The 57,671-nt window shown below is 36.4% G+C and carries 49 protein-coding genes, 2 tRNA genes and 1 pseudogene (1 of these 52 running past the window's edge); 10 read left to right on the top strand and 42 right to left on the bottom strand.

Annotated features, from left to right (window positions below):
* Together rpoB and Q0R51_RS05425 are read right to left on the bottom strand one after the other, a co-directional pair.
* On the bottom strand, nt 1-2,155 hold the 5' portion of the coding sequence (gene rpoB / locus Q0R51_RS05430; RefSeq protein WP_294757205.1) for a DNA-directed RNA polymerase subunit beta. Its footprint begins 1,484 nt before the window's first position; the window shows 2,155 of its 3,639 coding nt (coding positions 1-2,155); the start codon lies at nt 2,153-2,155; its stop codon lies beyond the left edge, outside the window.
* Between the two features lie 210 nt (nt 2,156-2,365).
* On the bottom strand, nt 2,366-4,861 hold the full coding sequence (locus Q0R51_RS05425) for an ATP-dependent Clp protease ATP-binding subunit (protein ID WP_198202770.1): 2,496 nt from the start codon (nt 4,859-4,861) through the stop codon (nt 2,366-2,368).
* Between the two features lie 711 nt (nt 4,862-5,572).
* Between Q0R51_RS05425 and Q0R51_RS05420 the strand changes: the two genes are divergently transcribed.
* Nucleotides 5,573-6,304 carry a type II toxin-antitoxin system death-on-curing family toxin gene (locus Q0R51_RS05420; protein WP_198202721.1) on the top strand — a complete coding sequence of 244 codons (732 nt, stop codon included), beginning with the start codon at nt 5,573-5,575 and terminating at the stop codon, nt 6,302-6,304.
* Nucleotides 6,305-6,352: 48 nt separating this feature from the next.
* Entirely contained in the window at nt 6,353-6,517 is a 165-nt protein-coding gene (locus Q0R51_RS05415) for a hypothetical protein (RefSeq protein WP_156962767.1), read from the top strand.
* 707 nt (nt 6,518-7,224) lie between these two features.
* Here the strand turns inward: Q0R51_RS05415 and Q0R51_RS05410 are convergent.
* Nucleotides 7,225-7,298: transfer RNA gene (locus Q0R51_RS05410), tRNA-Pro, on the bottom strand.
* Nucleotides 7,299-7,341: 43 nt separating this feature from the next.
* Nucleotides 7,342-7,413 (bottom strand) — tRNA-Gly (locus Q0R51_RS05405).
* A 229-nt stretch (nt 7,414-7,642) separates the two neighbouring features.
* Here Q0R51_RS05405 and Q0R51_RS05400 point away from each other — a divergent pair.
* Nucleotides 7,643-8,458 (top strand): DUF2785 domain-containing protein, encoded by an 816-nt coding sequence (locus Q0R51_RS05400; RefSeq protein ID WP_198202722.1) that lies wholly within the window; start codon nt 7,643-7,645, stop codon nt 8,456-8,458.
* A 36-nt stretch (nt 8,459-8,494) separates the two neighbouring features.
* Here the strand turns inward: Q0R51_RS05400 and Q0R51_RS05395 are convergent, their stop codons facing one another.
* The 13 genes from Q0R51_RS05395 to pth all read right to left on the bottom strand — a co-directional run bounded on the left by Q0R51_RS05395 (nt 8,495) and on the right by pth (nt 23,892).
* The gene (locus Q0R51_RS05395) at nt 8,495-9,052 is read right to left on the bottom strand and encodes a histidine phosphatase family protein (RefSeq protein ID WP_103752358.1); all 558 of its coding nucleotides are present in this window, start codon (nt 9,050-9,052) and stop codon (nt 8,495-8,497) included.
* A 121-nt stretch (nt 9,053-9,173) separates the two neighbouring features.
* Nucleotides 9,174-10,718: a lysine--tRNA ligase gene (gene lysS, locus Q0R51_RS05390; RefSeq protein WP_103752357.1), complete on the bottom strand. Its 1,545-nt coding sequence runs from the start codon at nt 10,716-10,718 to the stop codon at nt 9,174-9,176.
* Nucleotides 10,719-11,759, bottom strand: coding sequence for a tRNA dihydrouridine synthase DusB (dusB, locus tag Q0R51_RS05385; protein WP_232352227.1), 1,041 nt, complete (start codon nt 11,757-11,759; stop codon nt 10,719-10,721). It abuts the gene before it with no gap.
* Between the two features lie 109 nt (nt 11,760-11,868).
* Nucleotides 11,869-12,495 carry a histidine phosphatase family protein gene (locus Q0R51_RS05380; RefSeq protein WP_187156668.1) on the bottom strand — a complete coding sequence of 209 codons (627 nt, stop codon included), beginning with the start codon at nt 12,493-12,495 and terminating at the stop codon, nt 11,869-11,871.
* A gap of 101 nt (nt 12,496-12,596) precedes the next feature.
* Nucleotides 12,597-14,183 carry an ABC transporter ATP-binding protein gene (locus Q0R51_RS05375; RefSeq protein ID WP_198202724.1) on the bottom strand — a complete coding sequence of 529 codons (1,587 nt, stop codon included), beginning with the start codon at nt 14,181-14,183 and terminating at the stop codon, nt 12,597-12,599.
* A 69-nt stretch (nt 14,184-14,252) separates the two neighbouring features.
* Nucleotides 14,253-15,128, bottom strand: a complete 876-nt coding sequence (hslO, locus tag Q0R51_RS05370) for an Hsp33 family molecular chaperone HslO (protein WP_198202725.1) — start codon at nt 15,126-15,128, stop codon at nt 14,253-14,255.
* Nucleotides 15,129-15,174: 46 nt separating this feature from the next.
* Nucleotides 15,175-17,427: an ATP-dependent zinc metalloprotease FtsH gene (ftsH, locus tag Q0R51_RS05365; protein WP_294757202.1), complete on the bottom strand. Its 2,253-nt coding sequence runs from the start codon at nt 17,425-17,427 to the stop codon at nt 15,175-15,177.
* Nucleotides 17,428-17,513: 86 nt separating this feature from the next.
* Nucleotides 17,514-18,770, bottom strand: a complete 1,257-nt coding sequence (tilS, locus tag Q0R51_RS05360) for a tRNA lysidine(34) synthetase TilS (RefSeq protein ID WP_294757201.1) — start codon at nt 18,768-18,770, stop codon at nt 17,514-17,516.
* Nucleotides 18,760-19,125 (bottom strand): S1 RNA-binding domain-containing protein, encoded by a 366-nt coding sequence (locus Q0R51_RS05355; protein ID WP_198202728.1) that lies wholly within the window; start codon nt 19,123-19,125, stop codon nt 18,760-18,762. Before Q0R51_RS05355 ends, tilS begins: the two co-directional genes overlap by 11 nt.
* The gene (locus tag Q0R51_RS05350; RefSeq protein ID WP_294757232.1) at nt 19,125-19,502 is read right to left on the bottom strand and encodes a septum formation initiator family protein; all 378 of its coding nucleotides are present in this window, start codon (nt 19,500-19,502) and stop codon (nt 19,125-19,127) included. Before Q0R51_RS05350 ends, Q0R51_RS05355 begins: the two co-directional genes overlap by 1 nt.
* Nucleotides 19,503-19,577: 75 nt before the next feature.
* Complete coding sequence (locus Q0R51_RS05345; protein ID WP_046325375.1) at nt 19,578-19,820, bottom strand: RNA-binding S4 domain-containing protein; 243 nt, start codon at nt 19,818-19,820, stop codon at nt 19,578-19,580.
* Nucleotides 19,821-19,829: 9 nt separating this feature from the next.
* Complete coding sequence (gene mfd, locus Q0R51_RS05340; protein ID WP_294757200.1) at nt 19,830-23,324, bottom strand: transcription-repair coupling factor; 3,495 nt, start codon at nt 23,322-23,324, stop codon at nt 19,830-19,832.
* Between the two features lies 1 nt (nt 23,325).
* Complete coding sequence (pth, locus tag Q0R51_RS05335) at nt 23,326-23,892, bottom strand: aminoacyl-tRNA hydrolase (RefSeq protein ID WP_294757199.1); 567 nt, start codon at nt 23,890-23,892, stop codon at nt 23,326-23,328.
* Between the two features lie 226 nt (nt 23,893-24,118).
* Between pth and cbpA the strand changes: the two genes are divergently transcribed.
* Nucleotides 24,119-24,826: a cyclic di-AMP binding protein CbpA gene (gene cbpA / locus Q0R51_RS05330; protein ID WP_294757198.1), complete on the top strand. Its 708-nt coding sequence runs from the start codon at nt 24,119-24,121 to the stop codon at nt 24,824-24,826.
* Nucleotides 24,827-24,874: 48 nt separating this feature from the next.
* Here the strand turns inward: cbpA and alr are convergent, their stop codons facing one another.
* The 10 genes from alr to Q0R51_RS05280 form a co-directional block, all read right to left on the bottom strand.
* On the bottom strand, nt 24,875-26,002 hold the full coding sequence (alr, locus tag Q0R51_RS05325) for an alanine racemase (protein WP_294757197.1): 1,128 nt from the start codon (nt 26,000-26,002) through the stop codon (nt 24,875-24,877).
* A gap of 2 nt (nt 26,003-26,004) precedes the next feature.
* Complete coding sequence (acpS, locus tag Q0R51_RS05320; RefSeq protein ID WP_294757196.1) at nt 26,005-26,358, bottom strand: holo-ACP synthase; 354 nt, start codon at nt 26,356-26,358, stop codon at nt 26,005-26,007.
* Nucleotides 26,359-26,436: 78 nt separating this feature from the next.
* Nucleotides 26,437-27,918 (bottom strand): DEAD/DEAH box helicase, encoded by a 1,482-nt coding sequence (locus Q0R51_RS05315; protein WP_294757195.1) that lies wholly within the window; start codon nt 27,916-27,918, stop codon nt 26,437-26,439.
* 10 nt (nt 27,919-27,928) lie between these two features.
* Entirely contained in the window at nt 27,929-29,296 is a 1,368-nt protein-coding gene (murF, locus tag Q0R51_RS05310; protein WP_294757194.1) for a UDP-N-acetylmuramoyl-tripeptide--D-alanyl-D-alanine ligase, read from the bottom strand.
* Nucleotides 29,297-29,427: 131 nt separating this feature from the next.
* Complete coding sequence (locus tag Q0R51_RS05305) at nt 29,428-29,676, bottom strand: type B 50S ribosomal protein L31 (protein ID WP_046325385.1); 249 nt, start codon at nt 29,674-29,676, stop codon at nt 29,428-29,430.
* A gap of 115 nt (nt 29,677-29,791) precedes the next feature.
* Nucleotides 29,792-30,637 carry a transporter substrate-binding domain-containing protein gene (locus Q0R51_RS05300; RefSeq protein ID WP_294757193.1) on the bottom strand — a complete coding sequence of 282 codons (846 nt, stop codon included), beginning with the start codon at nt 30,635-30,637 and terminating at the stop codon, nt 29,792-29,794.
* Between the two features lie 10 nt (nt 30,638-30,647).
* A complete protein-coding gene (locus Q0R51_RS05295; protein WP_294757192.1) occupies nt 30,648-31,388 on the bottom strand; it encodes an amino acid ABC transporter ATP-binding protein in 741 nt (246 codons plus the stop codon).
* A gap of 5 nt (nt 31,389-31,393) precedes the next feature.
* Nucleotides 31,394-32,071 carry an amino acid ABC transporter permease gene (locus tag Q0R51_RS05290; protein WP_294757191.1) on the bottom strand — a complete coding sequence of 226 codons (678 nt, stop codon included), beginning with the start codon at nt 32,069-32,071 and terminating at the stop codon, nt 31,394-31,396.
* Nucleotides 32,052-32,711 (bottom strand): amino acid ABC transporter permease, encoded by a 660-nt coding sequence (locus Q0R51_RS05285; RefSeq protein WP_294757190.1) that lies wholly within the window; start codon nt 32,709-32,711, stop codon nt 32,052-32,054. The genes Q0R51_RS05290 and Q0R51_RS05285 overlap by 20 nt, the downstream gene beginning before the upstream one ends.
* A 403-nt stretch (nt 32,712-33,114) precedes the next feature.
* Nucleotides 33,115-33,891 carry a MurR/RpiR family transcriptional regulator gene (locus tag Q0R51_RS05280; protein ID WP_294757189.1) on the bottom strand — a complete coding sequence of 259 codons (777 nt, stop codon included), beginning with the start codon at nt 33,889-33,891 and terminating at the stop codon, nt 33,115-33,117.
* 131 nt (nt 33,892-34,022) lie between these two features.
* Here Q0R51_RS05280 and Q0R51_RS05275 point away from each other — a divergent pair, with 131 nt between their 5' ends.
* Both Q0R51_RS05275 and Q0R51_RS05270 read left to right on the top strand, forming a co-directional pair.
* Nucleotides 34,023-35,480: a glycoside hydrolase family 1 protein gene (locus Q0R51_RS05275; RefSeq protein ID WP_294757188.1), complete on the top strand. Its 1,458-nt coding sequence runs from the start codon at nt 34,023-34,025 to the stop codon at nt 35,478-35,480.
* The gene (locus Q0R51_RS05270; protein WP_294757187.1) at nt 35,473-36,894 is read left to right on the top strand and encodes a PTS transporter subunit EIIC; all 1,422 of its coding nucleotides are present in this window, start codon (nt 35,473-35,475) and stop codon (nt 36,892-36,894) included. Before Q0R51_RS05275 ends, Q0R51_RS05270 begins: the two co-directional genes overlap by 8 nt.
* 123 nt (nt 36,895-37,017) lie before the next feature.
* Here the strand turns inward: Q0R51_RS05270 and Q0R51_RS05265 are convergent, their stop codons facing one another.
* On the bottom strand, nt 37,018-37,926 hold the full coding sequence (locus Q0R51_RS05265) for an L-lactate dehydrogenase (protein WP_294757186.1): 909 nt from the start codon (nt 37,924-37,926) through the stop codon (nt 37,018-37,020).
* A 146-nt stretch (nt 37,927-38,072) separates the two neighbouring features.
* Nucleotides 38,073-38,978: a ribokinase gene (gene rbsK / locus Q0R51_RS05260; protein ID WP_294757185.1), complete on the bottom strand. Its 906-nt coding sequence runs from the start codon at nt 38,976-38,978 to the stop codon at nt 38,073-38,075.
* Between the two features lie 200 nt (nt 38,979-39,178).
* On the opposite strand from rbsK, the gene Q0R51_RS05255 reads away from it, so the two are divergent.
* Nucleotides 39,179-40,486 carry an APC family permease gene (locus Q0R51_RS05255; RefSeq protein WP_294757184.1) on the top strand — a complete coding sequence of 436 codons (1,308 nt, stop codon included), beginning with the start codon at nt 39,179-39,181 and terminating at the stop codon, nt 40,484-40,486.
* A gap of 59 nt (nt 40,487-40,545) precedes the next feature.
* Here the strand turns inward: Q0R51_RS05255 and Q0R51_RS05250 are convergent, their stop codons facing one another.
* Nucleotides 40,546-41,232 (bottom strand): MurR/RpiR family transcriptional regulator, encoded by a 687-nt coding sequence (locus Q0R51_RS05250; protein ID WP_174795033.1) that lies wholly within the window; start codon nt 41,230-41,232, stop codon nt 40,546-40,548.
* Between the two features lie 552 nt (nt 41,233-41,784).
* Here Q0R51_RS05250 and Q0R51_RS05245 point away from each other — a divergent pair.
* Together Q0R51_RS05245 and Q0R51_RS05240 are read left to right on the top strand one after the other, a co-directional pair.
* On the top strand, nt 41,785-42,432 hold the full coding sequence (locus tag Q0R51_RS05245; protein ID WP_122026377.1) for a hypothetical protein: 648 nt from the start codon (nt 41,785-41,787) through the stop codon (nt 42,430-42,432).
* Between the two features lie 43 nt (nt 42,433-42,475).
* Nucleotides 42,476-43,774 carry a PTS sugar transporter subunit IIC gene (locus Q0R51_RS05240; RefSeq protein ID WP_294757230.1) on the top strand — a complete coding sequence of 433 codons (1,299 nt, stop codon included), beginning with the start codon at nt 42,476-42,478 and terminating at the stop codon, nt 43,772-43,774.
* A gap of 265 nt (nt 43,775-44,039) precedes the next feature.
* Here Q0R51_RS05240 and Q0R51_RS05235 read toward each other — a convergent pair whose 3' ends face one another.
* The 9 genes from Q0R51_RS05235 to Q0R51_RS05195 all read right to left on the bottom strand — a co-directional run bounded on the left by Q0R51_RS05235 (nt 44,040) and on the right by Q0R51_RS05195 (nt 53,259).
* A complete protein-coding gene (locus Q0R51_RS05235; protein ID WP_187156687.1) occupies nt 44,040-44,432 on the bottom strand; it encodes a DUF3021 family protein in 393 nt (130 codons plus the stop codon).
* Nucleotide 44,433: 1 nt separating this feature from the next.
* Entirely contained in the window at nt 44,434-44,883 is a 450-nt protein-coding gene (locus Q0R51_RS05230; protein ID WP_187156688.1) for a LytTR family DNA-binding domain-containing protein, read from the bottom strand.
* 1 nt (nt 44,884) lies between these two features.
* Nucleotides 44,885-45,730: an ABC transporter permease gene (locus Q0R51_RS05225; RefSeq protein WP_265667570.1), complete on the bottom strand. Its 846-nt coding sequence runs from the start codon at nt 45,728-45,730 to the stop codon at nt 44,885-44,887.
* Entirely contained in the window at nt 45,731-46,585 is an 855-nt protein-coding gene (locus tag Q0R51_RS05220) for an ABC transporter ATP-binding protein (protein ID WP_294757183.1), read from the bottom strand.
* 167 nt (nt 46,586-46,752) lie between these two features.
* Nucleotides 46,753-47,790: an aldose epimerase family protein gene (locus Q0R51_RS05215; RefSeq protein ID WP_294757182.1), complete on the bottom strand. Its 1,038-nt coding sequence runs from the start codon at nt 47,788-47,790 to the stop codon at nt 46,753-46,755.
* Nucleotides 47,791-47,917: 127 nt separating this feature from the next.
* Nucleotides 47,918-49,342 (bottom strand): L-arabinose isomerase, encoded by a 1,425-nt coding sequence (araA, locus tag Q0R51_RS05210; RefSeq protein ID WP_294757181.1) that lies wholly within the window; start codon nt 49,340-49,342, stop codon nt 47,918-47,920.
* 55 nt (nt 49,343-49,397) lie between these two features.
* A complete protein-coding gene (locus tag Q0R51_RS05205) occupies nt 49,398-50,891 on the bottom strand; it encodes an alpha-N-arabinofuranosidase (protein WP_294757180.1) in 1,494 nt (497 codons plus the stop codon).
* Between the two features lie 34 nt (nt 50,892-50,925).
* On the bottom strand, nt 50,926-51,654 hold the full coding sequence (locus Q0R51_RS05200; RefSeq protein ID WP_046325400.1) for an L-ribulose-5-phosphate 4-epimerase: 729 nt from the start codon (nt 51,652-51,654) through the stop codon (nt 50,926-50,928).
* Entirely contained in the window at nt 51,655-53,259 is a 1,605-nt protein-coding gene (locus Q0R51_RS05195; RefSeq protein WP_294757179.1) for a xylulokinase, read from the bottom strand. It lies immediately after the preceding gene.
* A 381-nt stretch (nt 53,260-53,640) separates the two neighbouring features.
* Between Q0R51_RS05195 and Q0R51_RS05190 the strand changes: the two genes are divergently transcribed.
* Nucleotides 53,641-54,717, top strand: a complete 1,077-nt coding sequence (locus Q0R51_RS05190) for a GntR family transcriptional regulator (protein ID WP_294757178.1) — start codon at nt 53,641-53,643, stop codon at nt 54,715-54,717.
* A gap of 47 nt (nt 54,718-54,764) precedes the next feature.
* On the opposite strand, the gene Q0R51_RS05185 is transcribed toward Q0R51_RS05190, so the two are convergent.
* From Q0R51_RS05185 to Q0R51_RS05175, 3 genes and pseudogenes are all read right to left on the bottom strand, one after another.
* Nucleotides 54,765-56,342 carry an ABC transporter ATP-binding protein gene (locus Q0R51_RS05185; RefSeq protein WP_294757177.1) on the bottom strand — a complete coding sequence of 526 codons (1,578 nt, stop codon included), beginning with the start codon at nt 56,340-56,342 and terminating at the stop codon, nt 54,765-54,767.
* Nucleotides 56,332-57,201, bottom strand: a complete 870-nt coding sequence (locus tag Q0R51_RS05180) for an ABC transporter ATP-binding protein (protein ID WP_294757176.1) — start codon at nt 57,199-57,201, stop codon at nt 56,332-56,334. The genes Q0R51_RS05185 and Q0R51_RS05180 overlap by 11 nt, the downstream gene beginning before the upstream one ends.
* Before the next feature lie 66 nt (nt 57,202-57,267).
* Nucleotides 57,268-57,671, bottom strand: a pseudogene (locus Q0R51_RS05175) (ABC transporter ATP-binding protein); the annotation flags it as partial.

The following is a 57,671-nucleotide window of genomic DNA, read 5'->3' as shown; positions in this document are numbered from 1 at the left end:
AGTTGTTTGAACGACGATATTTTTCCAGAGTGTACTTATCCAGTGTACTGTCAGCACGTCTTACTCTGATAGTGTTGGCATCGACATATTCAACTGTACCAGCGGCTTTAGCCAAAACTGCTGCACCGGAATCATGTGCTGCACGATATTCCATTCCAGTACCAACAAGACAGCTGTGAGGATTAATTAAAGGTGCAGCTTGTCTTTGCTGGTTAGCGCCCATTAAAGCACGGTTAGAGTCATCATTTTCCAAAAACGGAATACATGCTGAAGCAACAGAAACAACTTGTTTAGGAATAACATCCATGTAGTCAATTTTATCTGGACTAACTTCGACGTTATCTTCCTTATGACGTGCTAAAACAAGATCATCTTTAAATGAACCATCCGGATTAAGTGGAGTATTGGCACCAGCGATAATGTAGTTATCCTCAACATCAGCGGTAAGGTAATCAATTTTATTAGTTACCTTGTGTGTGGTCCAGGAAACCCGACGATATGGCGTTTCAATAAAGCCATATTTATTAATAACTGCGTATGTAGCAAGAGAGTTAATCAAACCAATGTTAGGACCTTCAGGAGTCTCAATTGGGCACAAACGACCATATTGAGTATAGTGAACATCCCGCACCTCGTATCCAGCACGATCACGTGTTAAACCACCAGGCCCCAAAGCAGACATACGGCGCTTATGGGTTAATTCACCCAGCGGGTTGTGCTGGTCCATAAACTGTGACAGTTGTGATGAACCAAAGAACTCTTTAATACTTGCCACAATTGGCCTGATATTAATTAATTGTTGCGGCGTCACAGTTGAAGGGTCTTGAATTGACATTCTTTCTCTAACAACACGTTCCATCCGGGCCAAACCAATTCTAAACTGGTTTTGCAACAATTCACCAACACGACGAATACGACGGTTACCTAAGTGATCAATATCATCAGTGTTACCAATTTCATCTTGCAACAAGAAGAAATAATTAATAGAAGCAACCACGTCAGCTGGAGTTAAATACTTAACTTTTTTATCAATATGACCGTTAGAAATTAATTTAACAACACGTTCAGGATTTACCTTGGAGTAAACTTTTATCTCTTGAACATTAATTGGATCAGGTAAAACGCCCTCTTTGGATGGTTGATAAGTAACCATCTTAAAGTCATCGCGATCAAGATACTTTTCTAGAGTATCCATCACTTCATGGGTCACAACTGTACCCTTTTTAACGATAATTTCACCTGTATCAGGGTCTGCCAAAGTTTCTGCCAGAGTTTGACCATACAAGCGACTCTTTAAAGATAACTTCTTATTAACTTTATATCGACCAACGGGTGCTAAATCATAGCGACGTGGGTCAAAGAAGCGTGCATAAAGAAGTGAACGTGAAGAGTCAGTGGTCTTGGGCTCACCAGGGCGCAGGCGCTCATAAATATCTTTTAACGCTTCAGCTACACGAGAATCAGCCGGATTCTTATGGACATCTTTATCCAAAGTGAATTGTAGCGTATCACTCTGACCAAAGAGGTCTAAAATCTCGTCATCCGAACTAATTCCCAGTGCCCTGATTAAAACAGTTAGTGGCAATTTACGAGTACGATCAACGCGAACGTAAGAAACATTCTTAGCATCAGTTTCATACTCAAGCCAGGCACCACGGTTTGGTATCACAGTAGTACCAAAAATTTGCCGACCATTCTTGTCATAATCACCAGAATAATAAACACTTGGTGATCTAACTAATTGAGAAACGATGACCCTTTCAGCACCATTAATAATAAATGAGCCAGATTCAGTCATTAATGGTAAATCACCAAAGAAAACATCTTGAGTCTTAATCTCACCGGTTTTTTGATTGGTCAGTTTTAAAGTAACGTGCATTGGTGCAGCATAAGTTGCATCATGATCACGTGCTTCATCAACGGTATATTTTGGTTTTTGCAGTTTATAGCCCAAATATTCCAGGGAAAGCTTACCTGAAAAGTCACTAATTGGCATAATATCATCAAAAACGTCTTTAATACCCTCATCCAAAAACCATTGGTATGATTCGGTTTGCACATCTGTCAAGTTAGGCAGATCCAGCACTTCTTTAATGCGGGAAAAACTGCGCCTTGTCCGATGTTTGCCAAAATTCACTACGTGTCCATTTAACAAGGAGAAAACACCCTTTCTGTCAGAGAAAGCTAATATTACATTTTGATTACAATTTCAAAAAGCCGGAAATTTATGCATAAAAAAGACAAAAACAACCTTTGTCGTTTTTGTCTATTATTATTTTGCTGGACAATAGATCAGCAAAATCCTGAAAATCAGCTTTTTAATCACGCACTACTATAACAAAATAAAATTCGTGTGTCAATTAATTCACTTTGCGCCGACTAAATTATTATCTTTTTGTTTCAAAACATCAAATTTTAAGTGATTATGACTGCACCCAACTTTAAGAATATCACCATTCTTAAGGTCACCTTTAATCAGCATTGAAGCAATCTTATCTTCAATATCCTTCTGAATTGCACGGCGCAGCGGTCTTGCTCCCATTTCAGGATTATAACCATCTTTTGCAATCTTATCCAAAGCAGCTGTGGAAATTTTCAGTTGAACTCCTTGTTTATGCAAGCGGTCAATCAATTTACGAGTTAAAAGCGTAACTATTTGACGTAATTGCTTTTGATCAAGTTCGTCAAAAATAATAGTTTCATCAATCCTGTTTAAAAATTCAGGTCTGAAGAACTCTTTAAGTGCTTGACGAACGCGATCTTGCCGCAGCTTGGTTTGACTAGTATTATCAGCATTAAATCCTAGAGCCTGCGTCTCAAATAATGAACGGGAACCCAAATTGGAAGTCATGATAATAATAGTATTTTTAAAGTCTACTTTACGGCCCTTGGAATCGGTTAAAAAGCCATCTTCCAAAACCTGTAGCAACAAGTTGAATACATCAGGGTGAGCTTTTTCAACTTCATCCAATAATACTACTGAATATGGATGGCGGCGAACCTGTTCAGTTAGCTGCCCGCCCTCATCATAGCCAACATAGCCCGGAGCAGAACCAATCAATTTACTATTAGCTATTTGATCCATATATTCAGACATGTCAATTCTAATCAAGTTGTTCTCAGAGCCAAAAATTGCTGCAGCGATTGCTTTTGCTAGTTCAGTTTTACCGACCCCTGTCGGACCTAAAAATAGGAATGAACCAATTGGTCGATTTTCATCTTTAATGCCGCTGCGACTTCGCCTGACCGCCCTGCTGACAGCAGAAACTGCTTTGTCCTGACCAATAATGCGCTTATGTAAGTCTTTTTCCAAATTGGCTAAGTGTTTAGTTTCATCCCGATTCATTTGGGTAACGGGAACACCGGTCCAATTAGAAACTACTTTAGCAACATCTTCAGGTTGAACTATAGCACCTTTACTAGTTGATTCATCAAGCTTTGTTGTTAATTCATCTTGTCTTCTTTGCAAACTATTTTGTCTTTCCTGGAGTTGTGCAGCTTTAGCAAAATTCTGGTTAACTGCAGCATGATTCTTTTCGCCAATGACTTTCTCGATTTGATCATTAAGTTGTAATAACTGATTGTTAGAACCTTTACCTGACTTAATTTTAACTGCAGCACTTGCCTCATCAATTAAATCAATTGCCTTATCTGGTAAATAACGCTCAGAAATATAGCGGCTAGAAAGATCAATTGCATTTTCTAAAGCAGAATTAGATATTTTTACATGATGAAATTTTTCGTATTTTGGTTTTAAGCCATTCAAAATTGCTAAAGTTTCAGCACGAGAAGGTTCATTTAACCTCACGATTTGGAACCGACGAGCTAAAGCCTGGTCTTTTTCAACATATTTTTGATATTCATCAAAAGTGGTAGCACCAATCATTTGAATATCACCTCGAGCTAGAGATGGTTTTAAAATATTCGCAGCATCAATCGAGCCTTCAGCGCCTCCAGCTCCAATGAGAGTGTGCATTTCATCAACAAAGAGAATAATATTGCCATTCTCAGTAATTTCCTTGATGATTTTTTTCATCCGGTCTTCAAATTCACCACGATATTTTGTACCAGCAACAAGTCCACCTAAATCCAGTGAGACCACTTGCTTCTTTAATAAATCGTGCGGTACTTTTTTAGCAACAATGGCGCTTGCAATGGCTTCTGCCACTGCCGTCTTGCCTACACCTGGTTCACCAATCAACACAGGATTATTTTTATTACGCCGAGATAAAATTTCAATCACTCGTGCTACTTCACGATCACGCCCAATGACTGGATCTATTTCACCATTTTCAGCCCTCTCGTTGAGGTTGACTGAAACCTGATCAAGAGTTGGTGTGCTGGAATTTCTACTGGTGCTTTCTTCAGAGCCATTAAAACCTGACCAACTGCTATCCTCTTGATCATTTTCATCCATATCTTGTTCATCTTCACCTAAACTGTGCAGGATGTCATTACGCAAACCATCAAGATCAATGTTTAAATTACGCAAAATCACAGAAGCCAATATCTGCTCATTGAGGACCATTCCTAATAAAATATGGCAGGTTTTAATTTTAGCAGAACCTTCTCGTTCAGCTAAAGTGCCAGCATATGCCAAAACCATGCTGAGGCGTGGTGACATCTGCATGTAACTGGTTTTGCCAGCTGAGCCATAGCCTGTATAACGTTCAATTTCTTCACGAATCGCTTTCGGTGTTGCACCCCAAGCCCGCAAATTTTTGCCGGCTTCACCATCAGATTCAATTACCATCGCAAGTAGTATGTGTTCAGTACCAATCAAACGATGATGAAAATTCTGTGCTTGCTCTCGTGCAATTTCTAATACTTGATTTGCACTAGTCGTATAAGATTTTTTCATCATAGCACCACCTTTAAAAATGACGTGTATACACTATAAACCTTTTTGAGAATTTGTAAAATATTCTGTTTGAGGCTAAATATAAGTGTCATGTCAAAAAACTTTGCAATCATTATATCAAAGACAAGCACTTCGTGCGACCCAATCCTTCTTTATTATTTAAATTAGAAATAAATTTTTCAACAGAATACTTGTGCAAAAATCTTAGTGGGCTGTTATAACTTCCAAAAAACTAAAAATTCTCATACTAGCAAAAATAAATTACCAGCATGAGAATAAATCTATATATTATCGGGAAAACAGATATTGTACTCAGTTTTTAAAATACCTTTATATCAACGATTATAGCAATAATTTCGACATATGAAGTCGATTTTAGCCTTTCCAGAAGTATAAGATATTTCGTACATTGAAGAATACTAACCATTAAGTTAAAAAACTATAAAATAATTGATTACAGCTGGTTATGCTAACAAATGTTGCCCTAATCTAAAAATAAATGTATTGTTTTCACCTAATAAAATTCAATATATTTATTTCCTTAAACTAGCTTTTATAACTGTTTTTTTATATTATTGCTTTGAGTATTCTAAATGGTTAGTGACAAGAATTTATACTCGAGAACTAAACAGAAGAAGTTATAATGCCAATACGCTTCCTAAAGATAATGATAAAATTTGAACATAATATAATTTTTATATGAGAAACAGTATGCAAAGATTTCACTATAAAAACCAAGAATATGATGGACTTGTAATTTTTCCTTTTGATCCCAACGCAAAAGATAATACAATGCAATTAAATGAATTTGCTGAAATAATTGGTGAGGGACTACTTACCAAAGAAAAGTGGAAACCAATACCTACCGAAAGCAATAGGAATAAGATAGTGCCAAATGAAGATGGTACATCAATTATGGAAATTCCAACTTTAAATGGTTTAAAGAGGTTACTGGCTATAGCTCAGCCGATAAGTTATTTAACAGTAAAACGAACTTGTGAACTAAACTTTAAATCTCAAGAAATTTTTAATGAAGAATCATATAGCGGTGACTATTATTTAAAAGAGCCTGGCATAATTGAAAACTTATTATACAGAGTTGAGAATTCAATTGTTTTCGGAGAAAATCGTCTACCAACAATAATCACTAAAGCTGCTAGTCTATGGTATACAATCGCCAGATACCAGGCATTTAGCAATGGGAACAAAAGAACAGCTTTATTAGCAACTGTAGACTTTTTGCAAAATAATTTTTTGATCTTTAATTTAGGGCCAAAAACGGACTTAGAAAAACAGCTCTATAACGTTTCACTTAAAATTGCTAATGATGAGTATTCGGAAGAAAACGTCAAATTATTTATTAAGGACCATGTTATAGTAGATTTTGATATGCTTAATTACCTTATAACTTACGTTCCACAGTTTAAAATAATAGACAGTTGAATTTAATTGTGGTAGTTTGTAGAATTAGGAAGGTAGGAGGATAACATCATGGAAAATAAATTTAGATTAATTTCTCCTTCTGAAGAACAAATCAGAAAATCATCTAGGCCTAGAAGTAAACAAGAAGAACAACTTATACATGAATATAGAAATAATCAGATTCAGAATAATAAACCTTTAATACGAGTTTTAAAAAGGTTGAGTAAAACTTAAATAATATAGTCGAGTTAATAACTCGGCTATTTTTATGCACAAAAATCGATAGATAATGAAATGATATGAAACATAAACTGAATGTAAAACAACAAAAGTTTTGTGATGAGTTCAATTAGGAGTAGCAATGCAGCAAAAACCCGTTTCAGCTATTGGGGGAATGTTCTGTTGAAAATGAAAACCTTAAAAAACCAAAACGTTTTTCCTTAAAGCAAATTTAGTCTAAAGTAAAGGCTTAAAAAAAAATTGTAGTACACAGAATAGTATTGCAGCTTATTTTAGTAACTTAAATGAAGGGTTAAGATTCATACTTTTTTGAGCTCTAGTAAAATTGCCAATAAACTCATCAATCGCTGTGTGCTTTAAATAGTAATAGCATAATTGTTTATAACCAATATTCTCCACTTATATCACGATTGAGTTTATCAAGTATATAGACTCCAATTAAAACTCTTTTTTGATTTTCTGAACAACTTTCAAAGGACTTATCATCCCTCTAAATTACCGATGTATCAACGCCTTTTACTATGAAACTATTCTATTAGCTAAATATCTAAGATTAGCCCACTTGCACGTCTGCTTAAAAATATGAAGTCTAATATGAAGTTTTTTAGCTCATTTTGAGCTAGTTTCAGAAAATTTAAAAAAACAAAAATGCCTTTATACCAGCGTTTAAGCCATCTGATATAAAGGCAAAATCTTCTTTATCGGGAAAACAGGATTCGAACCTGCGACCTCTACGTCCCGAACGTAGCGCTCTACCAAGCTGAGCTATTTCCCGATTAACAAAAAAACTCACCGCGCGGTGAGTTTTTATTTTTTAGAGCGGAAGACGGGATTCGAACCCGCGACCCCCACCATGGCAAGGTGATGTTCTACCACTGAACTACTTCCGCAAGACAAATATTATTATAGCAAACCCTATCTGATTTGCAACCCTTTTTGACAAAAAAATTCACGAAATTGCAACTGGCACATCAAACCTAGCGTTTTTGGGAGTCAGCAAAGGAAAAAACTTTGAACTTCTACGATCTTTTAGTAATAATTACCTCCCACCTATAGCTCTGATAATTGATCAAGATATATAATTAATGAAAAATTCTGTATTAAGGTTGGTGATTAAAAATGAAACATAGCCTAGAAAAATTAGTCAGATGCCCCGAAGGCGAATTAAAATTTACGGATAATCAAGTGCAATTGTTGCTGGGCAATATCGGTAACTTAGATCCAGTTATTCGCGATGATCTTGTCTATACTTTATTTGCCCGCGGCTTTTTAGAACGCGCATTTACTCATGAGCAAGAACAAACTATTATTAATACATTTATAACAGAAAAGAAGCTCTTTAAAGATATTGCTAAACCACAAAATGACAATGTTTTTTTAAGATCATTCAGTGCCTTATTAGGCTCCGTCATACTCGAAACAGATCAGGAAACGGAAATTTTGACGAACGAGCAACGAAAGCAGCTTTTTGCATGGAGCATTGACTACCTCCTGCGTGAAAAAGATTATCGCGGCTATGTTGAAGGCAAAGGCTGGGCCCATAGCATTGCCCACGGTAGTGACTTTCTGGGGGCAGCTTTAAGCCATCCTAAGTTTTTGAAACAGGAGCAAAGCAGGGTTATGCAAATAATCCCGACAATTTTTAAAAAGATGGACGCGCCCTTTGTCGATGATGAGGAGCAGCGCCTTGCTTTTGCCTTTTACCAAGGTGTTAAAACTGACAAAATTGCCCTTAGCAGCTTCATTGAACTTATTAATCAAAGCGACGTAGCGCGATATCAGGAATTGCAAAAAGACGATTTGCTGTCATGGCGTAAATTAAGTACTTGGTTACGCCTTTTACAAAACTGGTACTTCTTCTTTGATGCTACCAAAGATTTACAGGTTATTTTAAAGGAAAAAATCACGAAATACTATACCGAAATGGGCTATTGATCAAACAACCTTTTTCTGGTCTTTTTAGCCAACTTATCACAATTTAATTATCCGATATTGTTTAAACTCATCTGCAAACGAAAATTTAACAATAAAAGGCATAATTGGCTGAATGGCCTTAAACTTTAAGTAGTCAAAGGTAGGGTCAAAATAATTAATGACCGTGCCAATAGCGTTGCCATGACCGGCAATAATTACTCGCTGTTTTTCGTGATTCTTAATGACAAATTCCAAGGCCTTAATATTTCTTTGTTGCGTTTGTCGTAAAGATTCGCCTTTAGGCAATTTATAATCGAAATTAGCCCATTGGGATTCACAAAATTCATGGAAGTTAGAAATCCAGCTATCACCGACTTTTCTTTCTCTAAAAGCTTCAATTCGCTTAACTTTTAACTTTTTTTGTTTGGCAACGGGCTGAATAGTCTCAACCGCGCGTTTATATGGGCTGGAATAAATGGCACTTATGTTTTGATTGCTAAAATATTCTACTAATTTTTGGCAATCAGCCAACCCTTTTTTGGATAACGGCCTGGTTAAGTCGTTGTGATTACTTAAGTCTGGTTCGGCATGCCGAACAAAATATACAATAGTCATTTAAACTTTTCTCTTTCAGTTAGATTTAATGTTAAAAAGTGACTTACAGCCATTACTATTAATTGGTTACAAAAAAGCAAACCATTAAAATTAAAGTCTTGCTTTTTACAGACATATTATGTTAATTATCTTTTTTCTTTTTCATGTCTTCTTCAACTTCGCGTTCGATGTCTTCAATTCTTTCAGGACGCATTGTTGGGAAGAGTAAAACATCCCTAATTGCTGGTGCATCAGTTAAAAGCATTACCAAACGGTCAATACCGATGCCGAGACCACCTGTAGGCGGCATTCCGTATTCCATTGCCCGCAAGTAATCTTCATCAATCATATCAGCTTCATCGTTACCGGCTTCACGCTCTGCCATTTGTGCTTCAAACCGTTCACGTTGATCATCTGGGTCATTCAATTCAGAAAAGGCATTACCGTATTCTTCACCCATGATATAGATTTCAAAGCGATCAGTAAACCGAGGATCATCAGCATTCTTTTTAGCCAGTGGTGAAATTTCAACTGGGTGACCATAGACAAAGGTTGGGTCAACAATTGTTTCTTCACAGTATTTTTCAAAGAAAGCGTTAATAATGTGACCAACCTTCCAAAAGCTTTCCACCTTGATATCATGATCTTCAGCAATCTTAGTTGCTTCCTCAACGCTCATTTCTTTCCAGAAATCAACGCCGGTTTTTTCTTTAATCAAATCAACCATGTGAACACGACGGAATGGCTTGCCAAGATCAATTTCGGTACCCTGGTAAGTTACCTTACCATCATCCGTAACAACGTTAGCAGCTGCCCGAATAATGCCTTCTGCTTCATCCATCACATCGTGGAAGTCCCAGTATGCGGCATAGGTTTCCAGTTCAGTAAATTCTGGGTTATGGTGAGTATCTAGACCTTCATTTCTGAACACACGACCAATTTCGTAAACCCGTTCCATATCACCGACAATCAAGCGCTTAAGAGGTAATTCAAGTGCTATTCTCATGTATAAGTCAATATCAAGAGCATTGTGGTGAGTAATAAATGGCCGAGCTTCAGCACCACCAGGGATATTGTGTAAAACTGGCGTTTCAACTTCCAAGAAGTCCTTACCATTCAAGAAATCACGGATTGCTTGAATAATCTTAGTCCGGTTAACAAAACGTTCATAACTTTCGTGATTAGTAATTAAGTCCAAATAACGTTGACGGTAGATTTGTTCAACATCTTTCAAACCATGGTATTTATCTGGCAAAGGCCGTAAAGCTTTAGATAAGAAAGTTACGTGCAAAGCCCGAATGGTTAATTCACCAGTATCGGTCTTCATCACTTCGCCATCGATACCTAAGAAGTCACCAATATCAGATTTTTTGAAAATCTGGTAGTTTTCTTCACCGACGATATCTTTACGAACGTAAATCTGAATCTTACCAGTTCTGTCATAAAGATCAGCAAAACCAACTTTACCCTTACCTCTTTTTGCCAACATTCTGCCAGCAACTTTGGTCTTAGGGAGCTCGCTATTTAACTCATCCTTATCATCTTGTGCGTATTTTTCATTTAAAGTTCGAGCCAAATCTTGCCGATCAAATTTTCTCATGCCAAATGGCTCAATCCCATTTTCGCGTAATTCTTCCATTTTTTGGCGGCGAACGATTAATTGGTCGTTCATTTCACTTTTAGCCAATTACTTTTCCTCCATTATCTTTCTATTTTCGCTTCTAGCAGCCTTTTGTGCTTGCCTTGTTTCGTAGTCCTCAACAAAATTGTCAAGTAAGTCATAAACCTCTTGTGCCGTCCAAACTTCATTTATTTTAGCACGAGTACGGGCTGAACGGGGAATTCCCTTCAAATAATATGCTGCTTGTTGCCTAAACTCTGGGACAGCAATTTTTTCACCTTTAAGATCTACTAGGCCCTTCAACTGGTGTTTAGCAGTTGCTACCCGCTCACGAACCGTCTGAGGTGCGAGCTTTTCACCAGTGTCTAAATAATGCACCATATCTTTGACAATCCACGGATTACCTAAAGCAGCGCGGCCAATCATGACGGCGGTACAGCCAATTTCATCTAAGGCCTTTTTAGCAAGTTCAGGTGTTGTAATGTCGCCGTTAGCAACAAATGGCACGTCAAGTACTTGAGCTACCTCATGAAGCGTCTCCCAGTCTGCTTCACCGGCATACATTTGTTTCCGCGTTCTGCCGTGCATCGCAATCATACTGGCACCCGCTTCTTGGGCAGCCAAGGCATTTTCAACCGCAAAAATATGCTTACGATCCCAACCAATCCGCATTTTAACGGAAACGGGCTTAGAAACATTTTGGACTACGGCGTGCACCATTTGATAAATTTTGTTAGCATCCAAAAGCCACTTCGACCCTGCATCGGTCTTAGTAATTTTTGGCACCGGACACCCCATATTAATATCAATAATATCAGCCGCCGTGTGTTGATCAATATATTGTGCCGCTTCAAGCAGTGTTTCCTCTGTACCACCAAAAATTTGAATACTCATTGGGTGTTCACGCGGATCAACCTGCATCATCGACATTGTCTTTTTATTACGATAAATGATTCCATGATCAGAAATCATCTCGCACACAACCAAGCCGGCACCGAATTTCTTACAAATCATCCGAAAAGCCGAATTCGATACTCCGGCCATCGGCGCTACAACAACCCGGTTTGGGATGGTTATTTCGCGAATTTTCCAGCTATTATTCACCAAATCATCCTTTCAAATACTTTAACATCATAACAAAAAGGATTCTATAAGCAAAATTCATGGTACTTTTCGTAACAAAAAGTTAACCCTTGATATCTATATCAATCTTTAATTACTTTTCGATAAAAAATTTTCCAGGTGCAACTCTATTATAATAACGCAAAAACGGTTTTTGGCTAGCTTCATCAACTGAAATGTTAATTACACCAGCATTTTGTATTTCACCAACCAAAGCAATTTTAGGTATCTGCAAAACATTCTGGACCAGAGAACGAGAAGCAGTGCCATGAAACACTAATAAAACCGACTCATTTTCATGATTATTAATTAGGTCATGCCAGAAATCCATTAGTCTGTCTGCCAAATGCTGGTAGGTTTCACCGGTGCAATAATCACTGTAATTTTCTTTGAAATAACCCAGTTCATCAAATACTTGAGGATACTTTGCAATTATTTCGTGAACATCTTTACCATCCCAGTTGCCATAATTCATTTCGGTTAAACGGTCATCAATCAAAATCTCATGTTTACCCTGGTTTAAAATTTCTGCTGTTTCACGCGCTCTTTTTAAAGGACTGGAATATACATAATCAATCTTGTTAATGTCAAAACTGTCGCGTAAATTTTCAGCTTGTTGTCTGCCTGTTTCATTTAATGGTAAGTTAGTTCCTGAGCCATTTATACCAAAAGTTTTATTAGTGTCCGTTTGGCCGTGACGAACTATATATACGTTTAGCATTTATTTTCTCCTTTACTTTTCATTCAACTCTTTCATTATAGCAAAGTTGGTACTAACCGCACTTTTAATCTCTAGAAAAGCCGAAAAAGTGGGCATGATTTTTAGCTATAATTCTGCTCTAGTCGCACCACTTCGTCATAATATTGCAATTCTTCAAAACGATGAACGACACTGATAATAGTAGTCCCTGGCAAATATTTTTTGATCATGTGGTAAACAATAGTAATAGTCTTTTCATCTAAGTTACTGGTAAATTCATCTAATAATAAAATCTGGGGTTTCGCAACAATAGCTCTTAAAAACAAAATCTTTTGTTTTTCACCACCAGATATTTTATTTTTAAAGTCTCCTGGTGTTTTATTGGTTAAATCGGTAACAGAATGAATCAAGGTGGTTAAATTGATTTCTTCAATCAGTTTTAGCAAAATATCAGGTGAAACTTTATTATCGGGGTAGCAAATATTCTCCATAATTGAGCGGTTAAATAATTGTGCATTTTGCGGCAAGTACATAAGTTGTGGCTTACTGGCAAAAGGCAAAATAATTTGACCAGCTTGTGGCTGATAAAAACCAGTTAACAGTTTAAGTAACGTACTTTTACCAGTGCCGTTAGGTCCTACAAGTGCGGTTATTCTGCCTTTTTTAAACTCTAAGTTCAAATCTTTAAAAACATCTTGTTTCTTTTTGTAAGAATAACTGAGATGTTTGAAGATTATTGCTTTTTTATTTGAATCGAATTGAACAGGTAATGGATGCTCAGTTGATTTTTCCCCGTACTCTAATTCCGAGAGGCCAGAACGAATTCTGTTGAGAAATTCTTCAATCGCTAAATACTGGGTACCAAAGCCAGACAAATTAACAATAGAATATAGCAGAATGAGGATCAAAGAGAGTGCTTGATTTTCTTTAGTGCCAATTAAAAATTGCCCTAAAACCGTAATAATGCAAGCCAAAATCACAATTAAAAATTGCTGAAACAGAGATGCCTCGTTAGTAATTCGTTGAACTTTGATAAAAGTCTTTTGTTCACCATTCAATATTTTATCCATATTCCGTTCTTCAAAGTCTTTGGAATTAGTTGATAAAATCGTTTCAATGTTACTGTAATAATCAATGATATATTCGTTGACTTTAGAAGCACTTTTAAGCGATGCAGCTACATTATCCCTATTTCGTCTGGCCATCCACACCGAAATCAACATATAACTAATAAAGAATAATAAATACAAAATACCGACAAAGATATTTTGTAGACTTAACATTATTGTATACATAATAAGCATGACAGACATTTGCACTATTACTTCCAGGCCGGATTGCTCCAACTCTCGACATGCAAATGAAACATCTTTAATGTAGCTTTGAACCTTTCCCACTGGCTTATCAGAAAAGTAGCTAAAAGGCTTATTAACAATTGACTCCCATAAAATTTGTTTAGAAAATTTTCTTACAGCCTGAATAAATGAATTATTACAACTGTTTATTAACGGCATCATCATCAATGAGACTGCAAGAGCAAGGACTAACAATATTTGCAAATTTGTACTTAAATGGGCTTGAAATAATGCAGTAATTAAATATGGTTGTGCAAAATACACGGCATAGGCGACAAAAAGAAACACACCAAAAAATACTATTTTTAGTATTCCAATTCTATCAGCTACCTGTCGTAAATATTTCCCAACCATTTTCTTTCCTTTTCAAAATTTTAACTAAAATGAATAAAACATACTTATCACTTATATGACAATAACTTATTAATTAATTTTAGTCAAAATTGCTTTTAATTCATCTTCTGTATAGTGGTATTTATTACCACAAAAACTACAGGTCAATTCTGCTCCGTGATCCTCATTAATCATGGTTTCAAGCTGACTTTTCTTCATTGTTGCTAAAATCTTACCATACTTTTCCTTAGAACAATCACACTTGAAGGCAACTTCATCTTTTTCTAAAATCTTACAGTCATCGTCGAGAATCATAGTTGCCAATTTTTCAGGAGTCAAACCAGTCAAAAAAGCACTAGAAAGTGCTGGCAACTTATTGATTCGTTCAATAGTCTTAGTTATTAAACTGTCTGAAGCACCCGGCAATGCTTGCAGCATAAATCCACTTGCCTCACCTATAGTATTATTGGGATTAACAAAAACTGACAAGCCAACAGCCGAAGGAATCTGCTCAGATTTGGTTAAATAATATGCAATATCTTCTGCAATCTCACCAGAAACAATAGGTACTTGACCCGTATAGGGCTCTTTTAAGCCCAAATCTTTAGTAACTTCAAGCCATCCTGCACCGACGGCTTTTTTAACATCAATATGACCATTTTCTTTTGGTGGTAAAGCAATATGGGGATTTTTAACATAACCCTTAACAGTTAAGTCTGATTTGGCTGTGACTATCGTTGGACCTACTGGACCATTGCCCAAAAGTCTGATCGTCAATTCTTCCTTATCTGTGAGCTCTGCTCCTGCCAGTAAAACACCCGCGAGCAAAGTACGTCCAAGAACAGCGGAAGAAGCTGACCAAGTATCATGCCGGGTTTGTGCTTCTTGAACCAAATCCTTGGCAGTAATCGTTAACAAACGTAAATTTTTAGTCTTATCAATTGCTTTAATTAAATAATCACTCATTTTATTCTCCTAAAAAAATAGAGCCTAAAGTAGGCCCTATTAATTATTATTCTTGAGGATGATCATCTTCACTATGTGAATTATCATTATCCTTTGAATCTTGCTGATCCTCAGAATCCTTTTCTGACTCAGAAGAATTAAAATCAGATGTTTTTTCTTCTGAATCTAGCTCAGATTCTTTGGGAAATTCAGTTTTTTCTGGATTTTCAGGATTACTTTCTTCTGCTTCCTCATTCTTTTGGGCGGGTGACTCTAGAGAGGCATCTCTTTCTTCCTGCGCCTTTTCTGAATTTATAAGATTTTTCTTCTGCGATTGATTTTCTTTCTTTTCAGCAGCAGCCTTAGCTTCTTCATAAGTTGATGCTTTGGATTCGCTTGGATATTCCTGCTCTGTCTTTTCAGGCATCTTGCCCGTTGTGTAAAGAGACATAATTTGCTTTTCATCCAAAGTTTCATACTTAAGTAAAGCTTCAGCTATAATGCGATGCTTTTCACGGTTGTTTTTAACAATTTCAACTGCTTTAGCGTGAGCTTCATCAAGTAATTTCTTAACCGCCTCGTCAATTTTAGCTGAAGTTGCTTCACTATATGGTTTAAAACCATAAGGATTAGTTTCGCCCTCTTTTTCAAGTTCAACCATCCCCAGTGAATCGGTCATTCCGTAATTAACTACCATGCTGTGAGCAATCTGCGTGGCTTGTTCAAAGTCGTTAGAAGCACCTGTTGACTGGTCTCCAACTACAACTTCTTCACCAGCACGACCACCCATCAGACCAACGATTTGTTCCATTAATTGTTTCTTAGTTAGCAGGAACTGATCATCTTTAGGCAACATCAAGTTATAGCCACCTGTTCTGCCGTGAGGCACAATAGTAACTTTACGCACCGTTCTTGAATCACTAAGCACTAAACCACAAATGGAGTGACCAGCCTCGTGAAAGGCAACTCTGCGTCTTTCCTTTTGAGAAATCAAGCTGTTTCTCTTAGCAGGACCCGCAATGACACGGTCTTCAGCTTCATCCAAATCTGCAGCAGTAATATTATTACCGTTTCGTCTGGCTGCAAGCAGTGCAGCTTCATTAAGTAAGTTAGCTAGGTCTGCACCAACAAAACCTGGTGTTTGACGAGCAATTTCCTTTAAATCAACATCATCAGCCAAAGGCATATTCTTAGCGTGAACACGTAAAATTGCTTCACGGCCTCTAACATCAGGTGTACCAACTAAAACTTTTCTGTCGAAACGACCTGGGCGCAAAAGAGCTGGATCCAGTACGTCAGAACGGTTAGTAGCTGCAATAACAATAACGCCTTCGTTACCTTCAAAACCGTCCATCTCAACTAACAACTGGTTCAAAGTCTGTTCACGTTCATCGTTACCGCCGCCAGCGTTACCACCACGTCTGCGTCCAATAGCATCAATTTCATCTATGAAAATAATACTTGGTGCGTTTTTCTTGGCATTAGTAAATAAGTCACGTACACGACTAGCACCAACACCGACAAACATTTCAACAAAGTCTGAACCTGAAATTGAGAAGAAAGGAACATTTGCTTCTCCCGCTACGGCACGAGCCAGCAATGTCTTACCAGTACCCGGAGGACCCTCAAGTAAAACACCTGAAGGTATCTTAGCGCCTAACTTGGTAAATTTAGCCGGATTCTTTAAGAATTCAACCACTTCTACCAGTTCCTGCTTTTCCTCCTCTTCGCCGGCAACATCAGAAAAGCGCACTTTATTCTTCTTGGGATCCTCAGGCTTAACATGAGAACGACCAAAATTCATAATTCCGCCGTTGCCGCCTCGGCCTCCGCCACTTTGACTGACCATCATCCAAAGCATAACTATGAAAAGAATGGTCGGCACAAGCATGACAATAGTCGAGATCCAGTTTCCAGATTGTGACTCACCCTGAGTCGTCATCTTAGTGCCACTCTTTTGAGCTAGTTCTTGCACGTTGGATACGCTGGAATCATTTTGTAGCATCGTAGTGGAAAAACGTGTTACTTTTGATCCTGAATTGCCATTAAAAAAGTCAAAATTACTATCTGACTGGTTTTTACTTTCTTGTGTTTCTTTATAGCTACCTGAAACAGTATAAACACCATTTGCAGGTTGAACATTAAAGTTTTTAACTTTTCCCTTACGCAAATCACTTACAAATTCAGAGTAACTAATATTCTCACTGCTACCAGAATTATTTGATCCGCCAATTGCCCAGTTGATTCCTCCTATTAAAAGCAGGAAAACAACTATATAGAATAAACCGTTTGAAAACAGCCGATTCCGGTTATTTTTCATATAAAACCTCCGCAAAGTTTCTAGAGATATACGAATAAAAGTTTATCACAAATTTCATCTGTACTCTAATAATTTAAAAATTTTTATCAATTATCTTCATATAAATAAAAGCATTTTTCACCAGAACACACTTGCTGATTAGAATAAGTCTGTTCAATGAAAACCACTTTATCACCATCATAAATAGTCAAACAGTATGGCCGCAATATATTCGGAATACCACTTTGAGCAAACTTTTTCTTGCTCTTTACATGGCTGCCATCTTTTAATAAAAGCCTTGTTCCGGGTAAAATTGACCCTGCGGTAAATTGTTTTTTATTGCTTGCCCTAAAATTTCCAATTAATTTATGAGGTTCGGCTGCTTTTAAAGAAAGTAAAAATTTACGCTTATTAAATGAAAATACTTGATCGAGAATAATTTCTTTATTTGCTGGCCTAGCTGGCAACTGTTTAAAAAGATAAAAAAAGCCTTGATAAACAAGTAACGTATAATTCGCCAAATTTTGATTGACTCGCTCCTGCCAGGTCTGCCATATAAAATGTTGCCAAAAAGCCTGCTTTTGCTCACTATTCAATTGTTTGAGAGCACTAGTTTTTAGACGATATGCTACATTTAAAAACTTTTTCGGCTGGTCAAACTGAGCAAATCTTTCATCGACGATTGATGTTAGCAAACTAACCTCTTTACTAAATCTAAGAGCATTTTGACCAATTTTTTTATTTTCTTTTTTAAGTAAGGGAATTACATGATGACGTAACTTGTTGCGCAAAGTATCGTCCTCATTATTAGTTTGGTCGATTACGTACGGTATGTGGTGCTTTTTGTCATATTCTAATAAATCAGCTTTTGTGACATTTAAAAGAGGCCTTAACAAAGTCATTCCCTGCATTTCGCTAATTGCCCTCAAACTATTCATTTCACTAGGATTACCAGAACGAATAAATTTAAGCAGAATATTTTCAAGCAAATCATCCATATGATGTGCCGTTAGTAAATAATCTCCCTGATAATTTCGCATTATTTTAACTAAAAAATCATAACGATATTTTCTAGCGGCAGCCTCAACGCCGACTAGAGGTTGTAAAGATTGAGGCCATTTTTCATTAATTAACTCGATACTTTTATTTTGACAATACGCAGAAATTACTTTTTCTTCTTCAAAAGAGTCAGGCCGCAATTGATGATCCAAATGAGCGGCGAGCAATCTAAAATGGTATTGCTCCTTTATTTGATATAACAAATCTAATAAAGCTAATGAATCTGGTCCACCACTAACTGCGACTACAAGGGTTTTAGCAGCCAGCGGCAAATGATTTACCTTAAAAAAGTCATCAATCCGCATAACTGACCAAATCTTGTTCTAATTTTTTTATTTCTTTTTGGGCATCATTCACAGTTTGCGTTAATGTCTTGGTAAAATCTGCCATTTTAGTATTAGAAAAAGGGTTAGTATGATCAATTAAATCAGGATCATTAACCCTCATTCTTGAAAGGGCGATTTTGCCTTTATAATTATGAAGGACAACTACGCGAATCTGTTCTCCAACACGATAATTATTCTTTTCCCGCAACCAATTATTGTTAAAATCACTATGATGAATTAGCCCTGTTTGATGATGAGAAAGAGTGACAAAGATGCCTAAGTCATTAATATTATTGATAATACCTGTAACTCTCTGTCCAACTTGATATTTCATTAATTATTGTTTTTTCCTTCAGGTAAATTGTAAATTGTTTCGTTTGGCTTAGAGTACAAAAATTTAGAACGAATCAGTTTAGCCACGTAATCAGTATCTTTCAAGTCATTGCGCTTAGCTAATAAAACTTGTTTTTGATTGTTTATTTTCTTCAATTCCTTTTTAGAAGTATGCACTTGACTGTTAATATGTTCTGTCTGAGAGTGCGTAACGCCAATCTGTACTCCTAAAAACGCAAAAATGGCAACGAAAAGAGCAACGATGCGATTACGTCGTACACGGTGTACTTCTTTTGCTCTTTTTTCTTGTTTACGTTTCAGACGAGCCAGTTGCTCCTCCGGACTAACTGAATTGTATATACGTGGACCGTTCATAATTTTGACCTCTACTATCAAAAACAAATACTATTTTAATTATAACAAGACCACCTATAAATGTCATTAAAGACCAAACTAATTTATTAATTCATATAATTCACTGGCTTCTGCCTTTTTAGTGGTTTCTTTAATTGCACAAACCTTGGCTTTTACCTGTTTAGAACCATAGCCTACTTCGATAATATCGCCAATCTTAACGTCATAGCTGGACTTGACCACGTGATCATTAACCTTGATGCGACCCTGATCAGCCATTTCTTTAGCTATTGGGCGTCTTTTAACTAGTCTGGAAACTTTTAAAAATTTATCAATTCTCATTTTTTTCTCCTATCTTTGAATAATATCACTGGCAGCCGTCATAAAAGTAACTAAATTAGTAAATAATTGTCTCTGATGCAGATTATCAGGAAGTTCCAACAGCACAACCAGCCTGTTAGCCGGAGAAAGATTGATTTTTGCTTTAAATGAAACATGTTCAAGAGCCTTAAAAATATTAGGTCCCTGTAATTCTTTTGAAGCTTCTAATCCAAATTCAACTTTTACCTGCTGGTTATTAATTTTGGTAATATTTCTGACCTGTGCTAAATCTGCTTCAGCCTTTAACTGTGAAATTGCCAGTAAATTTTCGACCGGTTCAGGATAATTACCAAAGCGATCAATTAACTCATCTTTAATTTGCTCGATATCAGCAGGACTGGCAGATTTAATTTTCTTATAAAATTCGATTTTTTCTTCTTGATCACTAATATATTTTTCTGGAATATATGCTTCAAGTCCCATATCAATTTCAGCGTTGCTCTTTCTGACTTTCTTTTTGTTTTTCCGATTTTTAATGGCATCAGAAAGCATTTGTGAATACAGATCATACCCGACACTGTCAATAAAGCCATGCTGCTCTGCTCCAAGCATATTGCCAGCTCCACGAATTGACAAATCACGCATAGCAATTTTGAACCCTGATCCAAGTTCGGTAAAATCACGTATGGCATCCAACCTTTTTTCTCCAATTTCTGTCAGAACCTTATTGGGCTGATATAAAAAATAAGCGTATGCCAAGCGGGCGCTACGACCAATTCTGCCACGCAACTGGTAAAGCTGACTTAAGCCATAATGATCTGCATTTTCAATTAACATGGTATTGACATTCGGCATGTCTATTCCGGTTTCAATTATGGTAGTTGTAACCAAGATATCAAATTCTCTATTTAAAAACCGATACAAAATATCTTCCATTTGGTTTTTACTCATACGGCCATGAACACTGACAATCCTGGCTGTAGGCATGAGAGCTTCGAGCTCCAGCACAACATCATCAATGTCACCAATACGGTTGTGTAAATAGAAGACTTGTCCTCCACGCTGAATTTCCCGCAGACAGGCTTCCTTAACAACGCTTGGTATTTGTTCCATTACATAGGTTTGAATCGGATAACGATTGGACGGCGGAGTTTCCATAACTGATAAATCCCTCACACCAATCATTGACATGTGCAGCGTACGAGGAATCGGTGTTGCAGTCAGCGTTAAAACATCGATGTTGGCTTTCAGTTCTTTAAGCCTCTCTTTGTGCTTTACGCCAAATCTTTGCTCTTCATCAACAATGAGTAAGCCTAAGTCTTTGAACTTAACATCTTTTGACAATAATCTATGCGTTCCAACCACTAGATCAATCTTGCCATTCTTTAAACCTTCAGTAATTTTTTTGGCTTCAGCTGGAGTTTGAAAACGGGATAAAACAGCATAATTGACGGGAAAATTTTTAAACCGGTCTTGGATAGTTTCATAATGTTGCTGTGCCAAAATTGTTGTAGGTACCAAAAAGGCAACTTGCTTGTTATCTTCAATCGCTTTAAACGCTGCTCTTAAGGCTACTTCAGTTTTACCAAAGCCAACATCACCCACAAGTAGCCTGTCCATCGGCTTTTCTTGTTCCATGTCATGTTTGATTTCCTTAATTGAACGCAGTTGGTCCGGAGTTTCGACATAAGGAAAAGCATCTTCAAACTGCCGTTGCAAATCATCGTCTTTTGAAAAAGCAAAGCCCTTTTCCGCTTCTCTTTTGGCATACAAATCTATTAATTCATCGGCAATATCTTCGACCTTAGATTGAACTCTACTCTTGGTCTTTGCCCATTCACTACCACCTAGCTTGTTAACATGTGGTCTTTTGCCTTCAGAAGCAACATATTTTTGCACTAATTTCAGCTGGTCAGCGGGAACAAATAATTGATCACCATGTTGGTAGGTAATAGTAATATAGTCTCTTTTGACACCATTATTTTCTAAAGTTTTTATACCTTCAAAGCGGCCAATTCCATGATTAACGTGAACAACATAGTCGCCTGGTTTCAATTCAGTATAACTGCGCAGTCTTTGGGCATTTTCCATGGTTTTAATACGGCGACTGTGGTGCGTTACTTTGTTAAAAAGTTCTCGTTCAGTTAAATAAACCAGATTATTATTGGGTAAATTAAAGCCGCTGGCAAACTCGCCAACCACAATTTGCGTTTGATTCTCGACTAGGTTATCTGGCTTAACAATTGCCACATCCATGCCAAACTCAGCCATCGTCTGACTAATTTGTTTTGCCCTCTTATTATTATCTGCCTGCAAAATTACCGTTTGTTGTTTTTTCTGATATGATTCTATTTCAGACTTGATAAGAGGCATCTGACTGAAAAACTGTTCAGGTTCTCTTGTCTGCCAGTCAAATAATTGCCCTAGTTTAACGCGACCAATACTGCGTTGAAATAATGAAAAATAAAGGTGACTATGTTTATCTTGCACCCAATTTCTATGAAAGTCACTATAGAGCTCTTGTCCTGGTATCATAGCTCCAGTTTTTAGTTCATCAGCAATAAAACCGGCATTCTGTTCATCTACTGTTTTAACAGCCTGCTCAATTAACGGCCAGTCATCAAGCAGAACCAAGCCAGAACTTGCTAAATAATCAAGGAGATTATCAGGACTTTCAATTAGAAAGTCTGTTAAAAAAGTGTAGTTTTGAGGTAATGAACCGCTATTTAATTCGTCTAGGGACTCCGCAAAATGTTCCTTAACTTCCTTTTCACCAGCAGGAGAATCTGCCATAGCTTTTGCTATCTTCTGTGCAGCACGTTTAAAATTATCAGCGGCAAAAACGCGATCTTGAGCTGCAGTAACGACTATTTTATCAATTTGCCTTTGACTGCGTTGACTGGCTAAATCAAATTCTTTAATAGTGTCAATTTCGTCACCAAAGAATTCAATTCTGACAGGATTTTCGCGGTCAAGTGGGTAAACATCTAGAATATCTCCTCGTAATGCAAATTCGCCAGGTTTAGCTACCAGATTTTCGCGGCGAAAGCCTACCTGCACAAGCCAGTTAGTCAGTTCAGCTAAATCAAATTCTTTTTCGGGTTCAAACTCCCGTCTTGCTGCTTGGTATTCTTGCGGTTTAGACAATTTATACTGTAAGCCCTGCGGAGTAGTAATTACGATGCCCTGGTTCTGACTCAGCAAAAAATTAAGCGCCTGAATACGACTACTTAATTCATCAGGTGAAGTAACTGCTGTTTGAGTAGCTATCGATGCATCTACTGGAAAAATTTGCACGCTGTCTTCAGGCATAATTGCATTGAGTTCACTATATAGTTTTTGGGCCTTGTTTTCATTTTCTTCCAAAACCACTAGCGGCTTTTTTAAAGTTTCAACTATTTGGCACAAAAGCAAATCAAAAGCACCGGCATTGGCTCCGGTGATCAAAGAATTTTTGGTGTTGCTAGTATTAGCAATAAAATTTATCAGATCATGATCTTTTTCAATAATGTTTGTTAAACGCATTTTAATTATATTTATTCATTAAATACTGTGTGCTTTTGCCAGCAATAAAGTCAGTTATGACCTCACTGGCTGTATCAAAAGCTTCATCCATCAATCTTTTTTGTTCGGTATTAAACGGTGATAAAACCCAGGAGACCACACTAGCTTCTGTTACATTTGCTGGATGGCGGATGCCAATTTTCAGTCTGTTAAAATTATTGGTGCCTAGATCACGGATAATACTCTTAATACCATTATGACCTCCGGATTTGCCATTTGCACGAATACGGATTTTACCTAGTGGCATGTCCATATCATCATGAACGATCAAAATGTCCTGGGGCTCTACTTTAAAGAAATGGGCAAATTGGGCTATAGATCTGCCCGAATCATTCATAAAAGTTTGTGGTTCAAGTAAAATCACGTCAATTCTCGCTATTTTTTGTTTAGTATACTTACCTTCAAACTTTGCTCTTTCCAAATTTAAAGAGTTTTTTTGTAAAAAGTGATCTAAAGCCATAAAGCCTGTATTATGTTTTGTTCCATCATATTTTTTGCCTGGATTACCTAGACCTGCTATAATTTTCATTTAACTTCCCCTTATTTATAGTCTTATTAATGATAGCACAATCAATCGGTCTGATTTCCATAAAGACTATTACACTTTGATTTCATTGATTAATTAGGCTTTTTAATTTGTACGGCAAGTGCTAAAATCAATTTGAATAATGTTTTTCTTTTAATTTTCATTTAATCTAATTTTTTCATTTATATGATATAATCGTTTAGATTATTTTTACAACGGAGGCAGTTTAATGCTAATCAAATCTTTGGTTATTAAAAAAGATTATTTAACCACAGTCAACGAACACGCTACGCTTGAAGAAGCTTTAAAAACTTTGGAAGATTCTGGATTCCGATGTGTGCCAATCTTGGACGACACTGGCACAATTTTCCGTGGTAATATTTATAAAATGCATATCTACCGCCATAAATCCCAGGGTAAGGATATGAATTTGCCAGTTACCTACTTATTAAAAAACGCCACTAAAACTATCAAGGTTAATTCGCCTTTCTTTAAAGTTTTCTTCACAATTAAGGACTTGCCTTACATTTCAGTGTTAGACGAAGAGAACAAATTCTATGGTATTTTGACGCACTCAAGATTGCTCGATATGTTATCAGATGCTTGGAATATTAAAAATGGGTCGTATGTTCTCACTGTTTTAACTGATAATTCAAGGGGTAATTTAGCAAAAATGAGCAAAATTATCAGTAAGTACTGTGCAATAGCGGGTGTAATGAGCCTGGACGCACCTACTGCTGGTAAAACAGATAATGCTGTAAGGCGTATTTTATTTACATTACCTGCTGGGCTCACCGAAGACGTTTTAAAAGAAATCGTTAAACGTCTTGAAAAGAAAGGTTATGTTGTCGCTGAAATTGAAGACTTGCAGGCCGGTATGACCCTTATGAGTGATGAAAATCCTGGTGTTTACATTAACCAAGACGAAAATAATTAATTTTTGCTACTATAAAAGCACATCGAGACGATGTGCTTTTATTTATTGTCAATTATAATATTTTCTTGGCAAACGATCATCTAGTAAACAAGCAACTTCATAATGAATGCTGTCAACATAGTCAGCAGCTTTTTTAATACTGTTGGGCGCTACCGGATCATTTGATATCAAAACTACTTTAGTTCCTACTGCCATTTCATATGGCAATTGCACCATTAACTGATCCATGCAAATGCGACCGACAATAGGACAGTATTCAGAACCAACTTTAATTTTAAAACCCTGAAATTTGCGAATAAAACCATCAGCATAACCTACTGGAACTGTACCAATAATTTGATCCTCGTCAGCAATGTATGTTGAACCATAACCTACTCCCTGACCCTTGTGAATAGTATGGACTTGTACCAGTTCACTAACAAAAGACATAGCCGGCTTTAACTTAATTGCGGTTTCTAAGTCAGCACTTGCAGGATTTGAGGACGGATTCAGGCCGTATATGCCAATACCAAAACGAACCAGATCACTATGAACTTTTTTATCAAAAACACTGGCTGCAGTGTTGTCTACATGAATCCATTTGGGTTTTATTTTCAACAATTTTTTAAAGTGGTTAAAGCGCGTGACTTGTCCTTGAAAATATGAATCATCGCTGCTGTCTGCGGAGGCAAAGTGCGTAAACAGCCCTTCAACAGCAAAATTGGAATTATTCAATAAAAAATCATTTGCTGCAATAAATTCATCATCTTGACTAAAACCAATGCGTCCCATCCCGGAATCTATTGCCAAATGAACTTTTAATTGCAGCTTGTCCTGAATCAAGTTAGATTCGGCTTCTCTGAGCCATTTTAAATCAGGCACAGTTAATGAGACGCCATTCACAGCTGCAAGTGAGGCATACTTTGCGGGCGTAACGCCCAACACCAAGATCGGCTGGACAATTCCGGCTTGCCTTAATTCCAGAGCTTCATCTAAAATAGCAACGCAAAAGCCACTGGCACCTGCCTTAACAGCTTCTTGGGCTACTTTTACCGCACCATGGCCATATGCATTTGCTTTAACAACGGCAAACAGTTTCTGCCCTGGTGCCAAATGCTTAATTTCTTCTTTAATATTCTGTCTTATTGCAGCTAAATCCACACACACAGCTGCAGGTCTATGAATTCCAGGAACCATCTTTACTTCTCCAAAACAATTAATGTAACTATCTCATGTCTATCATGAGTAATACTAGGAAAAATCTTGCCAGCAAATTTAGGCGAGCTTGTGACTGGGTGACCTACTTTATCCCATAAAGTTTCAACATCTTGCAGACCCACTTCTTTGCCAAAGCCTGTTCCTAGTGCTTTAACAAACGACTCCTTAATAGAAAAGCGGCCGCCTAAATATTCTACTTTGCGTCTGCCTGCTAGTTTTTGGTATTGGGCAAATTCTTTTGGGGTCAAAACTTTGCGGGCAAAATTATCCCCTTTGGCTACTATTTTTTTAACTTGTTCAATTTCAACAGCATCAATGCCAACTCCAACGATCATTTTCTTATCCTCATAATAATAAAATTATATTAGCAAAAAAGAGTTGTAAACTGTCACAACTCTTTTTTAGTAAAAAAATTAACCTTTTTTATTTTTAATAATAAAATTTCTGCCATTACCGGAGCGGCGAGAATGGTCTCCACGATAATTACCGCGGCTGCGGTTACGATCACCGCGATAGCCTCCACGACTATTTCTGCCATGACTATAGCGACCGCGGCCACCACGACCATTACCCTTATACGGCAATGGTTTTTCAGAACTAATTTTGACCTCAACATTTGAAGAATCTTTTGACAAATTCTTCAGAAAAGCTGATACCAAATCAACTGCTGAATAATTTTCTAATAATTCGTTGGCATCATCAGTATATTTAGATAGATCATCTTTCATTATGTCTTCTATCTTAGATTTAGCCACTTTAAGTTGGCCCCTTAAAGCCTGATCATCAGATGGCGGACGCAAAGGGGTCATCTTTTTCTTAGTTAATTGCTCTATTGTACGCATATAACCAATTTCATTTGGCGTAACAAAAGTGATTGAACTACCATTTTGTCCAGCACGACCGGTACGACCGATGCGGTGAACATAAGAGTCAGGATCTTGGGGAATATCGTAATTATACACATGAGTAACGCCTGAAATATCAAGGCCACGTGCAGCCACGTCTGTGGCGACTAAAATATCCAGTTTACCAGCACGAAACCTTTTTAACACAGTAATTCTGCGAGCTTGGGTCAAATCACCGTGAATTCCCGCTGCATTGTAACCGCGAGCCTGAAGACCCCTGGTAACTTCGTCAACTCGCCGTTTAGTTCTAACAAAGACAACCGCCAGGTCTGGGCTTTCAACATCAATCAAACGACACATGATGTCAAATTTTTCTGAGTCTTTAGCCCGGACAAAGTACTGGTCAATTAAATCGGCAGTTAACTCTTTAGTTTTAATCCGGACAATTTCCGGATTATGCATGAACTTTTCACTAATGTTCAAAATCGGTTTAGGCATCGTCGCACTAAACAATAGTGTCTGTTTCCGGTTTTTAACATAGCCTAAAATACTTTCAATGTCTTGGATAAAACCCATGTCCAGCATTTCATCGGCCTCATCTAAAACAATGGTATTAACATTTTCTAAATCAATTGTCTTGCGCTTTAAGTGGTCAAGTAATCTTCCCGGTGTACCTACTAAAATCGCAGGCACATGATTTTTAAGTGAACGAATTTGCCGTCCAATATCAGCGCCGCCGTAAACAACTTGCACGCGAGCATTCTCATCGCGACCCAGTCTGAAAAGTTCTTCCTGAGTTTGAATGGCCAATTCACGAGTAGGTTCAATAATTAAAGCCTGAATTACCTTATTATGCTTATCTAAGTTCTGCAAGATAGGCAGCGCAAAGGCCGCAGTCTTACCAGTACCTGTCTGAGCTTGACCAATTACATCCCTGCCTGCTAAAGCCAGAGGAATTGTTTGTTCCTGTATTGGTGTTGCTTCTTCAAAGCCTGAGCGCTTAATTGCTTTTAAAAGCTCATCTTTTAATCCTAATTCTGAAAATTTCACTAAATTCTCCTTATCTAAGCCGTTTTACTACTTTTTCCAGGTGCATCCCATGCGAACCCTTTAAAACAACAATGTCATTCGGCTTAATATCATTTCTTAAATCTGAAACCATGTGTTGCATTTGTTCTGGGGTATAATAATGCAAATTCTCTGGTTTATACTTTTCTTTAAGTGCATTTGCCAGATTTTTCATTTCTGTACCATACAAATAAACTTCATTAATTACCTGCGGGTCAAGACAATCTGCCAGCCCAGCGTGAAGCTTGGCAGATCTTTGGCCTAATTCTAACATATCACCCAAAACGGCGATCCTGCGACTTCCAGCTGGAACCTGGATCTGACCAAAACTGGTTATCACGGCACGCACAGCAGTAGGATTGGAATTATAAACATCGCTCATAATATCTTCTCCTACATCGCCCTTTTCCCATTCCATTCTATCCGCTGTCGGAGTGAACTTTTCTAAGGCTGTGGCAATTTCTTCATCACTTTCACCAAAATGCCTGCCAACACAAAGAGCCGAAAGTGCATTAGAAACATTATGTTTACCAATCATAGGAATAGTAAATTTATGAGCAGAATTATTAATCGTAAAAGTAGCATGGTGCTTGTAGCTGCGATAACCTGTTGCATAAACTGTATCATTTTTTGCAAAACCAAAGGTAACTTTTGCTTGTGGTATTTTTGCTGCCCGTTCACGTAAAAGCGGTTCATCCCCGTTATATATGAACTCACCATCTTCGCGTAAGAAATCGGTAATTTCCATCTTGGCATCAGCAATTCCAGCACGAGAGCCTAAAAATTCAATGTGAGCCTCACCAATCATTGTAATGACCGTGACATCAGGGCGAGTCAGTTTACTTAGTTGATGAAGTTGCCCTGCATGATCCATACCCATCTCCAAAACCAAGATTTCAGTATTTGGTTTCATATCTAAAATTGTCATGGGTACGCCAATTTCATTGTTAAAGTTAGCAGCAGTTTTATGCACATTAAACCTTTTCGCTAAAACTGCTGCCGTCATATCTTTGGTCGTAGTCTTACCATTTGAACCTGTAATGGCAACTACTGTAGGATTAACTTTATTTAAATAATATTGGGCCAGTTGCTGCATACTGCTTAATGGATCATCCACTTCTAAAACTGCAATACTGTCGGGTTTATTGGGATGATCCTTCTGCCATAATGTGGCACTTGCACCGTTACTAATTGCGCTGCTGATAAAATCATGACCGTCTCTTTCGCCCTTTAGTGGAACAAATAATCCACCAGCGGCGATTTTTCTAGAATCAAAGGCAACAGAAGTAATAACGGTCTGATCGTTGCCTTCACACTTTGAATTTATTGCTTTGGCTATCTCTGCCAGTTGCATTTTCATCTTTTTATCTCCTAGCCGAAAAGAGTTTTTGCTGAAGTAGTTAATTATACTCCTTATTTATGTAGTATAACAATTAGCCTTTACATAAAAAAGCAGCCCCAATGGGACTGCCTTCCACCAGATTGAAGATATTACTTGTTGTTCATGCCATACTTCTTGTTGAACTTTTCGATTCGACCATCGGCCTGAGCAAACTTTTGCTTGCCAGTATAGAATGGGTGAGAATCCGAAGTAATTTCAACACGAATCAATGGGTAAGTTTTACCTTCATAATCCACTGTTTCTTTGGACTTTAATGTTGAGCCAGCAACAAATTTAGCACCTGTTGCTGAATCCATAAAGACTACTTGTTGGTAATCTGGATGAATACCTTGTTTCATATTTATTACTCCTTTGCCATGACTCCTATTTCAAGTCATAGATTAATCGATTAACGTTTAATACCTTAACATTTTTAATAGTAAAATTCAAGACTTATTTATTATAGCAGCAGAGTTAATTTAAAACAATATCGCTTGGTTTAACTTCCTTGCCAAAATATGGTTTGAGTTCTTTATTATAGTCGTCTGTGAAGAACTTTTTGTCCGCCAATCTAGTAATTTCTTTATTAGCCCAGTTTAAAAGAGACTTGTTTCCTTGTTTAACTGCAGGGGCAATAAACTGATTAGGACCAATATTTTTAATTCCAACTGTATAATTAGGATTCTTTTTGACCCAAGCATAGAGGTATGAATTGTCATCCGCTAAAGCGGCAGCACGTTTGTTTTTAAAAGCATTAAACTGTTGCGTTTTAGAATCAAATTTCAGTAAATCAACTCTGCCTTTTTTTGTGAAGTAATTTTCTGCTGTTGTGCCTTTATTTACAATTAAATTTTTGCCCTTTAACTGTTTGGCACTTGTAATCGGAGCACTCTTAGGTGAAATAACCCCAACGGATACTTTCATGTATGGTTTTGCAAAATCAACGACTTGTTTACGTTCTGGTGTTTCAGTGAAGTTAGCTAAAACTATATCGGCTTTATTCGAATTTAGAGTATCAACACGATTATTGGCATTTACTTGGGTAAATTTAACTTTAACACCCATATCCTTAGCCATTTGGCGAGCAAGACGAACGTCGTAGCCTACGCGATTACCATTGTCATCAACCCAACCATATGGCGGTAAATCGCCAAATACGGCAACTCGTAACGTGCCCCGCTTTTTAATTACACTCACACTGCTTTCATTAGCTTTGTTACTATTATTATTTGTTGACTTAATGCCAAAAAAAGCTGCTACTGCAATTATCAAGACAATTAAAACGGTGATGATAATATTTCTATTTTTATTTTTCTGCATTATTTTCTCCTTAAAAATCCATACTTGTTAAGAAAGCGCGTGCCCTATCCGTTTTGGGATGTTTAAAAAATTCTTTCCCTGGCGTGTTTTCCAAAATTTTGCCATTTTCAAGAAATAAAACCTGATCTGCTATTTGACGCGCAAAATTCATTTCGTGGGTCACAATAATCATTGTCATATGATCAACTTGGGATAAGTCAGTCATAATTTGTAAAACTCCTCGAACCATTTCGGGATCAAGAGAAGCTGTAACTTCATCAAACAGCATTATTTCGGGATGCATGGCTAACGCTCTAACAATAGCAATTCTTTGCTTTTGTCCACCAGACAGTTCACGGGGATAAGAATTAACGTACTTTTCTAGTCCAACTCGTTTTAGCAGCTTTAAAGCTTCAGTTTTAACTTCATCTTCAGCTCTTTTTTGCACCTTCACCGGTGCCAGCAAAATATTTTCAAGAACTGTAAAATTGGGAAATAAATCATAACTTTGAAAAACCATGCCAATTTTTTGGCGTAACTCTTGCCAGTTTTTGGAAGTAGCTGCAATTTTCTCACCCTTAAAATAAATTGCACCACTCTTGAAATCTTCTAAACCATTTAGGCACCTGATTAGCGTACTTTTGCCAGAGCCGGAAGGTCCTAATAATGTCAAAACTTCGCCTTGATGAAGGGTGAAACTAATATCATGCAAAGCCTGCCAATCGCCATAAAACTTATTTAAATGTTCAACTCGTAAAACTTCTTTTGTCATTTGCCTCACCTATTCTGCTTTGCCGCTAACCGTTTAGACCATTTTGATAACGGATAATCTATTATGAAATACAGGAAGAAAATCAGACCATAAATCCAAAAAACGGCTGTTGGATATTTTTGATTATTAGCTTCAATAATCTGTTGACCAATAGCAATCATGTCCATGATGCTGATCATCATTAATAAAGAGGTCGTTTTGATTACTCTTGTTGCCAGATTAATAGTTGCCGGTAGTTCCAATTGCACAGCTTGAGGTAATAAGACATAGCGCAAGAGTTGCATTCTGCTTAAGCCCAGGGCCAAGCCCGATTCTTTTTGCACAAGTGGAACTGATTCAAGTGCGCCACGAACAATATCGCTAAATTCAGCTGCAACCCATAAAGAAAATGCCAAAATCGCCATCCAACTAGCTGGCCAGTTAATATGGAAGGTACGCGGCAAAATATAATAAAACAAGAAGAGTAATACGATTGTGGGAACTATTCTAAAAAATTCCAGATACAGTCGTAAAATGAAGCGCATTATTTCATTAGGTAAAGTCCGCAATATTCCTAAAAGCGTGCCCAAAATTAAGCCAATTATTAAGCTAACTCCAGCTATCCAAACTGAGGTCCATAAGCCTTGCAAAATTCTACTGAAGTTATTACCGGTAAATAAAACATTAATCGCCGAATGTGCCATAGCGAACCTTCCTTTCTAAATAGTTTAAAAGCAAAATAACCGGAATTAGAATAATGGCATAGGCTATGACCAGCACCAGTAGATATTCATTGGAACGGTAATACAACCCGATCAAGTCCAAAGCAGTGTTAGTCAGCTCGGGAATTGCAATGACCGAAAAGATTGATGTCTCTTTGATTAAGAAGATCACGTTAGCCGTTAAGGCTGGCATACTCAAAGCAAAACCCTGTGGAAAGACCACATAACGTGCTAATTGCAAGTTATTCATCCCTAGGGCTTTGCCATCATCAATTTGACTTGGATTGACCCCGGCAAAACCGCCTGTAAAGCCTTCAGCCATGTATGCTCCACCCAAGAATACCAGACCGATAATCCCGCAAGTTTGAGCCGACATTTTTAAGCCAATGACTGGAAAAGCATAATATAGAAAAAATAATTGGATCAATAAAGGTGTATTTCGTGCCAATTCCACATAGGCTGTGACTATTTGATGCAAAACGGGCACTTTAAAATACTGCACTAAACTGCAAAAAATACCCACGAGGATTGAGCACACAATTCCCACACACGATAGCCAAAGGGTCAACTCAAAGGCTTTCAAAAAAATAGGCAAACTCTGTGTAATTATCTGCCAACTCATTTTTTACCTCCCACTTTTAAGTAGACGACCTGATCTAAGAGTTAGAGAATCAAGCAGTCAGAAAAACAAAAAATCTACGAATCAGATTTATTCGCAGATTTAAATGCCATAATTGCTAACACCATCGCAACAAGTGAAAAACTAAGTTCCAACTACTTTTATCAGGAATCACTGTTATTTTCCCTTTTGTAGTCAGACTTGCCTACTTCTTGTTTTCACTTCCTTTTTGTTAGCAACTATAAGTGTCTCTAATGCTATGCGTTCACTTACTTTTTGTCAATTAATTGAATTGATTACTCGTTCACAAAATTCAAATCTGCATATAAAAAGCGTTAAGCATTCCCAAATTATCTTGAGTTACGCTTAACGCTTTTTGTAAATGATTGATAATTTTTCCCTATACTTACAAGCTTTCATTATTTAGCAAAATATCAATATAATTACATAAAATATCATTAAAAATGTAGAAAAAGGTATGATTACTGAATAAAAAAGAGTTATTAACACTAACATTAGGCAATACGAAAAGTGATTTCAAAGGTGCATCAATGTTTTCATTTGTTGTAACCATGTAGACATTAGCTTTTTTCTCTATTGCACCCTTCATAACAGCATTAGTTAGAATGCTGTGCCCAGACACAGTATAAACTAAAACTACATCATCTTTATTAAACAAATAGCTAAAATCATTAGAATAGTAGATTGAATCCATTATTTGAGCATAAATACCCAGAGTTTGTAAACTATATTTCATTTGCTGAGCTACCGGACTTGATTTACCCGTTCCTATAATTTTTAGTGGCTTGCCTTGAACAATACTTTTTGCTAACTGCATAATATCTTTATTTTCAAGTTTCCCTTTTGTTTCAATCTCTCCGATTTTGTCTTTATATGTGGTGACTATTTCATGAATAAAATTATTATTACGACTGGTTTTATTTCGTAGATTGCGATTGATAAATTTAATATATTCATATTTAAATTCCGCGTATCCGCTAAAACCAAGTACCTTGCAAAACCTTGTAATGGTATTACGAGAGACATTTATGCTCAGAGCTAAATTTGAAATACTTTTTTCGAGAGCAAATCTGGGATATTTGATTAAATTATCAGCTACTTTTCGTTCTTGCCGCGTCATTTTTTGATAATTTAATTTAATAAGTGTGTCTATATCAAGCATATTATTCTCCTAATTGATCTTCTGCACAATATATTTTAATACATTGTGCCATTGCACATAACTGAATTTAATGATAAAGTTTAGCCATAATGTTAGCGTTAACATATATTGAAAAGTTTAGAGGTTTCTGTATGAAAAGGACAAAGTTATTTCCTAAAAAATTTTTATGGGGCGGTGCCATTTCAGCTAATCAATCTGAGGGAGCTTGGAATGAAGACGGAAAAGGCCCCTCAACTGCTGATATTATGCAATGTAATGCTACTGATCAAAATCATCTTTCAGTTGAACAAATCAATGATTTTTTAAAAGATCAAAATGACCAATATTACCCTAAAAGGTCTGGGATTGATTTTTATCATAATTATCAGGATGACATTGCCTTACTATCACAGATGCATATTAATGCTTTTCGAATGTCAATTGCCTGGACAAGATTATTTCCTACGGGAAGTGAGTCTAAACCTAATAAAAAAGCCGTTACTTATTACCGTAATTTATTTAAAAGCTTACGAGATCATAATATTGAACCTGTTGTCACGTTATCGCACTATGAAATGCCAATTAAATTAGTAGTTGAAAATAAAGGCTGGACTAGTCGAGAAGTTATGGCAAGTTTTATTCATTTTGCCACAAAAGCAATTGATTTATTTCATGATTTAGTAAAATATTGGATTCCATTTAATGAAATAGATAGTGTGCTAAGGCATCCTTTTGTTAGTGCAGGATTAACATCTAATTTAATTACCAAGAAAAATGAGTACCAAGCGATGCACTATCAGTATGTTGCTAGTGCAAAGATTGTTGAATATGGTAGAAAAATAGATCCCCAAGCACACTTTGGTTGTATGCTTACAGGTTTGACCGCGTATCCTTATTCTTGTAAACCGCAAGATAACATGCTGGCACAACAATTAAGACATTACACATACTTGTCTGGTGACGTTCAAATAAAAGGTCGCTATCCCAGATCGACTTACAAGATGTTAGCAGAAGATCTAAACTTAGATATCACTAATCAGGATTTAAAAGCTATTGCTACAGGTACTTGTGATTATTTAGCCTTTAGCTATTACATGTCAGTAACAGTTGGAACAGAAAACGATGTAGCCCAAGTAGAAGGTAACACAATTAAGAGTAAAAGCAATCCTTATTTGAAGCAAAGCGATTGGGGCTGGCAAATAGACCCTTTAGGATTAAGAATTCTCTGTCAAGATTTATATAATCGCTTTCAGGTTCCTCTGTTTATTGTTGAAAACGGTCTAGGGGCGCGAGATGTTGTAAATGATGATAAAAGAATTATTGACGATTATCGAATCAGCTATCATCAACAACATCTTGTACAGCTAGAAAAAGTAATTAACGTAGACCATATTGAAGTAATAGGCTATTTGGTTTGGGGATTGATAGATATTGTCAGCTCCTCCACGGCAGAAATGGATAAAAGATATGGTTTTATTTATGTCGATCGTAATAATAAAGGACAGGGATCACAACGACGCTGGCCTAAAAAAAGCTTTTATTGGTATCGGCAAGTAATTGATTCTCAAGGGAAAAATTTGTTTGAGAAAGAAGGGACTAATAATGAATAGTAAAGAAATTGCTCAAGCTCTATTGCCGCTGGTTGGCGGAAAGCAAAACATCGAAAAAACTTGGCATTGCGCAACTCGTTTACGAATAATTCCTAAAAATTCAGAATTAATAAATATTGAAAAAATCAAATCGATTTCTGGAGTAATAGGTGTTGTTAAACAAGGAGATCAAATTCAAATAGTCATTGGTAATCGTGTTGATGATGTCTATAATGCTTTTCAAGAATTAATAGCAAACGAAAATGACAACAGTTCTGAAACTCAAGAAGTACCTAGAGCCAAGAAAAAAGAACACACAAACATAATTTCTAAGGTTTTAAGTGCTATTGTAGGCTGTATCACTCCTTTAATACCAGTATTAGTTGCAGGTGGTATGGGAAAATGTTTAATTTTGATTGCTAAAATGGTGCACCTCGTATCTGAAAAAGATATGACTTATCAAATTCTACTGTTAATATTTGATTCTGCCTTTTATTTCCTGCCAGTTTTTGTAGCCCTAGCAGCGGCCAAACAATTTAAAGCCAATCCGTATCTAGCAGCACTAGTTGGTTGTGCATTATTAAATCCAACTTTTATCAAATTGGTGGCAAGCGGTAAGCCCTTGTCTATCTTTGGACTACCAGTAATGTCTATTAGTTATGGCAGCACTATTATTCCAGCAATCATGGCAATTTGGATAATGTCATATATCCAGCACTTCTTAGATAAGCACTTGTTGAATTCCATTAAGCCTTTTATGTCACCATTATTAACCATCCTAATTATTGTTCCGTTAACATTGATAGCCATAGGTCCTGCAATGACGGCAGTATCTTTTGCCTTATCTAAAATTGTCTTTTTCTTAAGTGGCAAATTAGGACCTTTGTCATTGGCCTTGTTAGCGCTAGTTTATCCTTGGATAGTCACAACCGGTATGCACTCAGCACTGGCAATTGCTGGACTCGAGGCAATTAATAAAAATGGTGTAGATCCATTAACTAGAGCTTTAACGCTTATGCATAATATCACCCAAGCATCTGCAACTTTAGCAATTGCGTTCAAAACAAAAAATTCAGAGCTTAGAGGTACTGCGATTTCAGCAGGTTTAACAGCGCTTTTTGCTGGTATAACTGAACCATGTTTATATGGTGTCACACTGCGTTTGCGTAAACCAATGTATGCCTGTATGATTGGTGGATTTTGTGGTGGACTATATGCGGGCTTCATGGGGTTAAATGCATATGTTTTTATGACGCCAGGACTAATTACCCTACCAATGTGGATTAATCCAGCAAATCCTAATAATTTAAATAATTTATGGACAGCTATCATTGCTATGATTATTGCTGCAGTTGTGTCTTTTGTTATGACTTTAGTTTTAGGCTTTGAAGATTTACCTAATAAAAAGAGTCAAGTTACTCAAGCATTAGCTTAATAAGTTAAGCACCGTTTTTAGAGTATAATTTTTTGAATTGATTATTAATAATTTAACCACAATAATACCCCCAAATTTGTCCACAATTTGGGGGTATTATCATATAAACTGACTTTTTTAATTTTAAGCTTGTGATTTTTCCTTAATTGCTGCAGCAGACTTTTGCAATAATTCTTCTTCTGCCGTAGTTAATTGTAAATCAATCTTACGGACAATTCCCTCGCGGCCAACAATTGCTGGATAAGACATATATGTACCGTATTTCTCTTGGTAACTAGAAACAGGCAATTCTGTCCGAGAATCTGTTAAAACAGCGCGAACAATTCTAACGCCAGCAGCGGAAACTCCATAGTTAGTGTAATGCTTACCCATAAAAACAGTTTGGCCACCGAATCTAATTTCATCCTCAAGGTCACTTGGTTGCCATGACTCATTCTTAGCCAGTTCAGTTATTGGCTTTTCAAATACTTTTACAGTCGACCAAGCAGTAAATTGCGAATTACCATGTTCACCTAGTGCAAAGCCGCTTACAGAACGAGGGTCAACGTTAAACTTTTTAGCGACCACTTTCTTCATTCTCGCTGTATCTAGCAAAGTTCCAGTTCCTATCACATGCTCTTTTGGCAAGCCTGTTAGTTGCTGATAAAGACTGGTAATTGCATCTACTGGATTGGAAATAACAAGCAAAATTCCGTTGAAGCCGCTATTTTTAATAGACTCTGTAATCGGACTCAGTTGTTTTTTATTGTATTCCAATTCTTGAAAACGATCGCCTTGTGTTTCTAGAGATATTTTGCCTAAAGTGCTAATGACAATGTCGGCATCTTTCAATGCGTCATAGTCATTAACAATAATGTTGGCATGATTTGGCAAATTAGCCATAGCATCCTCAAAATCAATTGCGTCGGCTTTGACTTTGCCTTCATTAACATCGATCATTACCAAGTCATCAACTAATCCTGAAATTATTAACTCGTGAGCAACAGTACAACCAACGTGACCGTCACCAATAATACCTATTTTTGTTGTCATAATTAAGTACCTCTCCCTTAAAATATCTGACACATTGTCAGCAAAACTCAATTACTCTTCTATTATACAAAGATAGGGCTTTCAAAGTTACAATTTAAAGAAAAAAATTTGAATCTTAATCTTTAAAAGGCAAATACTTTTGAAATTTATTTAATATCTTTTCTATAAGGGATTGAAGGTTGGGCACCATACTTTTGAACAGTAAGTGACGAGGCTTTATTGGCAAAAATAATGGCCTCTTTCAAGTTGGACAGATCTGGGTGCAATACACTAGTCATTGCCCCAATAAATGTGTCGCCAGCTGCTGTAGTATCAACAGCTTTAACTTTAAAAGCAGAAATAAGTTCATTTTTACCTTGATAAGAATAAAATGCACCCTTGTCGCCAATAGTAATGATAACTGTTTCCACGCCTTGCTCGTGCAATTTAGCAGCAGCCTTTTGTGCGGCTTTTTCAGCAGTTACTTTAACGCCTGTAATAGTTTCAGCCTCTGTTTCGTTTGGCGTAATGATGTCAGTCAGTTTCAATAATTCTGCTGGAATTTGAGCCATTCCAGGAGCTGGATTTAAAATTGTTCTGACGCCTGCCTCATGAGCAATTTCAAAGCCCTTAATTGTAGCTGCAAGCGGTGTTTCAAACTGTGCAATAACAAAATCTGCATTTTTTATTAAACTCTGGTTTTGTAAAACCTCATTTACTCCAAAAGCGTAATTAGCTCCAGCATAAATAGTAATCGAATTTTGACCACTGTCATCAACCGTGATAAATGCTTGACCAGTAGATTCTTTAGTGGCTGTAATTATGCCACTAGTATCAATATTTTCGCTTTTAAGCAAGTTCAGCATTTCTTTTCCTGGTGCGTCAGCGCCAACTCCGCCAATAAAACTTACCTCAGATCCTGCCCTAGCTGCAGCTACTGCTTGATTAGCACCTTTACCTCCCGCAGCTGAATAGTGATCTGTAGCATGAATTGTTTCACCGGGTCTGGGCATTTGCTTGACACGTAAGTTGGTATCCAAATTAATACTGCCAATAACTGTAACTTTATTCATTTCTGCTCCTCAAAAATAAAATTTTTGCCTGATTCAACTCAAATCATATCATATCAAAATCTGCTTGCAACAAAACCTGAATTTTGTAATTTTTTCATTTAATTTTTATTTATTTTTGCTTAAGTGGCGTTAACAGTTCTTTTTATTTTCTTAGAGAAAGAATATAATACAGTTTAACTTAAAATAAGTAAGGTAAAAATATGAAAAGAGAACTTAACTTTTTCGCCGCATTAGCAACTGTCATGGGCACCATGATTGGTGGCGGTGCTTTTTTTAAAATTGCTAATGTCTCCGCATTGACTCATAATGCATGGCTTAGTATCATCGTTTGGCCTTTTGCTGGTTTTATCACACTAATGGCAGGACTAAGCATAGCTGAATTAGCGTCAATTTATCCTAAAGATGGTGGACCTGTCAGATATCTGGAAGAAATTTACGGACCTAAGATAGCCTTTCTTTTTGGCTGGTCTTTGATAATCGTCTATTATCCAGCAAATATTGCAGCACTTTCAATCGTGTTTGCCACTCAGTTAAAAGAAATACCACATTTTAAAGGCTTGTCTACTACGGTAATTGCCCTAATTGTCATGTTGACAATCCTATTGATAAATTGGATCGGTTCTAAATTGAGCGGTCAAGTGCAAAAAATAACCTTAGTTATTAAACTACTCCCAATTGCGGCAATTATCATTTTTGCTTTGTTTTACAGAGGGCCTAACCAATTAGCTGGTGCTCCAGCACCACACATTTCTTCTGCTTCAGGTGCAATGGCTTTTGGGCAAGCTCTTTTGGCCGTACTTTTTGCCTATGACGGCTGGCTAAGTATCGGTAATTTAGCCAGTGAAATTAAAAACCCGGCAAAAACGTTGGCCAAAGCGATCATCTGGGGACTTTTTGGAGTAACAATCTTTTACACTCTTCTTAATTGGAGCTATGTCAGAGTTATTCCCTGGTCTAAAGTTGTAGGTAACCAAACAACAGCTCTGCTTACTGCTAAAAAATTATTTGGCAGTGCAGGTGGCACTTTAGTCGCTACAGGAATATTGGTATCCGTGTTTGGTGCTATTAATGGACACCTTCTTCTAGGGTCAAGAATGCCTTATGTTTTGGGTAGAGAAAAGAAGCTGCCAGCCGCAGGCTTTTTCAGCAAACTGAATTCTAAAACTATCGTACCTACAAACAGTATGATTTTTGAATGCGTAATTGCCACCATTATGATTTTTTCCGGTACATTTGACTCATTAACAAACATGCTGGTTTATGTTTCCTGGATTTTTTCAATTTTATTATTTTTTGGCGTTCTCATCTTACGCAAAAAGAAACCCGATCTTTTGCGACCATACAAAACTCCTTGGTATCCCATTCCGCCAATTCTAGCAATCTGTGGTGCTTTATTCGTTGTTATCACTACGACCTTAACTCAACCGCTTTTAGCAATTATTGGCATTTTACTGACCCTCACTGGCTGGCCGGTTTATGTTTATGTGCAAAAGAAAAATCGTACTTAAAAGCTATTTATAAACCACTCAAATATAATATTAAGCACTTGAAATAAAATTATACGTCTTTATTTATTTAATAGAAAATTACTCATTAATAATTCAAAATAGATTAATGTGGTACCAAAAAATAGCTGTGGATAATGACTGTCAAATGATGAAGGGTTAAAAGTTTCTGTACTTATTGTAAGAGTAGCATGCTTTGCAATAGTAGAACTTTTGTCGCCAACAAAGGCTAATACATCACATCCATTATCGTGAGCTTGTCCACATAATTCAGCTAGTCTTTTTGTCTCTCCGGAATTACTAATAGCAATAATTAGCACGTTTCCGTTTTCTCTCAGCAATTCCAAATGGGAGTTTGCCGTGCACCTCAAGCCATTCATATTTAAGTACTCATTCATATAGTTTGCTAAATTTTGTGAAAATCCGCTCCCTAAAATCATGATCATTGAATTTTTGTGTTTATTCATGAGCTTTAGAAAAGGTTTTGTGTATTTTTTTATTTGAAAATCCATTTCTAAATTACTAGGAAAAACAGGTGTATCTGTTATCAGAAAAACGAGTTCAGAATATCCTGATAAATTCATTTTTTTGCAAGTTTTTATAATAAAACTTGGTGAAGAATATGTCTTCTTAGCTAATTTTCGGATACTCATATTTTTTAAACTTGCACGGTTCTTATTCATGTATATTAATATTCTTTTTTCATCTGCATTCAATTGATACTTTTCACAAACTGTTTCTATGCTCACTGTTTTTCTCCTTTTACAAATATAAATACAGTTTCAATAAGTTGAAAAATGACCAATATCCTCAAATTGAAACAAATTATTACTCATAATGTATTATATAATCCGATCAATTATTCTTTCAACAACAATTTTTGTTTGGCTTAATAGGAACTTTTTAATTAAATATCCTTTTTTTAGCACACTTTTGAATAAAAAAATTATTCTTCTAACTATATAGCTTATGCTTGAATTATTTTCAATACCATAAGCTTTTTGTTTTGAATTATTTTTATTAAATAAACGGCTAAAAATAAACATATTTTTAATAAATAAAAACATGTTCACAAAAAGGTGCAAAATCTTTATTTTTTGACCTAATTTATTATTATAAATTTGTTTAGAAAATATAACTTTTGCACAAAAGAGTGAGTCGAAATAATGGGATAGATAATTAATAGTTTTATTTAACAACTAATTAAATAGCTTATTTAGATTCTTCAAATTAGTTTATTTTCTAAATTTATATACTTTAAATTTTATATAAAACTTTTCATAAAATAAGAAAGGAATATTATGGCTGAAGAAAAAAACAATCTCAATCCAACTAACAATTCTGAGTTTCTAGCTGATCCTTGGGCTAGAACAAAAACTCGTAATGGCTTGGCTGCAGATGAAGTAATTTCTGCTTTGCAAAAATCAATCCGAAAGGGAAAAGAGAGAGCTGCCTGTGAATTTGCTTACGAAATGTATATTTCATCTCCAGATATGGAAGAAAAACTTTGGCGCCGGCTTCAAGCAATTTCAGTTGAAGATATCGGTATGGGAAACCCTCAAGCAGCAATATTGATTAACAGTCTTAACCAAATGAGAAAAAGCTTTAGTTATAATGAACCTGATAGGGCAATGATGTTTGTTCACGCAATACGCTATCTTTGTGAATCAACTAAAGACCGTTCGTCCGATCTTCTTAAAAATATTATTATTAAAAAATTTGCTTTAGGCTATGTTCCAGAGATACCAGATTATGCATTGGATAAACATACAACTAGAGGTAAAAAAATGCATCGTGGCAGTATGCATTTTTTGGAAGTTGATTCTAAAGTTACCCCACAACTTAAAGTCAGCAACAATTATTGGGAGGAATATCACAAAATCAAAGAAAATTGGGATGAAAGTAAGGTTATTAAGAACGCTTTTAAATTTAACACTTATCAAGTTTAATGCTGCTTTTATTCAATAGGAGAAAACTATGACTAAACAAAAAATGGGAAAATACTCTATCATTAATAAACTTGATAAATTTTTAACCCCAATTGGACAAAAAATAGGAAATGAGAAACATCTTCAAGCCATTTCTAATGGCATGCTTTTTGGATTGCCATTTTTAGTTATTGGTTCATTTTTCCTAATATTAGCAAACCCACCAATAATAATAGAGAAATATAATCCGGCAACAGCCAATTTTTTTGTTAAACTAATTGCTGGCTGGAAATACTGGGCTATGGCCCATTCTGCACAAATTACTTTGCCATACAATATGACTATGGGTATATTTGGTATGATTAGTGCCTTTGGCATCGCATATGAACTCAGTAAAGGAAATAAACGCTTTCATCCTGAAACAGACGGAATGATTTCAATGGTGGTTTACTTAATGGTTACCACTACCGTTGATAAAAATAATAGTATTAGCTTAAGCAATTTAGGTACAAATGGATTATTTGTAGCGATTATAATTGGACTTCTATCAGTAGATATCAATAAGTTAATAGATAAAAAGAATTGGAAAATTAGGCTACCTGAAACAATTCCACCAATGGTAGCAAATTTTATCAACTCCTTAATTCCGCTATTAGTAAATATTGTCATTTTTTATGGAGCAAATTTAATACTTGTCAGCATTACACACTCTGATTTTACGACATTTATAATTAAATGCCTTACGCCAGCTACATTTCTTGCTAACAGCTTGTGGGGCTATATTCTAATCGTTACTATTGGAAATCTACTTTGGTTAATCGGAGTTAATGGCAGTAACGTTATTTTCCCCATTATATTTGCTACTGGAATAGCTGCTACTGGCGCAAATGCTGCACTTGTTGCCAAGGGAAATATGCCAACAAATATTATGAATTTACAAATGTTTCGGATTGCAGTTTTAGGCGGGTCAGGAAATTCTTTGGCATTAGTTCTTTTGATGATGACAAGTAAAGTGGAAAAATTCCGAGTTTTGGGGAGATTATCAATTATTCCAGGAATTTGTAGTATAAACGAACCAGTCATTTTCGGAGCACCTATTTGCTTTAATCCTATTCTAGGAATTCCGTTTTTAATCGCACCAATAATTAACTTAGTTTTGACTTATGTGGCAGAAAGTTTGCACTGGATTGGTTTAGGCTATATAGTTGATCCATCATTCACACCGTACTTTTTCCAAGCCTATATTAGTTCAATGGATTGGCGAAATATTATTTTCGAAACTCTATTGATTGTGATTGGTATTTTTATTTACCTACCTTTCTTTAGAGTGGCTGAAAAGAACGAAATAGAATTAGCAAATTGACCTTTTATAATTTGACTTTAAATTTTTTTACTAATCTAAAAGAGCACTGAGCTTTATTGCTCAATGCTTTTTTTAGATACTATCTAAATTTTTAGCTATTTTCTTGAGATCACCATAATATTCCTATTGTTTATTCCTACATAAGTAATTTAAACTTGTTATTATAAATTGCAATAATTTTAGAGCATAAGGATAAAATATAACTGATGATTTATGATTTTAAAACATATTTTATATTTAAAAAGTAAAACAAATTTAATTAATTCTATTTTTTAGCGTTTCTTTTTTTAATTCTGGAATTGATTTTATTGACCATGTGTACTTGCGACAAAATAACGATTAGCCAAATGATAATATAAGCCAATATAAATACGCCTATTGACCAAAAAGTAATAGACCACTTGTTTATCCAGTACATTAATAAAACAAGCAAAAATGTTCCTATTATGTGAACACTAAAAGCAATAGTAGGCGAAACATCTGCGGCAAAAATCATTGATAAAATTCCTATTAACCCTGAAATAATAAAAACTGAAATAACTCCTAAGCGAGTAGCAGGTACACCAGGAAATGCAAAAGTCAGAATTATCAAATAAGTAGCGGCACCAAAGCCAACACCTGTAAAGAAATAGTTAATGAAATTACTTAATTTCCACATTTTAAAGCCCCAACTCTCTTTTTAATGCTGGCAGATATAGCCTGGAAACGTCTGCTTTCAGATTGTTTTTTAAAAGAGCGATCATATTTCCCGCAAAGCCAACTTCAATTGATTCTAAAAAATTAATATTGATAATGCCATGCTTTGAAACCTGGATAAAGCCATCTCCGAGTTTTTCTAGTACTTGATATAACCGACCAGTCGTTTTCACCACTTCTTTAGTAGTGTAAAATGTAATGTCCGTTGTTTGGATTTCTACTTTAATAATTTCAGTGCGTTTAATCGTAACAATCCGGTCATCGGTTTTAATGGGTAAAAGATGATATTTCTTCTCACCAAATTTGTGTAAATAATCAATCAGATCGTTTACCGTTTCGTTTTTTGGTGCTGCTTTAATTTCAACTTCAATTTCTTCGTTTAGAGTAGGATCCGACTTAAATTTAATTTTCACTTTATCTATTGCGCCTTCTATCAGTGATAAGCGAAAGCATAATAATCACTAAAATTAGTATTGCAATCATTAATAGCAAAACAAGCATATTATTTAGCCTGTTACTATTAATTTTGAACTGTATCCCTAAATAATTAATTAAATGCCGTTTTACATTAGTGGGGAGAGTAGCTAATGTCGGTTTAAGTAAAAAGCCTCTTAGAGCAGCTGCCTCATAACTACTTGGTACTAATTTTACCAAATTTTGTGCTCCAGAAACCAATATACCATATGGTAAATAAGTCGCAACCGCGAAACCGGCAGCAGCACCTAATACAGCGGAAAATCGGCTAAAAGTAGTACTGGAATGCATGAACAGCACAATTATCTCATCAAGTAAAGTTGCTGCAATTGCACCCACGAAAATAAATAAAAGCCCAGGTAGGTATGCTTCTTGCGGAATTCTTACTTTATCTACCAGTGCAAAATACGCAGCCATCACAATAAATGTAATTATTTGCATAAGAAAGCTAACTACTACCCCGCTCAAAACATAAGCAAGATTTTGTTTGAATTGTGATAAACCCGTCAGTTGAAAATCGGCAACAGCATGAGTTTCTTGATCAGTAACTTGCTGGCCAAGAGCTTGAAAAGCCGTAGTGATACCAGAAACTGCAACTATACCAGCTATCATCCACAAATCTAATATTTTAGTAACGTGTGGTAAATTTTGCCAATTTTTTTCTAGATTGTTTTGCAAAAAGCCAATATAAATAAAGAAAGATATCAATGCACCGAGGCATGACATAATTACACCAGTAATGTTAGAAAAATAGATTTTTAAATTTCTGCGAAATAAAGCAACCATTTATTGTATCTCCTTCCCAGTTATCTGCAAAAATGCATCATTGATCGTTCCTTTAGAATAAGTAAAGTCAGTAATATTTGCTTGATTGGTTTTTAATAATTCAACAGTTTCTTGCGCCGATAAAGCATCAATTTCAACTTGCTTACGATTAAGCCGAATAACTTTTTGGTTAGTGTTTAAAGCCTGAATATCATCAACAGTGAGTATTAATTTATTAGGAGCATATTGGTTCTTAATTTCTGCAGCAGAGCCACTAGCTAGTATTTGACCATTTTCCAGAATATACATTTGATCAGCATTTTCAGCTTCTTCTAAATAATGTGTTGTTAAAAAAATAGTTAGATCTTGTTGCTCTTGCAGTTTGGTCAATAATTCCCAAATAGCATTTCTCGTTTGAATATCAAGACCTGTAGTTGGCTCATCCAGAAACAGTAAATTTGGTTTGCAAATAAGAGCTCTGGCTATATCTACCCTCCTCTTTTGGCCGCCTGATAAAGTGCCAAATTTTTGCTTTAAAAAGTTTTTGATGCCAATTAAGTCAATTAATTGTTCAAGCCACTCCTGAGAAAAGTTGCGGTACATCCTTGCTCTTAAATAAAGATTGTCTTTAACTGTTAACTCGTTATCTAAAATGCTATTTTGAAAAACTAAGCCTATTTTCAAATCTGCCGCATATGAAATAACACCTGAAGTCGGCTTTAATAATCCGGTTAGCATATTAATCGTGGTAGATTTACCCGCACCATTTGTTCCTAAATAAGCAACTAGCTGTCCCGCTTTAATTTGAATATTAGCTTTGCTGACAGCAAACTTATTACCAAATTTCTTCGTCAATTCTTTTGTTTCAATCAGCATAATTGGCATCTCCTTTTTCTAATTAGAGCCATCATACTAATAAAATAAAAATTTGTAGCAAACTTATAGATAAGCAAGCAAATATTTAACACAAAAAGACGAAATTAAATCATGAAATATAAAAAAGGCTACATTTAGTAGCCTTCCACATATGATTTGATAGAAACTTAATGCTGCTCAAAAGCAAAGACGATTTGATGTTCCTTGGTAGTATTAGCAGGTAAAACAATATCGCCAAAATCTCGGTGATTAATTGCATCTGGCAAAACTTGTGCTTCTAAAGCGACAGCTTCACTTGGCTGCGCAATTGAACCGTTGTCCCGCTTAAATTTTACTCCGGGTTGCTCCTGCGTCATGGTATACATCACTAAACAATTGCTTTCACTTGAAATAGTAATTTGACGGCCACTTTCTTTTTCTCTCAAAGTAGCGACAGGCTTCATTTGATTTTCCGTGCCATTAATAACAAACGCGTCATCGAAACCTTTATTGGCTTCTAGTGCAGCAAATAAATTGCTAAAATCATGAAAATCATACGGAGTATTGGCATTTGCCAGCATTTTTCCAGTCGGAATTAACTCAGGGTCAAGTTGTAAATGTTTCTCACTATTTATCTTAATTTCGTGCGTACTTAAATTAGGCTGGTCACTTAAATTAAAGTAAGCATGACAAGTGGGGTTAAACAGTGTAGTTTGCGCGCCATTTTCAGCTTTATAAGAGATTGTTACTTTATCTTCATCATCTAAAGTATAGGTAATGCTTACCAGCATATCACCGGGAAACCCGTCATGGTCTTCATTAATCTGGTGTGTAAATATTGCACTTGCACTGTTAGCAGTTTTAGCGGTTTGCACTTGCCAGTTTAAAAAGCGAAAGCCGTTATTACCACCATGCAATGTGTTGCCATTTTCGTTGGTGGGAACTTGCACATTAGCGCCATCTAAAGTGAACTGGCCGTTTTTAATTCTGCCAGCTACACGTCCAATTGATTGGCAGCAACATAAACCGTTAGAATAATAATCTACACAATGATCAAAGTTCATCAATAAATTCTTTTGTTGTTTATTTTTATCTGGTACCAAAAATTCGTACCAGGTAGCTCCCAGCGATAAACATGAAATTGTTACACCATGATCATTTTTTAACGTCACCTTTTTGATATCGCTACCTTGATAATTTTCAAATGTTTTCTCAATGTCTTCCATCTTTTTCTCCAGTTAACTTAATCGCATTAGTAAAATACACTACTTCAATTATACTATTGAAATAGTGTATTTTTTCTAAGAAATCTTAAGCGTATGTGTTTGGGATTTATTAGTTAGCGATTTGATTTTATTTGATACTGCACAGATCAATGCCGTACATTGTTGCAAGGTCAGTAACTTGATCTTCTGTTGCTGCAAATGAGAAGACAGTATGGTGACCTCCACCAGCTTTGATCCACTCTGTAGCACCTTTTTCTAAGCCTACCTTTGGGGTCCATAATTGTTTAGCTACAGGCAAGTGTGGTGTTTCTTTTTCAGCCTTATGAGCATCAACTGCATAAGTAACAAGCTTAAAGTTATTTCTAAAGTCGGCTAAGGTAACATCAATAGCGTCTCCTTCAGAACCTGAAAAGACTAATCTGGCCGGATCAGCTTTACCGCCAATATCCAATGGATGAACTTCAACACGTGGTTTTTCTGAAGCAATTGATGGATCAACTTCAAGCATGTGGGAGCCCAAAATTGCTTCATGACCCGGACGCAAATCAAGAGTGTAATCTTCCATGAAGGCAGTCTTTTGATTATGAGTCATGATCTTGAAAGTTCTCAGTAAGGCTGCAGTCTTCCAATCACCTTCACCTGCAAAGCCATAGCCGTCACGCATTAACAGTTGAGCTGATAAACCTTGTAATTGCTCTAGTCCATGTAAATCTTCGAAGTTGCTGGTAACAGCGGTATAGCCACCGCGCTCCAAGAAATGTTTCATTGCAATATACTGTTTTAACTGGTAGCGCACCGTTTTATTGTAAGCATCTGGATCCATAGCGCCTTGGACTAAAATATATTTTGCTTTCAAATCAGCAAATTCGTCATCGATTTCAGATTCTTTGACTTTTGCCATTTCAGCAACTAAGTCGCCAACACCGTAATAGTCAACAGTCCAGCCTAATTGAATTTGAGCTTGAACTTTATCGCCTTCAGTAACGGCTACATTCCGCATCGTGTCACCAAAGCGGCAAACTTTTAAATTGAACGATTCATCATAAGCAACTGCAACGTTTTCCCAGTCAGCAATTTGCTTCATGATCTTTGGATCCTGCCAATAGCCATAGATAATCTTATTATGCTTTTGCAAGCGAGCATTAATATAGCCATATTCACGATCACCATGAGCACTTTGATTCAAGTTCATATAGTCAAAGTCAATTGTGTCATAAGGAATATAATTTAAAAATTGGGTTGCAAAGTGTAACAACGGTTTTTGTAATAGTTTTGTACCGCGAATCCAGTTTTTAGCGGGTGAAAATGTATGCATCCATGTGATTACACCGGCAACTTCATCCCTGTAATTGACTTCTTTCATAAAATGGGTAATTTCATCAGCTGTAGTTAAAACCTTTTTAAACACAACCTTGTAAGGCAAATTGCCTTTTTCATTTAAACCGTCAGCAATTTTTTGCGCATCTTCAGCTACACTGCGCAAGGTTTCTTCACCATAAAGGTGTTGACTACCAACTGCAAACCAAAATTCATATTTTGGTACTTGTAACATTATTTTTCCTCCTTTTATTTTAAAAATGTCTAAACTAAGCTTTAACAATAATTAATTAAAGACTTAAACGAATCATATTCCATGAATATGCTTCGAGTTTTCCTTTCACAGTATTATTGTCGATAGCAACATCTTTTAAATCTGAAATATGCATTAATTGATTTTCATTTGTTGCGTCAAGATCATACCCTGCAAATTGAGTTGCTTTTTTTAAGCTGACATTTGGAAAATTGCAGAGTTGATATTCAAACTGTGCTGGTTCATCAGCCTTATTTTCAATAAATAAGACTATTTCATTTGTTGCTTTGTTGACTGCTGCAGCTGAACTGAGATACGGTACGTCTCTATTTACTACAGTATAGTTTTCTACTTTACTATCAACCTTAAGTGACTCGCCTTGTGCAAAGTTTGAAATTTGCATAAATGGGTAAAAGATTGATTGATACCAAACAGAAGGATTTCCTTCATTATTAGTCATAATTGGGGCAATAACATTTACTAGTTGTGCCAAGCAGCCAATCTTAATCCTGTCTGCGTGCTTTAATAAAGTTAGAGCCAGTGAACCTACAACAAGCGCGTCAGCAAACGTATAGTGATCTTCTAACAAATGTGGTGCTACTTGCCATGGCTTTTGTTTGGCATCACTTTCTTTTGAATGATACGAAACGTTCCATTCATCCATAGCCAAATACATGGTTTTATCCATGTGCTTACGCGCTTTAACAGCATCACAAATTGAAACAACTTCACTAATAAAACTATCCAAATCAACCGAGGACGAAAGGAATTTTTTAATATCGTGCTCATTATCGTCATAATACTGATGAAGTGATAAGTAGTCTACATCTTCATAAACGTTATCTAAAATAGTCTCTTCCCATGAACCAAAAGTATCTAAAGTGTGAAGTGAGCTTCCACATGCTATTAATTCAATAGATGGATCAACTCTTTTCATTGCCTTAGCTGTTTCATGAGCCAATCTGCCATATTCATGGGCATTTTTATGACCTATTTGCCAGTCTCCATCCACTTCATTACCAAGACTCCATAATTTAATGTTGAATGGTTCTTTTTGACCGTTTTTAATGCGCAAATCACTCCAATAAGTACCACTTGGGAAGTTGCAGTATTCGATCAAATTTCGAGCGGCATCTATACCGCGGGTACCAAGATTAATAGCCATATCAGCTTCTGCACCGATACATTTGCACCAATTTAAAAATTCGTGTAAACCAAATTGGTTAGTCTCTATACTTTTCCATGCTATATCAAGCCTGACAGGTCTTGTATCTTTAGGACCAATACCATCTTCCCAGTTATAGCCTGAAACAAAGTTTCCTCCCGGATACCTAACTAAGGGAACTCTTAATTTCTTGATAGCTTCAATCACATCAGTACGAAAACCATCTTTATTAGCTAAAGGATGACCTGGCTGATAAATACCATTGTATACACAACGGCCTAGCTGTTCAGTTAAAGAGCCCCACATACGTGGATCAATTTCACTAATTATATTGTCTGAATTTATTTTAAAAGTTGCTTTAACCATTATTTATTCTCCATTTTGTGATATGAATTTGCACTTATCTTCTTTTTGCATGCGTCTGTGATTGCGCGTTATTTTGACCATAATATGCATCCTTGCCATGCTTACGGTAATAATGCTTGTCTAACAAATATTGTGGCAGCCTGCTGTTTGCTCTAGTCAATTGCAGCGTATGATAGTCTTCTTCGGCTACAACTTCTAATACCTTTGCATTATAAACAGCCTGGGCTGGCGTCTGTCCCCAGCAAAACGGACCATGTTGACTAACTAGGGCTCCTGGAGTAGCTTCATAATCTAGGTGGCGCTCATTAAATGTATGGACTATAGTTTTGCCAGTATTGCCTTCGTAATCTTCTGCGATTTCTTCTTTAGTCAACGCATCAGCTGCTGGAACATCAGTGTAAAAAGTATCGGCGTGTGTGGTGTTAAGTGCCGGAATATCCATCTTAGCAGCCGCAAAAGCTACTGCCCAAGGTGAATGAGTATGAACAATGCCACCAATCTTTGGAAAATGATTGTATAAATATGTGTGCGTAGGAGTATCACTTGATGGATTCAGTTTTCCTTCGATTACTTTGCCTGACAAATCAACTACTACCATGTCCTCAGGTTTTAGCTTATCGTATTCAACTCCTGAGGGCTTAATGACAAATAATCCTTGATCACGATCAATTCCGGAAACGTTACCCCAAGTAAAAGTAACTAATCCTAATTGAGGCAACTGCATATTAGCCTTGTAAACTTCTTCTTTTAATTGCTCCAGCATTTAACGTTCCTCATCTTTCAAAATAGACGCTGAATTTTCTAAGGATAGAGCCGAACGGTAACGCTCAATGTATTGCGCAGCCCCAGTAACTCCTTTTTGTTCAGGACTCAATGTCATTATCTCCGAGTCAACAAAAACCTTCTCATCTAAGTAGTCCTCCAGCTTTTCTTGAGCACCGGATGATACATATTGGGCTAAAATTGCCATACCCCAAGGACCACCAGCACTAGCATTAGTCATAACGGAAATTGGCATATTCAAAACATTAGATAAAACTTGTTGAGCCACAACAGGCGTCTTAAATAGTCCACCTTGAGCAATCATGACATCCGTTGTCACTTTCTCCTCATTAGTTAAAATATCCATTCCAATCTTGAGTGGTGCAAAAGCTGAATAAAGCTGTGCCAACATAAAATTAGCTAAAGTAAATTTGCTGTTAGGTGTTCTAATTAGCAAAGGTCTTCCTTCTTGGGTTTTCGTTACCGGTTCACCTGAAAAGTAGCTATAGTTAACTATGCCACCGGCATCTGGATCTGACTTTGTAGTATCTAAAAACAAAGTGCTAAATAGTTCGTCTGCACTAATATTTTTACCTAATCTGCCCGCAAATTCGCGAAAGACCTGCGACCAAGCATTAATATCTGAAGAACAGTTATTTATGTGAACCATTGCCACCGGTAGTCCTGTAGGAGTCGTAACAATATCAATGTCCCTATGAACTTTTTGCAAAGGCTTATCTAAAACAACCATCGAAAATTCTGATGTACCCACAGAGATATTTCCTGTACGCCGTCTAACGCTATTGGTACTAATCATGCCGGTTCCAGCATCTCCTTCAGGTGGTGCCATAACACTACCAGCTTTTAAAGTACCAGTTGGATCAAGTAAAGCAGCACCTTTTTCAGTTAAATAGCCTGCAACTTCACCAGCTTTTAAAACTTGAGGTAAAATATCTTCGATTTGCCACGGATACTGTTTCACCTTTTCTAAACTGGAAAATTTGCGAAGACATGTTTGGTCAAACTGACCATCACTATCAATTGGAAACATTCCTGAAGCGTCGCCAACGCCAATATTTTTTTCACCAGATAATTGCCAGTGAACATAACCAGCTAAAGTTGTGATGTAAGCAATATCTTTAACATGATGCTCGTTTTGCAGTATCGCATGATATAAATGAGCGATGCTCCAGCGCAAAGGAATATTAAAGTTAAATAGCTTGGTTAGTTCTTCTGCTGCATCTTCCGTAATAGTGTTACGCCATGTTCTGAATGGGACTAGCAGTTTGCCATTAGCGTCAAAAGCTAAATAGCCGTGCATCATTGCACTAACACCTATGGCTCCTATTCTTTCAATTTTGACATGAAATTTACTGCTGACCATAGCGGCTAACTGGGCATAACTTTGCCTTAAACCAGTTAAAATATCTGCTTGGGAATAGGTCCAGATACCATCTTGCAACTTGTTTTCCCATGAAAAGCTGCCAGAAGCCAGCGGCTGAAAATCAGGGCTGATTAAAACTGCCTTAATTTGTGTAGAACCGAATTCAATCCCTAATGCTGTTTGCCCCCTTTGAATGAGTTGAACAATTTTAGTAATGTTCATTTAAACGCCTCTTTCCTCACGGTAGAATTCTATCCTTAGCTTTCTTCGGAAAGCACTTTCATGATATATTTTTTATTTGAATAATTCAATAGGCTTAAAAATTCATTCGAATGTTTTTGAAAATTTTTAAGCTTTCTAAACTCTTAATTTCACGGCATTTTAGCTATTTTAGAAATTTTATTTGTTTTTATTGAGCTTTTTCAGCAGAAATTTATTGTTTACACTTATACCTTTATTTTTTATAAAAATGCTAATATTTCAGCAAAAGATAAATATAAGTTACCTTTTAAAATTGAACTATGTTATGATTTTAATCAAAAGAGCATGGATTTTAACAATATTAGCTAAAATTTATTCAAATGAATTTTAGGAGGTTACACAATGAAAAGCGATTACATAAACATTGTGGAAACACTTAAAAATGAAATAACATTTGGTAATTATGAAGTTAACCAAAAATTACCCACAGAAGACGAGTTAATGCACCGCTTTAAGGTCACTCGTTACGCTGTTAGGAAAGCCTTAACTGAATTGCAAAATGAGCATTTAATCTACAAAGTCCAAGGAAGCGGAATGTATATCCAGGATTGGAATAAAAAATGGCAAGCCAATCCGCAAAGTAAAACTATCGGATTAATTTGCACTCACATTGCAGATTATATTTTTCCCAAGATTATTGCTCAAATTGATTCGGAAATTGAACCACAGGGCTATTCTTTGCTTTTAGCTAATACTCATAACTATCCTCAAACTGAACGGTCAAGTTTGATTAAAATGCTTGATTCACAAGTGGCCGGTTTAATCGTTGAACCCAGTGAAAGTGCCAAGCCTTGTCAAAATGCGGATATTTACCGCCGGATTGAAAAAAGTAAAATACCCTTGTTGTTCATTAATGCGGAGTACCCTGAATTTAATTTTCCTGCTATTGTGAACTCGGATAGACAGTCAGAAAAAGAACTGATTTCTTACTTACTACAACAAAATCACCGCCGGATTCTAGGTATTTTCCAAACTGACGACCTTCAAGGGGTCGAACGGATGAAGGGCTTTATTGCTGCTTATCAGGAAAATAATGTTAATTTAGCAAGTAGTAATTTAATTATGTACAGCTCACATGATTCTTTCTCTGTTATTAGTAAAAAAATTGATATGTATTTAAATGGTCCCGAACCGCCTACAGCAATAGCATGTTATCATGATGAATTAGCTGTTTTAGTCATTGACAAATTGAAAAAGCTAAAAATCAAAATTCCCCAGGATATTTCTATAGTTGGTTTCGATAACTACGATTCATCTGCTTACTTAAACCCTAGCCTGACGACTATGAATTATCAGAGAACTTCCGTTGGTCAAGAGGCAGGCAAAGGAATTTTAGCTTTAATAAATGGTAAGAAATTTGCTTCAGTGGTACATCACCCTGAGATGAAATTGCGTGATTCAGTTGCTGCACTGAAATAATAAAAAAGGAGTTAATCAAAAATTTGATTAACTCCTTTTTACTGTTGCTATTTACTTAGATGAATCTCGCGGTCAAACAGCAGTTGCAGGTTTTTATCAAAATTATGGGCGATAAAAATGACAGTGCCTGGCATTTTAAGGAGTTCTTGCAGGATTGCTCTGGTTCCTGCCTGATCAATTGCACTTGTGCCTTCATCAATCAGTAAGATTTTACTGTCATGTATCTGGGTGCGCGCAAGAATTATTTTTTGCCTTTGACCGCCAGAAACATTTAGTTTTTGCAAGTTTATTTCTGTATTTAAGCCATGAGAAAATTTGGCAATATCTGCGCCCAAACCTACTGCTAGAGCTGCAGGTTCGGCCAGCAAGTCTAATTTGGGATTGAACATTGTAATATTGTTTTTGATGGTGCTGGGAAATAAAACAGGATCTTGTGCAATATAGCCGATTTTAGCTAAATCCGGTTTGATAACTTTTCCCTCTTGATCCTTAAATGCTATTTTTCCAGAAGTCGGTGGCAAAATCCCCAAAATTAGTTTAAACAGAGTTGACTTACCTGTACCGCTATCACCTGATAGTAAAATTTTTTCGCCACAATTGACAGTGATATCAGGGAAATTCAAAGTTTCACCATTAGGAAAACTAATTGCCAAATCTTTTGTACTAAAAGCAACAGGTGTTTCTAACTTTTGCTCATCAGTTTTTACTGGTAAAGTCGCTGCGGTTACTTCATTTCTTAAAGTTCCAGTGCCCTTAATTAAACCAAAATAGAATGGCAAGTATTCGATTGCTAGTGAAATATAATGACTAAAATTACCAATAACTGCAATTGCACCAAACGTAACCAGGCCACTTTTAATTAAAACACCCGTCCAGACGAACAATATTAGGATCATAATTTGCGCAACACCGTTGGTAATAATGGACAGAACTTGTTGTTCCTGTGTCTGCTTGAGGTTGGCTTTTTCTAAGTCGCGTGCACCTTTATGCATAACGCTGGTTAATTTATCACCAGCAAGATAACGCTCTAAGTCAGCAATACCGCTCAACCATTTTTCAATCAGATCCAAATACTGTCTATTTTGATGAGATACTTTTTCCGTAGCTTTTTGCAATGGCTTTTCAATTATTTTAGGCAAAATCAGGGAAACGGCTACCGAAATTAAGATAAGTAGCAATAGACTCCAGTGCATTGTCAGCAGGGCAATTACAGAGAAAATAACATAGCCCAGAAAATTGCAAATGACCGGAATTAAGTTAAAGGACTGATTGTTAACCGTATTAAGATCATTAGTCAGGCGGTTTTTAACTTGCGAAGTTTGATGATTCTTACGATCATAATAGATGTGACTCACTATTTTGCTTCTTAAGTTGTGATTAAATTCTTGAACTTGTCGTGTCAGTAAATATTCAGAACCCCAGTCAAAAGCATACGATGAGAGATAAGCTAACGTAGTAAAAGTAATGATTAACAGCCAGGCTTGACCGTCATGCTGGCGCAAGGCGGTAAATTCCCACATATTCAAGTATGATGCGCCGATTAAAACCAAAGGTTGTAAGAAACTAAAAAGTACAATGAATATGAAACGAATTCGATTGGAATGAAAAAAGTTTTTAAAAGTCATCGTTTCTCTCCTTCTGGCTTGCTAACCGAATCGTTTTATCAAACATATTTTTAACTTCAGAATTAAGATTATGAGCAATCATGATCACAGTCTTATTAGTGTGAACAAGTTCAGCAATAATTTGCTTAGTTGCTTTACTATCAATGGCGCTTGTCGCTTCGTCCAGCAAAATAATTTCATCAGCGAAAACTTCTGATCTGGCAAGGATAATCTTTTGCCTTTGACCACCAGATAAATTATTTTTATCCAAATCAACTTGGGTATCAGTTCCTTGGGGAAACCTTGCAATATCGCTCTGCAATTGCACTTTATTAATTAAATTAGGCACTTGATCCAACAATTGTCGATGAAACATCACGATATTTTCCGCAATTGTTCCTGGAAATAATTGCGGATCTTGAGCAATGTAACTGATCCGGTTTAAATTTGGTTGAAAAATCTGCCCCGTATTATTTCTAAAAATAATTTGACCTTGACAAGGCTTGATCTTACCCAAAAGAGCTTGAAAGAGTGTTGACTTGCCAGTTCCGCTATCGCCTGCAAGCAAAACTTTTTCACCCTTATTGACCACAAAATCGGGATATTTAATTATTGGACCATTAGGATATTTAAGCGCCAAATTTTTAATTTCAATTTGGGCAATTTGAGCAGATGACCTATTCGGTTTGGTTTTAGTGTTAGAAATCAGACTAGCAGTAGTTTGATTGATATTTTTAGTAGATTTAATCTTGACGGCAGCACTTGTAATAGAGGATACAGCTGAAAAGATACCAAAAGCAAAGGAAGTCGAAGCTAATGCCGCTCCAATTTTTATTTGACCAGTTAAAAATAGGATACCGGCTAAAAAGGCAATTGACATTTGTCCTAAAGTATTACCAATTCCATTAATTGTATTAGAAGCACAGTTTTTATTGATTTGATTGACTTAGAACTTTTCCAACTTCTCAGCGTAGCTGCTCATTTCTTTATTTAGGATCGTCCATGCATGGTATCTCCGCAGTTCATTTAAGCCATAGATCCATTCACCGATACCATTTAAAAATGCGCTGGTATTTTGCATCACTTTTCTACTCGCCTCTGAAGTCATGCGCGCCATTATTTTGGGCAAGTTTAAATCTATTAGAACAAAAATTGCAGTTAGTAAAACAAAAGACCAGTTTAAGCTAAAAAGGACGCCGGCAGAAAGCAAGATAATGAATAAATTGCTAAGAACATTAACCCAGGGCAGAGCAAAATCGCTGGTCAAAGTATCGAGATTGCTTTGCAGATAATTTTGCATTTGCGCCACTGTCGCATCGTTTTCAGTATAAAAATGGTCTACCATTTGCC

Source organism: uncultured Lactobacillus sp., from assembly GCF_946477725.1.
Classification (GTDB): domain Bacteria; phylum Bacillota; class Bacilli; order Lactobacillales; family Lactobacillaceae; genus Lactobacillus.
This window is presented reverse-complemented; position numbering and strand designations above follow the sequence as displayed.

Excerpts from the sequence above, each read along its gene's own strand:
- Q0R51_RS05425 (WP_198202770.1), bottom strand. The coding sequence starts at position 4,861 with ATGAAAAAATCTTATACGACTAGTGCAAATCAAGTATTAGAAATTGCA.
- Q0R51_RS05420 (WP_198202721.1), top strand. The coding sequence starts at position 5,573 with ATGCAAAGATTTCACTATAAAAACCAAGAATATGATGGACTTGTAATT.
- Q0R51_RS05415 (WP_156962767.1), top strand. The coding sequence starts at position 6,353 with ATGGAAAATAAATTTAGATTAATTTCTCCTTCTGAAGAACAAATCAGA.
- Q0R51_RS05400 (WP_198202722.1), top strand. The coding sequence starts at position 7,643 with ATGAAACATAGCCTAGAAAAATTAGTCAGATGCCCCGAAGGCGAATTA.
- Q0R51_RS05395 (WP_103752358.1), bottom strand. The coding sequence starts at position 9,052 with ATGACTATTGTATATTTTGTTCGGCATGCCGAACCAGACTTAAGTAAT.
- Q0R51_RS05380 (WP_187156668.1), bottom strand. The coding sequence starts at position 12,495 with ATGCTAAACGTATATATAGTTCGTCACGGCCAAACGGACACTAATAAA.
- Q0R51_RS05375 (WP_198202724.1), bottom strand. The coding sequence starts at position 14,183 with ATGGTTGGGAAATATTTACGACAGGTAGCTGATAGAATTGGAATACTA.
- hslO (WP_198202725.1), bottom strand. The coding sequence starts at position 15,128 with ATGAGTGATTATTTAATTAAAGCAATTGATAAGACTAAAAATTTACGT.
- ftsH (WP_294757202.1), bottom strand. The coding sequence starts at position 17,427 with ATGAAAAATAACCGGAATCGGCTGTTTTCAAACGGTTTATTCTATATA.
- tilS (WP_294757201.1), bottom strand. The coding sequence starts at position 18,770 with ATGCGGATTGATGACTTTTTTAAGGTAAATCATTTGCCGCTGGCTGCT.
- Q0R51_RS05355 (WP_198202728.1), bottom strand. The coding sequence starts at position 19,125 with ATGAAATATCAAGTTGGACAGAGAGTTACAGGTATTATCAATAATATT.
- Q0R51_RS05345 (WP_046325375.1), bottom strand. The coding sequence starts at position 19,820 with ATGAGAATTGATAAATTTTTAAAAGTTTCCAGACTAGTTAAAAGACGC.
- mfd (WP_294757200.1), bottom strand. The coding sequence starts at position 23,324 with ATGCGTTTAACAAACATTATTGAAAAAGATCATGATCTGATAAATTTT.
- pth (WP_294757199.1), bottom strand. The coding sequence starts at position 23,892 with ATGAAAATTATAGCAGGTCTAGGTAATCCAGGCAAAAAATATGATGGA.
- cbpA (WP_294757198.1), top strand. The coding sequence starts at position 24,119 with ATGCTAATCAAATCTTTGGTTATTAAAAAAGATTATTTAACCACAGTC.
- alr (WP_294757197.1), bottom strand. The coding sequence starts at position 26,002 with ATGGTTCCTGGAATTCATAGACCTGCAGCTGTGTGTGTGGATTTAGCT.
- acpS (WP_294757196.1), bottom strand. The coding sequence starts at position 26,358 with ATGATCGTTGGAGTTGGCATTGATGCTGTTGAAATTGAACAAGTTAAA.
- murF (WP_294757194.1), bottom strand. The coding sequence starts at position 29,296 with ATGAAAATGCAACTGGCAGAGATAGCCAAAGCAATAAATTCAAAGTGT.
- Q0R51_RS05305 (WP_046325385.1), bottom strand. The coding sequence starts at position 29,676 with ATGAAACAAGGTATTCATCCAGATTACCAACAAGTAGTCTTTATGGAT.
- Q0R51_RS05300 (WP_294757193.1), bottom strand. The coding sequence starts at position 30,637 with ATGCAGAAAAATAAAAATAGAAATATTATCATCACCGTTTTAATTGTC.
- Q0R51_RS05295 (WP_294757192.1), bottom strand. The coding sequence starts at position 31,388 with ATGACAAAAGAAGTTTTACGAGTTGAACATTTAAATAAGTTTTATGGC.
- Q0R51_RS05290 (WP_294757191.1), bottom strand. The coding sequence starts at position 32,071 with ATGGCACATTCGGCGATTAATGTTTTATTTACCGGTAATAACTTCAGT.
- Q0R51_RS05285 (WP_294757190.1), bottom strand. The coding sequence starts at position 32,711 with ATGAGTTGGCAGATAATTACACAGAGTTTGCCTATTTTTTTGAAAGCC.
- Q0R51_RS05280 (WP_294757189.1), bottom strand. The coding sequence starts at position 33,891 with ATGCTTGATATAGACACACTTATTAAATTAAATTATCAAAAAATGACG.
- Q0R51_RS05275 (WP_294757188.1), top strand. The coding sequence starts at position 34,023 with ATGAAAAGGACAAAGTTATTTCCTAAAAAATTTTTATGGGGCGGTGCC.
- Q0R51_RS05270 (WP_294757187.1), top strand. The coding sequence starts at position 35,473 with ATGAATAGTAAAGAAATTGCTCAAGCTCTATTGCCGCTGGTTGGCGGA.
- Q0R51_RS05265 (WP_294757186.1), bottom strand. The coding sequence starts at position 37,926 with ATGACAACAAAAATAGGTATTATTGGTGACGGTCACGTTGGTTGTACT.
- rbsK (WP_294757185.1), bottom strand. The coding sequence starts at position 38,978 with ATGAATAAAGTTACAGTTATTGGCAGTATTAATTTGGATACCAACTTA.
- Q0R51_RS05255 (WP_294757184.1), top strand. The coding sequence starts at position 39,179 with ATGAAAAGAGAACTTAACTTTTTCGCCGCATTAGCAACTGTCATGGGC.
- Q0R51_RS05245 (WP_122026377.1), top strand. The coding sequence starts at position 41,785 with ATGGCTGAAGAAAAAAACAATCTCAATCCAACTAACAATTCTGAGTTT.
- Q0R51_RS05240 (WP_294757230.1), top strand. The coding sequence starts at position 42,476 with ATGGGAAAATACTCTATCATTAATAAACTTGATAAATTTTTAACCCCA.
- Q0R51_RS05235 (WP_187156687.1), bottom strand. The coding sequence starts at position 44,432 with ATGTGGAAATTAAGTAATTTCATTAACTATTTCTTTACAGGTGTTGGC.
- Q0R51_RS05225 (WP_265667570.1), bottom strand. The coding sequence starts at position 45,730 with ATGGTTGCTTTATTTCGCAGAAATTTAAAAATCTATTTTTCTAACATT.
- Q0R51_RS05220 (WP_294757183.1), bottom strand. The coding sequence starts at position 46,585 with ATGCTGATTGAAACAAAAGAATTGACGAAGAAATTTGGTAATAAGTTT.
- Q0R51_RS05215 (WP_294757182.1), bottom strand. The coding sequence starts at position 47,790 with ATGGAAGACATTGAGAAAACATTTGAAAATTATCAAGGTAGCGATATC.
- araA (WP_294757181.1), bottom strand. The coding sequence starts at position 49,342 with ATGTTACAAGTACCAAAATATGAATTTTGGTTTGCAGTTGGTAGTCAA.
- Q0R51_RS05205 (WP_294757180.1), bottom strand. The coding sequence starts at position 50,891 with ATGGTTAAAGCAACTTTTAAAATAAATTCAGACAATATAATTAGTGAA.
- Q0R51_RS05200 (WP_046325400.1), bottom strand. The coding sequence starts at position 51,654 with ATGCTGGAGCAATTAAAAGAAGAAGTTTACAAGGCTAATATGCAGTTG.
- Q0R51_RS05195 (WP_294757179.1), bottom strand. The coding sequence starts at position 53,259 with ATGAACATTACTAAAATTGTTCAACTCATTCAAAGGGGGCAAACAGCA.
- Q0R51_RS05190 (WP_294757178.1), top strand. The coding sequence starts at position 53,641 with ATGAAAAGCGATTACATAAACATTGTGGAAACACTTAAAAATGAAATA.
- Q0R51_RS05185 (WP_294757177.1), bottom strand. The coding sequence starts at position 56,342 with ATGACTTTTAAAAACTTTTTTCATTCCAATCGAATTCGTTTCATATTC.
- Q0R51_RS05180 (WP_294757176.1), bottom strand. The coding sequence starts at position 57,201 with ATGTCAATTGCCTTTTTAGCCGGTATCCTATTTTTAACTGGTCAAATA.